The 56751-nt window shown below is 70.2% G+C and carries 54 protein-coding genes (1 of these 54 only partly in view); 9 read left to right on the top strand and 45 right to left on the bottom strand.

Annotated features, from left to right (window positions below; translation table 11 throughout):
- The 14 genes from KCH48_RS38045 to KCH48_RS37980 form a co-directional block, all read right to left on the bottom strand.
- Positions 1-363 carry the start of a LysM peptidoglycan-binding domain-containing protein gene (locus tag KCH48_RS38045; RefSeq protein ID WP_210582027.1) on the bottom strand. The gene continues 3084 nt to the left of window position 1, outside the view, so 363 of the gene's 3447 nt are visible here — the first part of the coding sequence; its start codon is at positions 361-363; the stop codon falls past the left edge of the window.
- A complete protein-coding gene (locus KCH48_RS38040) occupies positions 363-818 on the bottom strand; it encodes a pilus assembly protein TadG-related protein (protein ID WP_210581982.1) in 456 nt (151 codons plus the stop codon). The genes KCH48_RS38045 and KCH48_RS38040 overlap by 1 nt, the downstream gene beginning before the upstream one ends.
- Positions 815-1264: a pilus assembly protein gene (locus tag KCH48_RS38035; protein WP_307841059.1), complete on the bottom strand. Its 450-nt coding sequence runs from the start codon at positions 1262-1264 to the stop codon at positions 815-817. The genes KCH48_RS38040 and KCH48_RS38035 overlap by 4 nt, the downstream gene beginning before the upstream one ends.
- A gap of 5 nt (positions 1265-1269) precedes the next feature.
- Complete coding sequence (locus tag KCH48_RS38030; protein WP_210581980.1) at positions 1270-1695, bottom strand: TadE family protein; 426 nt, start codon at positions 1693-1695, stop codon at positions 1270-1272.
- A complete protein-coding gene (locus KCH48_RS38025; protein ID WP_210581978.1) occupies positions 1695-1910 on the bottom strand; it encodes a hypothetical protein in 216 nt (71 codons plus the stop codon). The genes KCH48_RS38030 and KCH48_RS38025 overlap by 1 nt, the downstream gene beginning before the upstream one ends.
- A 46-nt stretch (positions 1911-1956) precedes the next feature.
- A complete protein-coding gene (locus tag KCH48_RS38020) occupies positions 1957-2841 on the bottom strand; it encodes a type II secretion system F family protein (RefSeq protein ID WP_210581977.1) in 885 nt (294 codons plus the stop codon).
- Entirely contained in the window at positions 2838-3785 is a 948-nt protein-coding gene (locus KCH48_RS38015; RefSeq protein ID WP_210581975.1) for a type II secretion system F family protein, read from the bottom strand. The genes KCH48_RS38020 and KCH48_RS38015 overlap by 4 nt, the downstream gene beginning before the upstream one ends.
- Positions 3782-5272: a CpaF family protein gene (locus tag KCH48_RS38010; protein WP_210581973.1), complete on the bottom strand. Its 1491-nt coding sequence runs from the start codon at positions 5270-5272 to the stop codon at positions 3782-3784. The genes KCH48_RS38015 and KCH48_RS38010 overlap by 4 nt, the downstream gene beginning before the upstream one ends.
- A complete protein-coding gene (locus KCH48_RS38005) occupies positions 5262-6086 on the bottom strand; it encodes a hypothetical protein (protein WP_210581971.1) in 825 nt (274 codons plus the stop codon). Before KCH48_RS38005 ends, KCH48_RS38010 begins: the two co-directional genes overlap by 11 nt.
- Positions 6086-6793: an SAF domain-containing protein gene (locus KCH48_RS38000; RefSeq protein WP_210581969.1), complete on the bottom strand. Its 708-nt coding sequence runs from the start codon at positions 6791-6793 to the stop codon at positions 6086-6088. The genes KCH48_RS38005 and KCH48_RS38000 overlap by 1 nt, the downstream gene beginning before the upstream one ends.
- A gap of 20 nt (positions 6794-6813) precedes the next feature.
- Positions 6814-7716, bottom strand: a complete 903-nt coding sequence (locus KCH48_RS42645; protein ID WP_246886507.1) for an ATP/GTP-binding protein — start codon at positions 7714-7716, stop codon at positions 6814-6816.
- The gene (locus KCH48_RS42640) at positions 7710-8306 is read right to left on the bottom strand and encodes a hypothetical protein (protein WP_246886505.1); all 597 of its coding nucleotides are present in this window, start codon (positions 8304-8306) and stop codon (positions 7710-7712) included. Before KCH48_RS42640 ends, KCH48_RS42645 begins: the two co-directional genes overlap by 7 nt.
- A 179-nt stretch (positions 8307-8485) precedes the next feature.
- Positions 8486-8875 carry a hypothetical protein gene (locus tag KCH48_RS37985; protein ID WP_210581967.1) on the bottom strand — a complete coding sequence of 130 codons (390 nt, stop codon included), beginning with the start codon at positions 8873-8875 and terminating at the stop codon, positions 8486-8488.
- Entirely contained in the window at positions 8872-9624 is a 753-nt protein-coding gene (locus KCH48_RS37980; protein ID WP_210581965.1) for a hypothetical protein, read from the bottom strand. The genes KCH48_RS37985 and KCH48_RS37980 overlap by 4 nt, the downstream gene beginning before the upstream one ends.
- Positions 9625-10497: 873 nt before the next feature.
- Here KCH48_RS37980 and KCH48_RS37975 point away from each other — a divergent pair.
- The 3 genes from KCH48_RS37975 to KCH48_RS37965 are packed head-to-tail and all read left to right on the top strand — an operon-like array spanning position 10498 to position 13579.
- Positions 10498-11343, top strand: coding sequence for a helix-turn-helix transcriptional regulator (locus KCH48_RS37975; RefSeq protein WP_210581963.1), 846 nt, complete (start codon positions 10498-10500; stop codon positions 11341-11343).
- Positions 11340-12134 (top strand): SAM-dependent methyltransferase, encoded by a 795-nt coding sequence (locus KCH48_RS37970; RefSeq protein WP_210581961.1) that lies wholly within the window; start codon positions 11340-11342, stop codon positions 12132-12134. The genes KCH48_RS37975 and KCH48_RS37970 overlap by 4 nt, the downstream gene beginning before the upstream one ends.
- Entirely contained in the window at positions 12131-13579 is a 1449-nt protein-coding gene (locus tag KCH48_RS37965) for a helix-turn-helix domain-containing protein (protein WP_210581959.1), read from the top strand. The genes KCH48_RS37970 and KCH48_RS37965 overlap by 4 nt, the downstream gene beginning before the upstream one ends.
- Before the next feature lie 39 nt (positions 13580-13618).
- Here KCH48_RS37965 and KCH48_RS43045 read toward each other — a convergent pair whose 3' ends face one another.
- Positions 13619-13747 (bottom strand): hypothetical protein, encoded by a 129-nt coding sequence (locus KCH48_RS43045; protein WP_282615240.1) that lies wholly within the window; start codon positions 13745-13747, stop codon positions 13619-13621.
- 253 nt (positions 13748-14000) lie between these two features.
- Between KCH48_RS43045 and KCH48_RS37960 the strand changes: the two genes are divergently transcribed.
- Together KCH48_RS37960 and KCH48_RS37955 are read left to right on the top strand one after the other, a co-directional pair.
- A complete protein-coding gene (locus tag KCH48_RS37960; protein WP_210581957.1) occupies positions 14001-15179 on the top strand; it encodes a serine hydrolase in 1179 nt (392 codons plus the stop codon).
- 242 nt (positions 15180-15421) lie between these two features.
- A complete protein-coding gene (locus tag KCH48_RS37955; RefSeq protein ID WP_210581955.1) occupies positions 15422-15799 on the top strand; it encodes a VOC family protein in 378 nt (125 codons plus the stop codon).
- Between the two features lie 25 nt (positions 15800-15824).
- Here the strand turns inward: KCH48_RS37955 and KCH48_RS37950 are convergent, their stop codons facing one another.
- From KCH48_RS37950 to KCH48_RS37905, 10 genes are read right to left on the bottom strand one after another with little or no spacing between them, the layout of a single operon-like run.
- A complete protein-coding gene (locus tag KCH48_RS37950) occupies positions 15825-16748 on the bottom strand; it encodes a replication-relaxation family protein (RefSeq protein WP_246886503.1) in 924 nt (307 codons plus the stop codon).
- The gene (locus KCH48_RS37945; RefSeq protein WP_210581951.1) at positions 16745-19372 is read right to left on the bottom strand and encodes an ATP/GTP-binding protein; all 2628 of its coding nucleotides are present in this window, start codon (positions 19370-19372) and stop codon (positions 16745-16747) included. The genes KCH48_RS37950 and KCH48_RS37945 overlap by 4 nt, the downstream gene beginning before the upstream one ends.
- Positions 19348-19998 carry a hypothetical protein gene (locus KCH48_RS37940; RefSeq protein WP_210581949.1) on the bottom strand — a complete coding sequence of 217 codons (651 nt, stop codon included), beginning with the start codon at positions 19996-19998 and terminating at the stop codon, positions 19348-19350. Before KCH48_RS37940 ends, KCH48_RS37945 begins: the two co-directional genes overlap by 25 nt.
- Entirely contained in the window at positions 19995-21095 is a 1101-nt protein-coding gene (locus tag KCH48_RS37935) for a bifunctional lytic transglycosylase/C40 family peptidase (RefSeq protein WP_307841058.1), read from the bottom strand. Before KCH48_RS37935 ends, KCH48_RS37940 begins: the two co-directional genes overlap by 4 nt.
- A 41-nt stretch (positions 21096-21136) precedes the next feature.
- On the bottom strand, positions 21137-24043 hold the full coding sequence (locus KCH48_RS37930) for a hypothetical protein (protein WP_210581947.1): 2907 nt from the start codon (positions 24041-24043) through the stop codon (positions 21137-21139).
- A 1-nt stretch (position 24044) separates the two neighbouring features.
- Positions 24045-24401, bottom strand: a complete 357-nt coding sequence (locus KCH48_RS37925) for a hypothetical protein (protein WP_210581945.1) — start codon at positions 24399-24401, stop codon at positions 24045-24047.
- Positions 24401-27097: an ATP-binding protein gene (locus tag KCH48_RS37920; RefSeq protein ID WP_210581943.1), complete on the bottom strand. Its 2697-nt coding sequence runs from the start codon at positions 27095-27097 to the stop codon at positions 24401-24403. Before KCH48_RS37920 ends, KCH48_RS37925 begins: the two co-directional genes overlap by 1 nt.
- Positions 27094-27672 (bottom strand): hypothetical protein, encoded by a 579-nt coding sequence (locus KCH48_RS37915; protein WP_210581941.1) that lies wholly within the window; start codon positions 27670-27672, stop codon positions 27094-27096. The genes KCH48_RS37920 and KCH48_RS37915 overlap by 4 nt, the downstream gene beginning before the upstream one ends.
- Positions 27669-27989, bottom strand: coding sequence for a hypothetical protein (locus KCH48_RS37910; protein WP_246886514.1), 321 nt, complete (start codon positions 27987-27989; stop codon positions 27669-27671). The genes KCH48_RS37915 and KCH48_RS37910 overlap by 4 nt, the downstream gene beginning before the upstream one ends.
- A gap of 17 nt (positions 27990-28006) precedes the next feature.
- Positions 28007-28939 carry a conjugal transfer protein gene (locus tag KCH48_RS37905; RefSeq protein WP_210581937.1) on the bottom strand — a complete coding sequence of 311 codons (933 nt, stop codon included), beginning with the start codon at positions 28937-28939 and terminating at the stop codon, positions 28007-28009.
- 707 nt (positions 28940-29646) lie between these two features.
- Between KCH48_RS37905 and KCH48_RS37900 the strand changes: the two genes are divergently transcribed.
- On the top strand, positions 29647-31083 hold the full coding sequence (locus KCH48_RS37900; protein WP_210581936.1) for a hypothetical protein: 1437 nt from the start codon (positions 29647-29649) through the stop codon (positions 31081-31083).
- Entirely contained in the window at positions 31080-32534 is a 1455-nt protein-coding gene (locus KCH48_RS42635; protein ID WP_246886501.1) for a hypothetical protein, read from the top strand. The genes KCH48_RS37900 and KCH48_RS42635 overlap by 4 nt, the downstream gene beginning before the upstream one ends.
- Before the next feature lie 532 nt (positions 32535-33066).
- Here the strand turns inward: KCH48_RS42635 and KCH48_RS37890 are convergent.
- Entirely contained in the window at positions 33067-36597 is a 3531-nt protein-coding gene (locus KCH48_RS37890; protein WP_210581934.1) for a helix-turn-helix domain-containing protein, read from the bottom strand.
- 344 nt (positions 36598-36941) lie between these two features.
- Between KCH48_RS37890 and KCH48_RS37885 the strand changes: the two genes are divergently transcribed.
- Positions 36942-37874 carry an endonuclease/exonuclease/phosphatase family protein gene (locus tag KCH48_RS37885; RefSeq protein ID WP_246886513.1) on the top strand — a complete coding sequence of 311 codons (933 nt, stop codon included), beginning with the start codon at positions 36942-36944 and terminating at the stop codon, positions 37872-37874.
- A gap of 98 nt (positions 37875-37972) precedes the next feature.
- On the opposite strand, the gene KCH48_RS37880 is transcribed toward KCH48_RS37885, so the two are convergent.
- Complete coding sequence (locus KCH48_RS37880; RefSeq protein ID WP_210581930.1) at positions 37973-38206, bottom strand: IS3 family transposase; 234 nt, start codon at positions 38204-38206, stop codon at positions 37973-37975.
- Positions 38207-38304: 98 nt separating this feature from the next.
- On the opposite strand from KCH48_RS37880, the gene KCH48_RS37875 reads away from it, so the two are divergent.
- The gene (locus tag KCH48_RS37875) at positions 38305-38760 is read left to right on the top strand and encodes a peptidoglycan-binding protein (RefSeq protein ID WP_210581928.1); all 456 of its coding nucleotides are present in this window, start codon (positions 38305-38307) and stop codon (positions 38758-38760) included.
- A 317-nt stretch (positions 38761-39077) separates the two neighbouring features.
- On the opposite strand, the gene KCH48_RS37870 is transcribed toward KCH48_RS37875, so the two are convergent.
- From KCH48_RS37870 to KCH48_RS37785, 18 genes are all read right to left on the bottom strand, one after another.
- Complete coding sequence (locus KCH48_RS37870) at positions 39078-39338, bottom strand: hypothetical protein (protein ID WP_210581927.1); 261 nt, start codon at positions 39336-39338, stop codon at positions 39078-39080.
- A 28-nt stretch (positions 39339-39366) separates the two neighbouring features.
- Positions 39367-40296: a hypothetical protein gene (locus KCH48_RS37865; RefSeq protein ID WP_210581925.1), complete on the bottom strand. Its 930-nt coding sequence runs from the start codon at positions 40294-40296 to the stop codon at positions 39367-39369.
- 249 nt (positions 40297-40545) lie between these two features.
- Positions 40546-41730 carry a hypothetical protein gene (locus KCH48_RS37860; protein WP_210581923.1) on the bottom strand — a complete coding sequence of 395 codons (1185 nt, stop codon included), beginning with the start codon at positions 41728-41730 and terminating at the stop codon, positions 40546-40548.
- On the bottom strand, positions 41727-42602 hold the full coding sequence (locus tag KCH48_RS37855) for a hypothetical protein (protein WP_210581921.1): 876 nt from the start codon (positions 42600-42602) through the stop codon (positions 41727-41729). Before KCH48_RS37855 ends, KCH48_RS37860 begins: the two co-directional genes overlap by 4 nt.
- A 108-nt stretch (positions 42603-42710) precedes the next feature.
- Complete coding sequence (locus tag KCH48_RS37850; protein WP_307841057.1) at positions 42711-43709, bottom strand: hypothetical protein; 999 nt, start codon at positions 43707-43709, stop codon at positions 42711-42713.
- 140 nt (positions 43710-43849) lie between these two features.
- Positions 43850-45346: a hypothetical protein gene (locus KCH48_RS37845; protein ID WP_210581919.1), complete on the bottom strand. Its 1497-nt coding sequence runs from the start codon at positions 45344-45346 to the stop codon at positions 43850-43852.
- Positions 45347-45383: 37 nt separating this feature from the next.
- On the bottom strand, positions 45384-46007 hold the full coding sequence (locus KCH48_RS37840) for a hypothetical protein (protein ID WP_210581917.1): 624 nt from the start codon (positions 46005-46007) through the stop codon (positions 45384-45386).
- 83 nt (positions 46008-46090) lie between these two features.
- Positions 46091-47644 carry a ParB/RepB/Spo0J family partition protein gene (locus tag KCH48_RS37835; RefSeq protein WP_210581915.1) on the bottom strand — a complete coding sequence of 518 codons (1554 nt, stop codon included), beginning with the start codon at positions 47642-47644 and terminating at the stop codon, positions 46091-46093.
- 98 nt (positions 47645-47742) lie between these two features.
- A complete protein-coding gene (locus tag KCH48_RS37830; protein ID WP_210581914.1) occupies positions 47743-48030 on the bottom strand; it encodes a hypothetical protein in 288 nt (95 codons plus the stop codon).
- A 68-nt stretch (positions 48031-48098) separates the two neighbouring features.
- On the bottom strand, positions 48099-49331 hold the full coding sequence (locus tag KCH48_RS37825) for a DUF6573 family protein (protein WP_210581912.1): 1233 nt from the start codon (positions 49329-49331) through the stop codon (positions 48099-48101).
- Between the two features lie 92 nt (positions 49332-49423).
- A complete protein-coding gene (locus KCH48_RS37820) occupies positions 49424-50305 on the bottom strand; it encodes an N-6 DNA methylase (protein WP_210581910.1) in 882 nt (293 codons plus the stop codon).
- Between the two features lie 81 nt (positions 50306-50386).
- Positions 50387-51097 (bottom strand): PP2C family serine/threonine-protein phosphatase, encoded by a 711-nt coding sequence (locus tag KCH48_RS37815; RefSeq protein ID WP_210581908.1) that lies wholly within the window; start codon positions 51095-51097, stop codon positions 50387-50389.
- A gap of 54 nt (positions 51098-51151) precedes the next feature.
- A complete protein-coding gene (locus KCH48_RS37810) occupies positions 51152-51955 on the bottom strand; it encodes an LPD29 domain-containing protein (protein WP_210581906.1) in 804 nt (267 codons plus the stop codon).
- A 104-nt stretch (positions 51956-52059) separates the two neighbouring features.
- Positions 52060-52317 carry a hypothetical protein gene (locus KCH48_RS37805; protein WP_210581904.1) on the bottom strand — a complete coding sequence of 86 codons (258 nt, stop codon included), beginning with the start codon at positions 52315-52317 and terminating at the stop codon, positions 52060-52062.
- 118 nt (positions 52318-52435) lie between these two features.
- Positions 52436-54139, bottom strand: coding sequence for a hypothetical protein (locus KCH48_RS37800; protein ID WP_210581902.1), 1704 nt, complete (start codon positions 54137-54139; stop codon positions 52436-52438).
- A gap of 124 nt (positions 54140-54263) precedes the next feature.
- Entirely contained in the window at positions 54264-54899 is a 636-nt protein-coding gene (locus KCH48_RS37795; RefSeq protein WP_210581900.1) for a hypothetical protein, read from the bottom strand.
- 119 nt (positions 54900-55018) lie between these two features.
- Positions 55019-55303: a hypothetical protein gene (locus KCH48_RS37790; protein WP_210581899.1), complete on the bottom strand. Its 285-nt coding sequence runs from the start codon at positions 55301-55303 to the stop codon at positions 55019-55021.
- A 71-nt stretch (positions 55304-55374) separates the two neighbouring features.
- Positions 55375-55944 (bottom strand): hypothetical protein, encoded by a 570-nt coding sequence (locus tag KCH48_RS37785; protein ID WP_210581897.1) that lies wholly within the window; start codon positions 55942-55944, stop codon positions 55375-55377.
- Between the last annotated feature and the right edge of the window lie 807 nt (positions 55945-56751).

Below are 56751 nucleotides of genomic sequence, written 5' to 3'. Positions count from 1 at the left end.
GAGGACCAGGATGCTCCCGATCAGCGCGGCCGCGGCCCGCTGCGAGGAACTCAGCCCCCGCGGTGCGTGCCACGTCCGGCCGCGCAACTGGGCGACCAGCTCCCGGATCGCGCAGAACGCGAACTGCCCCCAGCCGATCCACCCCACCGCGATGAGCAGCATCAGGAAGGCGGCGCCGGTGTCCTGCCGGTCCAGCAGATGGGCCAGGTCGTCGCGGCCGGCATCCCAGACCACCGGGGTGGCCCAGGCCAGCACGAGCGGCAGCCCGGCGACCGCGCCGGTCAGGACGAGCAGGCTGCACACGGCCTTGAGCACCCTGGCCAGGGTGCGGCCTCGGGCGGCGGGGGAGTGGCTGGTGCGCATCATGGTCCTTCGGGAGCGGCGACGCCGTGCAGGAGGGTGGCCGTGGCGTGACCGGTCACCGGCATTGAGCCGATCCCGATCACGGGCAGGAACTTCGTGTCGTACGAGCCGTTGACGGTCACGGTGAGCGTCTTGCCGTCGGCGGATGCGGTCACCGTGCCGGCAGCGTCGACGGAGCGCAGGTATTCCTGGGCTGCGGCCTGCGCATCCTGCGGATCGACGACGACCGCCTCGCCGGTGATGGCCTGGGCAGGGTCGATGGCCTGCCCGCCCGCCCGGGCAGCCTCCCCGGCGATGAAGTCGGCGCGTTCGGTGGCGCGCATCTTGCCGCCGCCGTCGACGGCCACGCCGACGATGCCGAGCAGCGCGACCACGCACACCGCGACGAACACCGTGATCCCACCACGGTCATCGAACCGGACCCGGCGGCGCCCCCGCCCCTGCTGGAAGATCATTCGTTCCCCCGTTGCCGGTACTGGTCAACTACCGAGGTCGCGGTGGACTCCAAGGTGCGGGCCCCGGGCACGCCGGGTAGCAGCAGGTCGGACAGATTGACCGTGCAGTTCACGGTCACGGTGACGGTCCCCACCTGCCCGACGGGCACGCTGAGCCCGCCCGTGTCCACAGCGACGCTGCTGGAGGCGCACTTGATGCCCTGGTCAGTTAGGGACTCGGTCGCAGCGGTGTGAGCGGCGTCCTGGGCAGCGCCCACGGTGCGGTGAATGGAGGCCTCCCGCGCGGCGTCCTCGGCCGCGGCGTCGATCTTCGCGCCGGAGGTGACGAGCCGGCCGCCGGCGATCGCCATACACACGAACATGATCAGCGCAGGGAAGATGATGGCCGCTTCGATCGCCGCGCTGCCCGCATCCCCTTGGGCCACCCCCCACCGGGTCCTTGGCACGACGTTCACTCTCCTGGGGTCGTCCAGCGCTCCACGGCGCCGGAGGCCGACTGGCTGACCTGCAGGCCGGCAACGCCCGGGATCATCGACTGGGCCGTCCCAGTCACTTGGATCCGCACCCGCTCGGCGGTGCTCCCGGCGGTGGAGACGCCGGGGTTGAGCAGGCTGTCACCCGCCACGCGGCCCAGCACATCGCGGGCCCGGGCCGCACCGTCGGCCGGGGTTGCTTGGTAGGAGCGGGCCGCGGTGGCACCTTCGCGGGCGGCCGTCAGAGCGATCTGCCGCGCGTAGTACCACATGGAGGCCTGGATGACCGCCATGGTGGCGAGCAGCACGAACGGGAAGACGATCGCCATCTGGATGGATGCGTCCCCGCGGTCGTCGCGCCATCGTCGCCCGCGCCACCAGTCCTTAAGCCGGCCGGAGACCATCAGATGCCGGACAGGCTGACGTTGTACTTGTTGATCACGATGGCGATGGTGCCGGCGATCGCCACAGCGCCGGCGACCGCGGCGACCCAGATGATGACGGTGGTGATGCTGATGTCGCCCCGGTCCGGCCGTCGGCTGGCTTCGCCAAGCCCGTCTTTCAGGCGGGACGTCAGCCAGCGGACGGTGCGTAAGCTGCGGGCTGCGGTGTGCTTCATGAGGGGAACCTCCACAGAGTTCGTGCTGTGCGTTGCATCAGTTCGGTCAGACGGTGAGCATGCGGATCACCGCGGGGAACGCCATCAGGAGCATGACCAGCACGGCGAGCAGGGCGCCGGGGGCGGTCATCTTTTCGCTGGCGGCGTTCGCCTCGGCGGCCTGCGCGGCGAGCAGTTCGGTGTTGAGCGCGGCGGTCCGTGCCCGCAGGGCCTTGTAGACGGCGGCGCCGTCGGTGGCCGAACCGCGCATGATGTCGGCGACGTCCTCCAGGACCGGCAGGTCGTACTCGTGCGCCAGGTCCTCGAGCGCTTGATACGGCGGGATCTTCTCCAGCCGGGCACGCCGCAGCGCTGCCTGCAGGTAGAGGAAGGGCCAGCCGCGGCCGACCGCGGCGGCCTTCTCCAAGGCCTCGGCCGGGCCCGCGTCCGCGGCCCGCTTGAGCGCCACCAGGTCCAGGTAGGCGGACAGTGCATGAGCGAACTCCTCCCGGGCCCGCTTGGCCTGGTCCCGCACGACCAGATCGGGGGTGATGAACAGCAGCCCCGCGATGGCGAGCCCGACGACGGCAGGCACGTAGAACGGCAGGGAAATGCCCGCGATGATCCATGGGATGGCGGCCAGCACCGGACACAGCAGACCCAGTGCGGCGAGCGCGGTCTTCTTCAGCACAAACTGGCCCGGCCCCTGCCCGAGCAGGGCGAGGTTCTTGGTGGGGATGCGAACCCCGGGCAGGCGGCCCATGCGGGTCAGCAGCCACTGGCCCCAGACCTCGTCCCGGTCCAGCTCGGGCTCGGGCGTGGTCAGCAGGCCCGGGGAACTGCGCTGCAGCGCCGGGGCCAAGGCGGGCTGTGGACGCAGCAGTTCACGCACCAACACCGCGACGCCGGCACCTACGGTGCCGCCGGTGACCACAGCAGGTAGCAGGTTCACGAGCTCACTCCCTCGGGCTCACGCGCGGCCGCCACATCCGGCTCGGCCAGGGGCGCGGGCAGGCGCACCGTGCTGCTCGGATCGGCCTCCAGGAAGCGCGCGATCCGGCGGAAGATGCCCAGCGACCGCATCAGGGCGAGCGTGCCGACGAACCCGGCGGTCAGGACCGCCAGCACCAGCTGCCCGAGCAGCGTGTTGTACGGGCGGGTGAAGGACGGCACGAAGAACCCGGCGACGACGATGCCGAGGGTGATGAAGGTCATCCAGCGCACCGTGGTGCGGGACTTGGCCCGGTCAGCCTCGACCTTCCGCTTGCCGGCGACCTCGTCGCGCACGGTCGCGGCGAGATCCTCCAGCGCCTGGGCCAGGCCCGGGCCGCGGTCGTTGACGGACAGGATGAGCGCGGCCGCCACCTTGTCCGCTGTGATGTCGTCCAGCTCATCCGCGAAGGCCCGCAGCGCCTCCTCGGGCCGCCATCCCAGCCGCAGCCGGTCCGACAGGCCCGCGATCTGCTCGGCGAGCTCCTCCGGTGCCCCCTTCCGGCTGGTGATCATCGCCTGTTCCAGGCCCATGCCCAGCCGCAGCAGCCCGGCCAGCCGCTGCGTCCACTCGCTCAGGGCCTCCAGCTGGCCGATGCGTTCCTGCACGATCTGCGCCGGCGTGATCAGCCACGGCACACCCACCACGGCCGCGCCGAGCATCGCACCGGCCACGAAGTTCCCCGAGACCAGCCACACCACAACGGACACCACGGCCGCGGCGGCTGCCAGCGTCCTCCGCCGCAGCCGGACGTCCTCCGCCTGCTCCTGCCCCGCGCCCAGGACCTTCCACCGCTGCCTCAGCGGCGCCCTGCGCGGCGCCGTGGTGCCCACGACGCCGGCCACGACACCGATCAGCCCGCCCATGACGGCCATGCCGCTCATCAGTGCCAACAACAGCGTCATCGGCCCGCCCCCACCTTTAACGGCAGCGGCGCCGCCCACGCCCCGTACGGGTGCTGCAGCGACGTGGAGTCGAAGCCGACCCGGCGCAGATCGTCGATGCAGCCCGGGTCCATGCGTGGCACCGCCCGCAGTTCTCCGAACTCCCGGCCGGGGGAGAAGATCTCGTTCGTGGCCGGGCGGCCGGACTCGCCGATCCCGGTGAGCTCCAGGACGTGCGAGACGTAGCGGTGGCGGCGGCCGCCGATCTGCGTCTCGTCCGTCATGTCGACGTACACGATGAAGTCGAGACCGTTGGCGGTCTGCCGGTAGGCGAGCTGCTCGGACAGGTTGCCCTGCGCGAGCGCGTACAGCTCGGCGATCCGGTCGAAGATGATGTCGGGGCGGCGGGCGTGGATCGTGCACAGGTTGCCGCCCGACCCGTTCGTCAACGCCTGCATCATCGCCACGACTTCAGGGCCTCGGACCTCGCCGACCACGATCCGCTCCAGCGACATCCGCAGCGCCGGGTGCATCAGGTCCAGCAGCGTGACTTCGCCGGCGCCGCGGCCGGTGACGTCCTTCTCACCGTTGGACTCCCGGCCCACCAGGGAGACGACCTGGCGGTGGTAGCCGTTGGCGTGGGCGAACAGTTCGTCCTCGGTCTGGACGGTGGCGAAGCGGCACTCCGGGTCGAACTCCTTGAGCATCGCCCGCAGCAGCGTGGTCTTCCCGGCCTTCTGCTTCCCCGCGATCATGATGTTCTTCTCGGCGCGTACGCAGGCGCCGAGGAACTCCCGCAGGATCGGGTCGATCGTGCCCAGCCGGACCAGGTCGTCGAGATCGGCGTGGGAGACCCGGTGCCGGCGGATCACCGCATAGGTCATCGGCCCAAGCCCGGTGATCGCCTGCAGGCGGGAGCCGTCCTGCAGCGACAGCGCGAGCGTCGGGTTCGCCGTGGAGATCGTGCGCTCGCTGTGCCCGGAGCCCCGGGCCAACTCCCGCAGCAGCTCCAGCAGTTCCTCCTCGGAATCCGCGATGGGGCCGACCATGCGGCGCTCGCCGTCGCCGTAGTCGAGCCACACCTGGTCCGGGCCCTGGATGATGATGTCCTCGACCCGCTCGTCGTCCAGATACGGCTGCAACCGGCCAGCCCTGAAGAGCAGGTCATAGGAAGCGCGCCGCAGGGCTTCGTCCTCGTGCGGGGTCATGGCCTGGGCGTCCGACCACAGTGCGACCGCTTCGTTGATCCAGTCCAGGCAGCGCTGCTCCTCGCTGGCCCGGTCCGCGTCCGGGGTGGTCTTCAGCCACTCCTCGCGCTGCTTGGCGACCTGGGCCGCGATGTGCCGGGCGACCTTGTAGTCCACGCTGACCTGCGGAGCCGCGGCGCCGAGCCCCTGCGTACTGGAGGCAGCGCCGGCCGGTGTGCCGTTCGCCTGGTGCGGCCACGCCTGGGGGCGGCCGGGGGGCGGAGCCACGGTCGGATCGGCGTGCAGAGGCCTACCGCGCACGGGTCACCTCCCCCGTGGCAAAGGTGCCGCGCGGGTCGAGGCGGGCCCGCCGCATCGCGGCCCGCTGGACCAGCACGCTGCTGGCTGTCCGGGCCGCTTTCATCAGCGGCGACTTGGTGAAGTGACGTGGTTGCTCGGCGCCGTCGGACAGCACGCGGGCGTCCTTCGGCGCATACGGCAGGGTCGCCACCACGGGCACCTGCAGAACCCGCTGCACCTCACCCGCGGGGTAGGGCCCTTCATCGATCACAATCAGCCCGACGTCGCCGACGCGCTCCTCCAGCTCGCTCACCCGGGCCTGGGCGGCTTGCAGGCAGCGCAGGGTGTTGCGGACTACGACCAGTACGGCGTCGGCCTGTTCGGCCAGGACACCGGAGGGCCCGTACGCCCCCCGGCGGCCGAGGTCGATCAGGACGTCGTGGCCGGTTTCGGCGTCGATGCCGCGGAACATCTGCGCCAGCACCTTCCACACCGAGCCCAGGCTCGCCGCCTGCGCAGGGTCGGTGATGCCCGGCAGCAGCAGCCGGTCGCGTGGCGAGACCTGTTTGCCGTCCTCGCTGCTCAGGTCGATTAGCTGCCGCCAGAAGGCGTCGCTGAACTCGCCCTTGCGGGCAGCGACCGAGATGTTGCGCAGCCCGTACCGGTCACCGAGAGTGCCCTGCAACAGGCCGTGCAGCACAGCCCCGCCGTCCGGGTCACACTCGGCCAAGATCATCCTCCGGCCCGGCTCCAGCGGCCACGACAGCAGCAGAGCGAGCGCGCTCGTGGTCACGCCAGGAGCGCCGCTGCATCCGGCCAGCGCGATGACAGCCATCAGTTGCCGTCCGGGGCCGCGAGGTTCAGGCGCAGGGTGCCGGCCGCCGCCCACGCGGCGGCGGTCGGTCCCTCCTGGGCGGTGGTGGCGACGTCGACGACCATGATCCCCGTGCCGGGGGCGGCGCTGGATGCCTTCACGACCCGCCCTGTGATGGTCTCCCGCAGGGTGCCGGACGTCTTACCGGTGTCCGCCTGGCCCTGGGCCGGGACGTGCACCAGATCCACCTTCTGGCCCGGCACCAGCGCCGTGGCCGGCACCTGCTCCGGCTTCAGCCCGATCGGCACCAACTGCTCACCAGCCTTTACCAGCGAGTCCTTCGTCACCTGCGCAGGGGCGAGCAGGGAACCGGGCTTGAGTTCCACAGCGGCCCGCTTGCCCACCACCGAGTCCAGGTCGGTGCCGCGCACCGCCTTGACGGCCGGGTCCAGGGCCAACGAGGCCGTGCCCAGATCGTCTTCCGTGACGACCTGCCCGACTTGGACGTCGCGGACCACGGTTACCACCTCGGTGCGCTGGCCGACCTGCAGCAGTAGGACAGCAACCCCCGCTCCTCCGGCGGCGATCAGGGCCAGTGACAGGGCGATGACGCCTGGGCGGCGACGGCGGGCCGACACCCGTGGGGGAGCGACGGGCCCGGCGCCACGTCCCTGGTGGGGGACCCCGTTCGGGCTGACTGCCTCTACACGTTCCTGGGTCTTGCTCAACGTCTCGTCCTTCCGCGGCGTTACCTGACGACCTGTAGCTCGCCGATCGCCACCTGCACGTTGGTTTGCCGGATCTCGGTGAGCTGGCCGGCCGCTCCGCCGCCCTGCCAGTCGATCGTCCACGTTGAGGTCGCTGTGACCGGGAACTTGCCGCCCTGGGAGCCGCTCGAGGTCTTGGAGTACACGTGTCCGCAGGTCGGCGACTCGGCCATGCCCTCGGATGGCTGGTAGGGCGTACCGGGGCCGTTGCACGTCACGCTGGCGCCGTCGCCCATCTTCCACACGATCTTCGACACCTTCGCGGTCGCGGTCACGGTGACCCCGCCCGCCGACGCCGACGCGGAGTTGGGCCCATACGTCGTGGCGCTCTGGTTGACCCACATCCACATCGGGACACTGACCGTGTACTTCCCGGCCGCGCGCGGGCTTGCGATGTCCGGGCCGAGCAGTGTCATGGAGTCGACTGCCCGCTGCGCCAAGACAGCCGGGTCGACGGCCTCCTGCTCGGGCGGCTCAGCCAGCCACACCATCTCAGCCACCCAGAGGTCCTCTTCGCCGTCGGGGGCCACAGAGCAGGACTTCTCGTACACGGCTCCATCGCCGGGTTCGTGGCCTTGCCAGTCCAGGCTGCCAGCGGGCGGCTGAGGGTCTGCCAGTTTGTAGGTGCAGACCTTGTCGAGCGTGCCGTCTGGGTTCACGTAGGAGCCGTCGTCATTACCGCTTGATGATCCGCCTCCGCCCGTGCCCTCGCTGCCGTCTTGGCCACCGGCCTGCCCAGGCACATCGACCTCAACCTCGCAGTTGTACAGGCCGCACTCGATACCGCCGCCCGTGGGGTCATCTTCCGCGAAGGCGTTGACGGGGGCTGCAAGCGCTGCAGCCAAGACAGTCGCCGCAGTAACCGCGATACGGCGGGTCAGCATGACTTCCCCTGCGGCTCATCGCGGGTGACGCGCCACCCTTCCGGATACTTCTCGACGGTGCTGACGATTCGGTACTTCGTCAGCCGGTTCTCCGGGAGGGACACCGGCTTCTTGGTTGCGGCATCGACGGTCTGCCACTTGGAGATGTCCAGGCAGCTGGATACAGTCGCGTTCGGGATCTTGCCCGTGGCGTCGACCTTGGTGACCCTCTGGTCGGTGACGGCGACGCTGCCGGTGTAGACGCGGCCGCGGTCATGAGCGCGCTTAGCGTCTGCCTCGGCGTTTTTCAAGGCGGCGGACGCGGCGTACTGATCAAGATGCGCGCTCTTGCCAGTACGGTCGGCGTAGAGCTTTTCCATCTCCTGCCAGTAGGCCTCGTACGCTGCGATCGCTTCCTTCTTCGCGGTCTCCTCCGGATCAGCGCTGGCAGAAGCTGTCGGCGACTGCGTGACCGTCGGTGACTCGTCGCTCGCCTCGTCTTTCCCGTCGGATGAGCTGCACGCGGTCAGGGCGAGCGCGGCGCACAGTGCGAGGGACGCGGTGGCGGTCTTTCGGAAGTGAACAGCGGAGTGGTGTGCGCAGCGTTTCATGAAGCCTCCCCGTGGAGCGCGGTATGACATGGCCGCCGCTGCCACCGGTGCACGGCAGCCCGGATCCGCGGCACGGTCAAGCCGCGGTGGTGCGTTTGCGTAGCGAGAAGATTACGCATATGCCAGGCAACTTCCCAGTGCGCTAGGCGAGTTGATCTCAGTAACTTGGATGCCTTCGCTCACCTGCCGAGCAAGGCCTTCGGCGGGTCGATCGGCGGTTTGGTTGCGGCGGGATGGAAGGACAGTTCCCACTCGGGATGGCCGGCCCAGATACTGTGAGCGACGCTGCGCAACGCCCAGCCAAGGGTGCTGACCTGGTTAAGGTGCAGGTCGTCGGTGTCCTCGGTGGCGAGGTCGCGTTGGGCGAGCCATTCGGCGAAGACGTCTTGCACGCCGGCCAGGGCCTTGAGTTCGGCGAGGCAGCAGCCGAGTGCCTCGGCCTCGGCCAGCCGTTTGGTGAGGAACCGTGCGAAGCGCTGGTCGCGGTTGCGGGCCCACCCGTCGAGGGTCGCGAACGTTTGCCGACGCGATTGCGGGATGCGCGGCGAGGATGTCTGGGCGGGTCTCATCGGGAGTTCACCATCGTGTACCTGTGGGTGAGCACCTTTGGCTTGCCCGTCGGGGTCAGTGTCGCGAGGGCCTGGCCCTGATACTCGTCCGTGATCAGGGGCCGCTGCTCGCTGTTGTAGACGGCCTCCGCCGGGCCCGGGATGATCCTGCCGCCGTTCATGAACCGCTTGTGGAGGTATTCGATGGTGTAGGCGCTCGGGAACAGCGCGAGGACGCCACCGTCGGCCAGGCGCAGCGCGTACACCTTCGGGTGCGCCGGTTTCCCGTCGAAGTGCTTGACCGTGGCGAAGCTGGCCTCTTTGACCTTGGTGCGGTTCGTGTAGATCTTGGTGAACTCCTTGGTGGGGGCCAGCCGCTGGCCCTCCTTCTTGCCGCCGGTCTCCACTAGGTCCTCGAAGGCGTTGCCCAGTTGGTTCGGGGAGTGCATGGAGGGGACGTCAGCTTCCCGCAGTACGTGCCGAGCTCTGGCCGGGGCTTGGCATGTGGCGACGGCTGCAGGGGAGTTGCCGGGCAGGCCCAGGTGGGCGGCGAGCCTGGCATGGCGGGGCTCGTAAGTGACGAGCCCGCCGACGGAGTGGTCGACGAGGAACTTCCCGACCGCTGCGGTGACTTCGCCAGGGTCGGACAAACTGGCGGTGACCTCTCCTGCCAGATAAGGGCGCGCCCAGGGCGGCACGGCGCGGTCGACCAGGACCAAGGGATGCGCGGCGGCAATCTGCAGGAGACTGTGCAAGTGGTACTCGCGCATGCCGGAACCAATCAGAAGAACCGGGTGGCGTGCTGTCGTGTGCACGGTTATGCCCTCCGGACGTCAGGGTGAGTCGGCTGGATGACCGTCGGTCACCGCGGCGCGGCAAGCCGGCTGCCGGGCGAGCAAAGGCCGGTATGAGCTGCGGCTGTGCATCGCAGTCACCGGTCGGTGCCGGTCGGTGGCCTCTTCGGGGGCTGTTGCGGGGGCCGGAGTGCCGGGGTGCGGCGTGCAGTGCCGGGAGCGGCGGGCGGGGGATGGCCCGCAGCACCTAAGTATGTAGTGTGCATGTCACTCCCTTCGGTGAGGGCAGGGCACCCCGGGGCTCAGAATCGGGATCCGGCCGGACGGCACAGGACGTCGCGAACCTGTGCGTGAGCCGGTCTATCCTGAGCCCAGCGGCGTGCCGCGAACACGCCGACCGGAGCACCCCAGTGATGGATGGGTCCGTACCTGGTGTGCCTGACTCGGATGAGTCGCCAGGTGGCCGTTCCCTCCGAGGGCGGCCACCTCTGTGCGTGTTACGTCGTGCAGGCGCGCATAGCCGCCGAACCGGATCCGGCGCCGTCGTCCCTCCTGCTGACGGCACCCCCTCCAGGGGCCGACTGCCGCAGATCACGTCTGTCCATGCGTCCTCCCGATCCTGTCCCCATAGACGTCGACCGCACCCGACTTACTCCCGGCCCGGTGCGACGGCACGTATGTGAACGGAGCCCCCGTCGGCGGCCGACCGCGATCTCGTGGCATGCCGTCACCCACCAACTGCGCGCCGGTTGCGGCGGGTTAGACATACTCAAAGGGTTGTGAACGGAGATTGCAAGATACAGAGTTTGCACTACCCGCAGGTTGTAGAAAGTGCCGGAAGGGGATGCTGTGGCTCGCGCAAGGTCTGGCAGGACCGTCGCGCACCTGGTTCTAGCCACCCGGCTCAAAACGTTGCGTGAGGCGGCCGGAATGTCCCGGGGCGAGGCCGCCCAGGCGCTGGGGGCCCACACCGCAACAGTGCGCCGCATTGAGCAGGCCGAGACCTCCCTGGACGAAGGTCAGGTCCATGCCCTGCTCACGGCGTACGGCGCGGGCACGGCCGAAATCGAAGCGTTCCTCGGCCAGCTCGCGACTGCCAATCTCCCGGGGTGGTGGCATCCGTGGCGGTCTGTCATGGACTCCTGGCAGCTGGACCTCATGAGTGTGGAATCCGCGGCCCGGATCATCCGCGTGTGGGAGCCGGCACTCGTTCCTGCCCTGCTTCGTACACGGTCCTATGCGCGCGCCGTCGACAACGTCCGCAGACCTGACCTGTCCCCTGCGGACAAGGACCGCCGGACCGAGCTGCTCATGGAACGCCAGAAGCGGCTGCGTCACCAGAACACCCGCATCTGGGCCATCATGTCCGCCGCGGCGCTGCGCACGTCCGTAGGCGACGAGGATGTGATGGCCGAGCAGCGGCAGGCACTGCGGGCAGCCGTCGATCGCCCCGATGTGACCTTGCAGATCCACCCGCTGGACGGTCCGTGCCACCCCATGACCGGCATGCCGACCGTGACCCTGTACCGGGTTGACGTGCCGGGGATCCCCGACCACGTAGTCCGTGAAGGAGATCTGGCAGGAGCCGCTGACGTCTCAAGCAGCCTGCACGCGGTGTCGGCGTATCACCTGTTGATGGACCACACCTGCGTCATCGCACCCCATCCCGACGAATCGAAAGACGTACTGACATGACCGAACCGACTCGCCCGCATCAGCCGATCGACACGTCCGTCGCGCACAGTGCGCGCGTCTGGAACTACTGGCTGGGCGGAAAAGACCACTACCCCGCCGACCAGGCCGCCGGTGACGCCTACAGCAGCAAGTACCCCAACATCGTCCCGTTCGCCAAGGAATCACGGGACTTCCTCCGACGTACCACCGCCTTCCTCGCCAAGGCAGGGATCCGGCAGTTCATCGACCTGGGCGCCGGGCTGCCGACCAGCAACAACACTCACGAAGTCGCACAGCGGATCTCGCCCGACTGCCGCGTGGTCTACATCGACCACGACCCGATCGTGCTGCTGCACGTCCATGCGCTGCTCACCAGCACCCCCGAGGGCGCCACCGCCTATGTGCAGGCGGACATGCGCGACACGGACGCCGTCTTAACCGGCGCGGCCAAGACGCTGGACAGGACCCAGCCCACTGCCCTGGTCATCAACGACGTGCTGGGCCACATCGAGGACTGGACCGAAGCCAGAGGTCTGGTGCGCCGGCTGGTCGAGCAGCTTCCCCCGGGCAGCTACCTGTCACTGAGCCACTCCACCGCCGCAGACCAGGAACACCAAGCGGTGCAGGACGAGTACAACAGCTCCGGTGCGATCCCCTACATCTTCCGGGAGCCGTCGGTGGCCGTCGAACTCTTCGAAGGCACCGAACTGGTCGAACCCGGGTTCACGAGCTGGCCGCGCTGGCGCCCCGACGCGAACACCGGCACGCTCACCGACCGCGCGGGCTGGGGCGGGGTCGCACGGATCCCATGACGACGAGCCGTGCCGGGCCGCCCATGCCTGCCCGCCCCATGAAGGTGACCCGATACCAGGTGGTGCGACGACTCACCCGGGCAGCAGCCCACTCGGACGCCCAGCTCATTGCCGAAGCCGCAGTCCTGGCCGAGGGCTCGGCGGTCCTGGCGGACCTCACGGGCGGCGTCGTCTGCAGCACCCCAGACACCGCCGGACCTGAAGGGGTGCGTGCCGCCGCGCACCCCCGCCTGCACCCGCACCTGACGATCCGCAAGATGACCGGTGGCGTCCTCGTTATCCGTCCCGGCCAGGCATCGCCCGTATCGCGCATTGACCTGATCGCGCGGACCTGCGTCGATCTGCTCAGAATGCGGGCGCGGGTTCGCCGGGCGGAGGACACCCGCCACTCTGAGCAGAGACTGCACACCGCCGTCCTGCATCTCCTGCTGAGCGGCCAGCCCCATCTGGCGACCGACGTGCTGGGCACCGCCGCCACCCACGCGACGGTGTTCCGGCTGGCCGGTCCGCAGATGCATGCCGCCTATCAGACTCATTGGCGAGCAGCGCAGCCCAGCGTGACTTCCAAAGCCCCCCGCATGCTGGTGTGTATGGAGGGAACCGAGGTGGCGGTCGTAGCGCTCCACGGCCTCGGCCACGACCGCCACGTGGCCCGCCCTTACGTCGCGCGCATCGTAGAGCGCCATCAACTGGTCGGCGGCGTCTCGGACCCATTGCCGCTGGACATGGTCGCCACGGCATGGGCCGAGGCCGGCAACGCGCGGCACGGCGCAACTCCCGGCTGCCTGGCGTCCGCGACCTTCCTGGGTTCGCACGGGCTGCTCCGCGCCGTGCCCGCCGACCGGCTCGCCCGCTGGTCCGCCGCCGTCCTTACGCCCCTCACCCGCGAGCAGCACCGGACGCTGGAGGCATACCTGCGGTCGGGGTCCGCTCAGGCCGCCGCAGCAGTGCTCGACGTGTCCGAAGGCACGGTTCGTGCACGCTTGCGCTGGATCGGCACTGCCCTGGCCGCCGACCTGGACAACCCCACCGTGCAGGCACAACTCCTGCTGGCGTTGCGGGCCCCGGTACCTTCCCCACAAGTCAGCACATCCGCACGCCTTGTTCCAGACCCCCCGCTGCCCACCGATCTACTCGGCCCCGACGACGCCCATCACTGGGCTACCGCCCTCCTCAGACCTCTGGACAAGCCGCTGCGTATCGCCCTTCGCTGCTGGCTCCAACACCGCGGCCGCACAGCGCCCGCTGCCTCCGAGCTAGGCCTGAGCCGCAGTACGCTCACCGACTGGCTCAGTAAGTGCGGCAGGGCACTATCCCTGGATCTGTCGTCCGCGACCGTGCGGGCCGAACTCCACCTGGCCGCCGAGACGATCGCGACCCCCGAGGACACCCCGGCCCGGTTGCCGCGGCGAGGAGGCAGAACCTACCGGGGACAACAGCCCTGAAAAGAGCGTTCTTCTCTACAGCCAACCGGAGCGGGGATGTCACTGTTCGGTCCAGGACCGTCGTCCCCCGCCGGCCAGCGGCACCCACACGTCAGAGGTGGGGCCGTGCTCTTCGAGGTCGTTCAGGACGACCGCTCCGAGCGGCACCTCGCGGGCCATCTCGGCCACGAGTGGATGGTGGTCGACCATGGCCTGCAAGTCGCTTGGCCTGCCTGATGTCGGTGATCTACGGCCTCTCGTGAGCGTCGAGACTCCGGAACTGGGTCCGACGTTTGCGGGGCAGCGGCGTACACCGAAGGGATGTCGACTCACTGTGACGTTCTTGGATTAACTTGAGTACCGCCAGGTACGGGTTGGATCAGGGATACCAGGGGGACATCCCGGATACCCGGCGTACGAGGCCGTCGGCAGCATGAGCTCCATGAACTCTCAGTCGATCTCCCGACGTTCTCTGGCCCGTGGTTCTGTGGCCGGTGCCGTGCTGGTCGCGGCCGGAAGTGCGGCTTCCCGGGCGGCGGCGGACTCCGCCAGACCTGAGGAGTTGGACGCCGGCTTGGACACCGACGCCTTACAGGCGGCGATCTCCGACCTCTCCCACCCGCCGGCCACCTCCGCCCAACTACGTGCCGCCCACGGCACGGACCACTGGTACGGCACCACAGGCATGGCCGACCTCACCACCGGGCGTGCCGCACGCCCCGACGACAAGTTCCGCGCGGGCAGCGTCACCAAGGCCTTCGTGGCCACGGTCGTACTCCAGCTGTGGACAGAGCGCCGCGTGGAGCTGAACGCACCGATCGGGCGCTACCTTCCGGGGCTGCTCCCGTCCGACTTCGCTCGCATCACCGTCACCCAACTCCTCAACCACACCAGCGGAATCCCCGACCACCAGGGCATCCCCGACACGAGCACGCCGGAGGCCGCCCTGAGGCACCGGTTCGACCGCTGGACGCCGCACGAGTGGGTGCGGACAGTGACGCACGGCCCACTGAAGTTCCGCCCGGGCACCAAACAGGAATACCGGGGCATCAACTACGTACTCCTCGCCCTCCTCATCGAAAAGCTGACCGGACAACGCTACGGCGAGGCGATCGGCTGCCGCGTCCTGCGACCGCTCGGCCTCAAGCGCACGCTGCTACCGGGCGACGACCCCCGCCTGCACGGTCCGCATGTCCACGGCTATCTACGGATGACCGACGGCTCCCTGCGCGACGCCACCGTCTACAACCCCTCCAGCACATGGGGCGAGGGCGAACTGGTCTCCACCGTCGACGATCTCTTCAGTTTCCAACAGGCGTTGTTCTCCGGCGACTTGCTGCCGCCCCGGGCGATGGACAAGCTGTGCACACTTCCCCCGGCCGAGGTCCGCATGCTGAAGGACGGCAGCCCCGCCCGCTACAGCATGGGCCTGCAGACGGCCACGGTGAACGGCGTGACGTTCTGGGGAAAGACTGGCGAGATGTACGGCTACCGCACCCGCGTGTTCTCCACCCTCGACCTCCGGCTCCGCTTCGTCCTGTCCTACACCCCGACCCCGTTGACCACGGACGAGGACATGATCAACCGGGTGGTCGCCGCACTCACCTCCGACAACTCCTGACCTCGCCCAAAAAGGGAAGGCCGAATGTGTCTGTGGCGACCACGCCGGCGAGCTGAACACACTGGGCTGCGACCGAACCGGACAAGAGGAGCACGCATTCGAACATGATCATTGGGTGGGCATGAAGTCCGTCGCGAGTCGCCCGGGTGGGTCGAGCCTGTGACTCGGTAGCTCCGCCGTACTCCGGAACGTTGAGACTCAATCCATGGGCTGCGAGCGGGCCGACAGAGCAGGATGGCGGCATGGAACGCGTGACAGGCATCGGCGGCATCTTCTTCCGTGCCAGCGACCCCGAGGCACTGGCCAGTTGGTATGAGACTCACCTCGGCGTAGGACGCCCACCGGATACCTACGATGAACGGTCCTGGGAGACCGAGACTGGACCGACTGTGTTCGCCCCGCTCCCGAGCGGATCGGAGCATTTCCGCACCCCCGAACAGCAGTGGGCGATCAACTTCCGGGTTCGCGATCTCGATGCCATGGTGGCCCAGCTGCGGAGCGCGGGCATCCAGGTCGATGTCCATGAGCAGGACTACCCCAATGGCCGGTTCGCCGAGCTCAGCGACCCGGCGGGCACCCCGATCCAGCTCTGGGAACCCGCCGGTGCGGACGCCGTATGAGCATCCGAGACAGGATCAAATTCCGTCACGCCGCCGCCCCCGCAAGCTCGGTCCACGGCCGGGGCTGGCCCCCGGCCAGCGGCACCCACACGTCAGAGGTGGGGCCGTGCCCTTCGAGGTCGTCCAGGACGACCGCTCCCAGCGGCACCTCGCGGGCCATCTCAGCCACGAGCGGATGATGGGCGACCATGGCCTTGAGGTCGCTGATCCGGTTGTCCATCGCCTGACGCCCAGCGCCGGTCAGCACGAACAGGACCCGGGGAAACACCGGGTACCAGCGCAGCCAGCCGGGCCCGGAGGCAGGGCGGCGCCGGCCGACCGGCTGTGGTTCGTACGACCACAACCGCGCGTACTCGATCAGCTTGGCGGCTAGGCGCTCGCTGCTCATGGTGGCCCGGTCGACCTCGACGAACGCTCGCAGTTTCCGCCGCTGTTGGCCGTCGATCAGGGTGTAGTGCATGACCGCGTCGGCGACGATCTTCTCGCCGTCGCCGATCGCGTGGAACACCTCAGGCGTCCAGTCGAGGTGGCCGTGCTCGTCGCCGCGTCGGCGGGCATCGGCGACGAACACCAGGTGTGTGCGCAGGACGGTAAGGGTGTGCGGGGTCTTCAGCGAGGCTGCCGTGGCCGAGGTGATCGGATACGGGGGGCGTCCGCGCAGCGCGGGCCAGTCCCTCGTCAGGCGGGCGCCCTTCGGTGTGAGGTACCAGACCCGGGTGCGGTTCGACTGGGGCAGTACGACGAAGTCGACCAGGCGCTCGCCGAGCAGCTCGTTGAGCCGCTCCGACACCGACTGGCGGGAGCGGTCGGGCCGCAGCAGGACGTGCAGCTGGTGGGTGGAGGCCATCCGGTGCTGGGCGAGTGTGGCCAGGAGCTGATGCACGAGGGGTTCCACGGGGCTGGGCGTGAAACCCGCCGTCGTGCGGTCCTTGGGCGGGGCGGTGGTCATTTCCATTCGTCCTTCGACAGGTGGGCAGCGGTGGCGCCGGCGGGGGAGAGCGCGGCGAGGAAGGCGACGACGCGGCCGAGCTGCTGCGCGGCCCGGTCGGTGAGCTGGTTGAGCGGAAGCGCTTGGGCGTTCGTGTAGGCGGCCCGCTCCAGATCGGGGACATCCTTCGGGCGGGCCTGGGCGGCGAAGACGTCGTCGAGATGGGGCCCGCGCAGCTGGACGGGTCCGACCCGGCGGCCGTGCACGTTCATGGACACGTAGTGCTCGAACCGTTCCATGGTGGCGACCCGGTCGGGGCTGGGGTTGTCGCCCCACTCGGCGGTGATGGGCGCGATCGCGGACTTCGACCCTGCGGTGGTGGCCAGCGTGGACGCGTTCTGCACAAGGGACAGCCGCACCGGCGTGGGCAGGCGGGACAGCAGCTGCGTCATGCCGTGGACGTGGCACCGGTACTTGCGGAAGTCCTCGAACATCGCGGCGATGGTCTCCGGGGCCGCGCCGGTCAGGGTGATCAGCTCGTCGAAGTACGGGCGGAACGGCACCCGCCTCTCCTCGGGTGTGTCGCGGCGGGAGCGTGCGGCCCGCAGCAGATCGCGGGCCAGCAGCGCGGTGAGCAGGCGGTCGGTGGGGCCGTTGCCGCCCGGGCACACCCACACGATCATCTTGGAGTCCATCGCCGCGCGGATGTTGTAGACACCGATTGGCTGGCCGAGGAAGGCGCGGGTGATGGGGTTGGCGGCCAGGCGGGCGATCGGGTTGAGGACGACGGCGAACGCGTCGGGCGGCAGGGTCGGGAACACCGACTGCCACCACGCGCGGGTCTCCTCATCCAGCCGGCCCGCCACCGCGGCGAGCGCTGCCTTGCGGAACTTGGCGTCGGTGATCAGGGCCCGTACGTGGAAGATCGTGGCCTGGTCCTCGGGCCGGCCGGCCTGGCAGGCCGCCTCGTTGACCGCGACCAGGACCGTGAGCGCGGCGGTGAGGATGGTGAGCGCACGCGGGGCGGTCGCGTCGTCCCAGGCCAATGCGGAGGCATAGGCGTCGGCGATCGCCTCGACGACCTCGTGCCCGGCCTGGCCCTGGTGCATCCCGAGCGGATTCCACGAACTCACCCGCGGGTTGGGACCGAGACCGTTGAGGTCGATCAGCGCGATCCGCTCCATCAGGGCCTCGTGCGCCAGGAACGGGAGGGCGCGCGGCCACGAGTCGCGGTGCGGGTCGACGAAGACCAGCCCCCCGCCCGCATGCGCCCAGCCGATCGCCTGCGCCAGCGCGCGTTCCGTCTTGCCACCGCCCGCCTTTCCGACCCCGACCTCGAACAGGGTCTCCTCGGCGTAGGTGGCGACCAGCCGCTCGCGGCCGTCCGGACCCCGATAGATGCCCTGCAGCAGCAACTCGGGCTCACCAAAGGCGAACGTCGGCAGGTCACCGGCGAGCACCGGCAGCCGGCAGTGCACGGTGGGCGGCTTGAGCAGGCCGCACAATTCCTCCAGCCGGACCCAGTTCGCGCGGGGCGGCTGGCAGTGCCCCAGGTTCCAGCGGCGCTCGAAGCCATGCCGGGTGGGCCAGTGGTCGGCGCCCACCCGCCACGGACCGAGCCGCCAGCCGCGCATGGCCCACCGGGAGCGGCCGCCGAACACGTCGAACGCGGCCTGGAGTTGGGCGAGCCGGGCCTGAGCGCGGCCCTCGGTGTTCGAGGCGCACATCACGAGCAACTGGACGCGGACCAGGTGGTCGTCCTCGGCGAGCTTGCCCAGCGCCTCGGCCGGCTCCACCCGACGGGGCACCGGCGGCATCACCAGCCGCCGGCCGGATCCCGAGCCGGGTTTGTCACTGAGGAGCTGCTGCAACTGCCAGCCCATCGAGTCCTCGATGCCACTGGCGTCCTGCCTCAGCCAGCGCGCGGACCGCTGGGCCTCCCGGCGTTCGGACCGGCGCGCGGCGCTCATCAGCTGCAGGCGGCGCGCCCGCAGCGCCCACTTCGGGGCGCGCTGGATGTCGAGGCGTATCTCGGCGAGGTCGCCGAGCTCGGCGCGCAGGTCGGCCACGGCGTCGACGAGCGGCTGGAGCGGGTCGGGGGTGAGCGGCACCTCGCGCAGCGGGGCGGTGAGCTTGCCGCGCAGGATGAACTCGGCCCGCACGGTATTGGTCCGGGGCTCGTCGACGCTCGGCCTCGCCCGGTTGACGGTGATGTCCGGCCCGAACGGGGTGATGGACAGCAGGCGTTCACCGCCTGCGGGGCCTTCGATGCGGTAGCGCAGCGGCGCGGTGCCGTCCGCGCGCAGCCGGATCTGGACCGTCTTCGCCCGGCGGGGCGCCCACCAGGGCATGGCGGTCGAAGCGCGGGCGAGCTGGACGCCGCGGCGGAAGATCTCCTCCAGACTCGGGTCGAAGTGCCGGCTGGAGACGAGCTCGAGGGCCATCCGCTCGGCCGAGGCGCGCGCCGCGAGGCGGCGCACCACCATCTCGCCCACGCCCCAGCACGCGGCGATGACCAGGGCGAGCAGATACCAGTGGTCGTAGAGCCAGTCAGCGGCGTTGACCAGGGTGGTGAGCAGGCCGAGTGCCTGACCGGCCGCCGTCTCCTCGGCGGGATCGGTCACGTACGGGGCTGCGGCGTCCACGTGGCGCCTCCGTCCTTGTTCGCAGTCGCGCGGGTGAAGTGCAGGTCGGTGATGCGGCCGTCGGTGTAGGTGCCGCCCCGGTCGGTGCCCGCCCACACCAGGTGCACCACCGCCTGGTCGTCGGAGCCGTCGCGGCGGGCGATGACGGCCTGGATGCGGAAGCGGGCGGTGGCGAACGCCGGCGCGATCGCCTGATCCGGGTCGCCGAAGAACACGAGCCACTTGGCGCGGCCAATCCCGGTGGCGTCCGCGCGCAGCAGTTCACGGCCCTCCGCGCGGAGCTGCCGCTCGTCCTCAGCGGAAAGGTCCGCAGGCCAAGCGGCCTCCAGGGTCTGCTGGATGGCCCGATCGCCAGCCACTCCTTCACCGTGTGGCGGCAGCGCCGATGCGATCGCCGACCCGGTCGGCGTAGTAGGCGTCGTCTTCGACGGGCCTGGTCCGCTGGCCGCAGGGTCCTCGCCGGTGGAAGGTGATGACGGGCGGACCGCCGAGGCTGCCGCCGGGGGCGGTGTCTCGGGAACGGTGTTGGACTGGTGAGGCAGCGTCAGCAAGACGACGCCGGCCATCGTGAGGACCATGGTGGTGACCAGCAGCAGGCGCGGTGAGCGCGCCGGTGGCGTCGTCATAGCAGCCGGGCCCCTCCGGCAAAGCCAGACATCGCGCTGACCGCGTCCAGCCGCACGACGGTGCCCGGGCGGGCAGCGTTGATCATTTGACCGCTTCCGAGGTAGATGCCGACGTGATAGATCGTCGAGTCGCGGCCCGGTGCGTAGGCGTAGAAGACCAGGTCCCCCGCCTTGAGGGCACCAGTGCCGAGACTCGCGGGGATCCGCTGGCCGACACTGGCCTGGGCGGCCGCTGTGCGCGGGAGTTGGATGCCGACCTTGGCGTACGCGTACGTGGTCAGGCCCGAGCAGTCGAAACCCTTGATGTTCGTTCCGCTCTTCCCGCTGGGCGAGCAGCAGATTCCGGTCGACTTGCCGCTCGCGTTGCCGCCGCCCCACGAGTACGGGACACCGCGCTGGGACAGCGCCGCCTCGATGACGGTGCGGACCTTCCCGGACACGTTCTTCAGGTCCGGGTCCTTGGCGGCCGCCGTGTACTGGTCGATCCAGCCCAGCACGTTGGCGAGGTACTCAGTGGAGTGGTTGTACTGCAGGATCGCGGCCTTCAGCTGCGCCCGCTGCGTCAGGTCCCGACCATTGCCGCACAGGTAGATCGCGGCGCCGAGCGCGGCGTCGTCGGCGTTGTGCGGGTCGGCGGTCTTGTCGCCGCCTGCGTCCTTCCCGACGCCCTCCCAGGTGGAGGGCAGGAACTGGAAGGGACCAACGGCACGCTCACCCCCGGAGGTGCCGTCCCACTTGCCACCATCGGTGTCCGGGAAGACGGAGGTGTTGCCACCCGCCCCGGAACCGTTGAGGAGCACCCCGTAGATCTTCGGGCGGATGTCTCCGTTGCCGGCGATGTTCCGGCCCACAGCGTGGTTCGACTCGACCTTGGCGATCCCGGCCAGGATCGGCCAGCGCATGCCCTGGCACTTCGGCACATGCTTCCCGACCTGCTGGACGGCCTTCCTGTAAGCGGTGCGCATGCGCGGCGGGGCGTCCACGGCGCTGCCACCCTCGGCGATCCCACCGTCGTCCTGCGCACCCTGCGCGACGTACGCGCTGATCGCGTTCCCTACAGGTGCGGCACAGCACGCGGCGGCGAAACCCAAGAGCACCACTGCACACCCCCACCGCGCCATGCGGCGCCGGGCCGGCCTCACTCGTCCTCACCGCCCTCGTCGCGCTGCCGCTGCTCCCGTTCCTGGCGCAGCCGCGCGGCGTCGGGCTCGGTCCGCCGCATCAGCTCCTGGAACCGGGCACGCGCCTCGTCACGGGTGCTGCTGCGAGCGCCTTCGCCTCCGGGAAAGGCCGGCCTGGACCTGTCCGGTGCCGGGCTGGCCGGACGCCGGGGCGGCCCGCCTCCGAGTCGTGTCGGGGACGTTGGCGGGGCGCTCGGCCGCGTGCTGGCCGGGGCTGGAGATGCGGGCGCACTAGTCCGGGGGGACGCGGGCCTCGAGCGGCCCGGGGAGCTGGAGGTCCCGGTCGGCCGCGGAGCCGGTGCCGAACGGGTCGGCAGGCGACGGCTGACAAAAGGGCCGGCTCCGCCGCTGTCGTCCGTGTGTTCCCGCAGCACACGGGACACGTGACGGCCCGTGTCGGCCCAGGCCCGGCCGTCCTCGCGGACCGTGTTGCCCCATACCCGCACCTGCTGACGGGCGTCCTGGGCATAGCGCGAGCCTCCCGACCGGGCCCGGCGGACGCCTGCCGGGGCACCGACCGTCGCCCCGTACACGGTCCGGCCGCCGCGGTTCAGGATGCGGTAGCCGCGGAAGCGGACCAGCCGGTTGTGGGCGCGGGTCGACAGCAGCGTGCGGTCGGTGTCCTGGTCGTGCAGCACCTGGCCGGTGTTGCGGTCGACGATCTGGCCCTGCTCGTTGCGGTAGCGGTCGGGCGGACCTCCGGGCCGGCGCGGCCCTGCACCGCCGGGACCACCGTCGCCGCCGTCCGGCGGGCTGCCCGTGTTCGGGTCCCCGCCGGCGGTGGCCTTTTGCCACTTGGCCAGCTGCTCTCTGTCCGGCCGGCGGCCGATCAGCAGCCAGTGCGCGCCCTTCGCGCCGAGGCGTGCGCCCAGTCCGCCCACGGCCGCGGCCGCGGTGAGCGGGGCCAGACCGCGTCCGGCTTCGGCGGTGGCGTCGGCGAGGATGCCGCCGGTGTCTACCGGCATGCCCGCGCCGTCGACGAAGGAGGCGAGCGCGCCCATCAGCCGCTGGCGGGTGCCGAGCATCCCGTACCGGCCGCCGCCACCGCCCGTGAAGGCTCGCAGCCCGCCACCGTAACCGCCCATCGCGGCGGGGGAGTTCATGGCAAGTGCGGCGCCGAGCTCGGAGGTGTCGCCGGGCAGGTGGGTGCCGCCGACCTTGGCGTAGCGCATCCGCATGGCCATGCGATGTCCGAAGGAGGTGATTCCCGTCAGGAGCCGGCGGTGGCCGGCCGCGCCGGCGATGGCGAGCACGTCGATCAGCAGGATCCGCTCGACCATCAGGTCCGGGCCGTCGGTGATCATGGCGTCGATGGCGATGCCGAAGAACGGTATGAAGGCGCAGACGCCGACCATGGCGAGGATCGCGATGCCCCAGATCGATAGCCACTTCCACACCGACTGCCGTGCGGGACCGGGCAGCATGCCCGCGACGAACGTGACGCCCCCTGCGGCCGCGGCCGCGGCACAAATGCCCTGGGCGCCGAGGAGGACGATCGCGGACGACAGCAGCATGCCGCAGATGAACAGCGCGGCGACCAGCATCAACAACGCGCCGCCGACCCGCCACCAGGTCGGCTCCTCGGCATAGGCGGCGCACGCCTTGCCGACATCGCCGGCGTTCTTCAAGTCGGCGAGGAACGTCGCGAATTCGCGGCCTTCCTCACTGAAAGAGGCACTGTCAATGTCCGCTATCGACTCGCCGGGGACGAGCCCGACCCCGCCCCCGGGGACGTCCCCGGGCAGCGCGTCCTGGTGGCCGCGCTCGCAGTACGCCTTGCCCGGGCCTTTGATCCGGTCGCAGGGATCCTCGTTCTCCTTCTCGTCGCCGTCGCGTTCGCATACCTGTCTGGCCTGCCCGTCGAGCAGGCTGCAGGTGTTCTTCTCGTCCTCCTCCTTTTCGTTCCGCTCTTCGCAGTGTTTCCGGAGAGGCGGGGCGAGTTGGTCACACCCGTTGTCCTCATCGCCGTCGCCGTCGTCGCCGGCCTTGGAGGTCTGGTAGCCGCCGCTGATCCACTTCAGGTGGATCGAGTAGGCCTTGCGGTCGGAGTCCTTGGCGGGGTCGAGAATGCGCCCGTACTGCAGCAGCATGTACGGCTTGACGATCAGGGCGTTGGTGATCGAGTCCTGCAGGGGGCGGGCCACGTCGGTGGAGGCGACCGGGGCTTCGGCTTCCCGCTCAAGGCACTTGATCTCCTGGTTGCCGGCCATGCCGTCGCACGGGCCGCGGCTGGCGAGCTTTCCGCCCCAGTCGTAGGAGTCGACGCTCTCTTTGGCGACTTCGGCGGCCACCTGCTGGGTCTGCCCCAGCGGCCCGTCCTGGGTGAGCAGGTAGTCGGGGCGGACGAACGCGGACGCGGCGAACGCCGCGATGAGCAGGGTCAGGAAGATCTCGCCCAGACCGCGGCCGACCCGGCCGCGCACGATCATGAAACCGGCGAAAACAAATGCCCAGGCCAGCAGCAGCCCTTTCAGCCCGAGCGTGTCCACGACCACGTTGTTGTAGGCGTCGGAGACCTTCTGCGCCGGAGCGGTGAGGATCTTCAGCAGGGGGAACCGGAGAGCCACCTCGATCGCCCACCCGGCTAGCCCGACCAGCAGCCGGATCAGGGTGAACAGGCCCGAGAGGGCGAAGGCGAGGGACTGTGTCTTGAAGCTGAGGATGGAGCCACCTGACGCGTTCAGTTCGTAGCCATTGATCGGCGCGCCCTCGGACGAATAGATGTTCAGCGGGGCGAGCAGGTCCCCGGTCTCGCCGTTGCTGCTCGCCGCGTACACGACCTGGCTGTTCACCATGAGGAACACGCCGGTGAGCAGCACGACGAAGCCGGTCGAGCGGAGGGTGGCGCGGTCTGGACGGAACATTTCAGCGCCGCCTTTGCCCAGCTGCGCTCCGCAGCCGCCACACCACGAGAGCGGCCAGGCCCGCACCGGCCGGCACCAGCCGCCACACCGCACCAGCCAGACTCCGCTGCTCGGCAGAGGCGGTCGTCGTGGTGCCGCGCTCGCAGTACTCCTTGGCCGGGCCCACGATCAACTCGCACGGATCCTGCCCCGCGGGGCGGGCATCGGCGGCGAAGGCCCGCCCGGTGTCGGGCCACCACGCTTCCGGCACGCCCACCTCTGCGGCGAGGATGAGCACGCCGACGACGAAAGCGATCATGGCCAGGGCGCTCGCGGCCGCGGCCAGGCGCCGGGAGCGGTCCCAGGAAGAAGAGGTCATCAGTCGTAGTCCTTTTCTTCCAGACGGGTGTCCGCGGCTTCACCGGCGAACGGCTCGGGCACGGACGGCGAGGAGGTGCTCGTGCGGCGTCCTGGTGTGGTGGTGATGGAGGTGGTGATGCGCGGGATACGGGGGATGGAGACCTTGATGCGGCCGGTGTTCTGCCGCGGGCAGGTCAGCAGGAACTCGCCCTCCCGGCCCTTGCGGCCGACCGGGGACAGGCCCGTGGTCACCAGCCGCAGCAGCTCCGGGTCGTTCGGGTCGAGGCCGACGAACTCCAGGCCGCGGCGGGCGCGTTCGCGGTCGGTGGTGCGGGCGAGCGCGCGGTAGGCCATCAGGCCGCGGTCGGGGCCGAGTTCTTCGGCGTCGTGGGAGGCGGCGAGCAGGCCGGCGCCGTGCTTGCGGCCGTCGTGGAGGATCTCGTGGACCAGTGCGGTGCCCTCGGCGGATGAGGTGAGCCAGTACAGCTCGTCCGCGACCACCGCGGTGAACCGCTCGGGGTCCTCGAAGGCGGTCTGCCGGGCGAGTGCGGCGATCAAATACAGCACGGCACGCCCGATCAGTGCCTCCAGCGGTTGCTGGTGCAGGACCTCCGGATTGTCGAAAGCCGCTTTGGGCGGCAGCTTCAGACCCGCCGTCGTGATCACGATCATGTCGGAGGTGCTGGAGGCGTCCAGCCGCACCGGAGGCAGCGTGGGGTCGAACACCATCGCCGCCAGGGAGTTGCTGGCCACGACGCGGACGAGGCCGGCAAGGGTGGCGGCTGCGTCCTGCCGCTTGCCCACTTCGCTCGTGGCCATCTCTTCGAGGACCCGAAGCACGTGGTGCATGGACGGCTGGTCGCTGGCGGCGGCCTGCTCGACGGCGTGGTGCAGGACCTCGCCGTTGGTGCTCATCGGGCCGATGCCGAGCTGCAGGGTGAGGTAGGACAGGGCGTAGTGGCGGCCTTCGGGGCCGTCGAAGGTCCGCAGCGGGTCGATGGACACCTCGGCCTGCGCGGCGTCGATGATCTGGACGCGGCCCTGGGCCGCGGTGCGGGCGAAGGTGGCCCACTCGCGTACGGGGGTGCGGTCGATGCAGATCGCGCAGCCGCCGCGGGCCCACACCGCTTCCGCAATTAGCTTCTGCAGGACGCTCTTGCCCGCCCCCAGATCCCCGACGATGCCCATGGAGGCGGACGCGTCGACCTTCGGCGCATCCGCCACGTTGATCATGACGGGGCGGGTGGTGCCCGAGTCCAGGTCGATGCCGAGGAACATGCCGTTCGGGTCGCCGACCTCCGCGGTGGTGAAGGCCCCGCCCAGTGCCCAGTCTTCGGAGATCTGGTGCTGGGTGAACTCCCGCACCACCCCCGGCCGTACGGTGCCGGGTAGCCCGAGGGTGAACAGGGCCTCCTGCAGGCCGGCCGGGCGCACCGCCCGGTAGTCGGCACCGCCCAGCAATGCGGCCAGGGCGCGGGCGCGGGCGTCGCAGACGGCGGCAGTCGGCCCCCACACCGTCAGGACGGTGACGGACTGCACCTCGACCTCGACCGACGTGCGCGACAGTCGGGCATCCAGCTCGCCCAGGTCGCGGGCGGCCTCGGTCAGCGAGGCGGGCATGCCGGTGGGCCGGGCGTCGTACTGGTCGGCCTGGTCGATGAGTTCGTTCTTCTTGCGCCGCACCTGGTCGCGGGCCTTCTCCGCGGGAACGAGCGTGAGGTCGACGGTGTAGTCGACGGGGAAATCGAGGGTTTCCAGCTGGGCGAACAGGTCGGCGGCGTCCTGACTGACGGCGGGCGGGCACTCGGCCAGCGCCAACTGCGCCTGATAGCCCACCCCCACCTCGGACTCAACCTGCAGCCAGCGCCGCCCGAGCGGCGAGCCGGTGTTCAGCCGCCACCAGGCTGTGCGGCCCGACCGCGTGATCCGGCCGGCGCTCTCGAGCTCGTCGACGTCGTCGAGGACGGGGTCGATCCCCCCTTCCTGCAGGCGCACTTGCCCGAGGTCGGCGTAACTGGGCGAGCGCAGCACGCCGTCCCGGACCTGCCCGCCGTACAGGTCGCTGCTCTCGGCCTCGGCGAGCAGCGGCTCGGCGAGGCCGCGGTGGAGGGCGTGCTGGATCATCCACACGATCTCCGCCGGGCGGGCCGGCCGGAAGGCGACGCCGCCGGCGAGCGCAGCTTCCACCCGGGAGGCCTGCTCGCGGTACGCGGTCACCTCGCGCCGCGCCACCGGCGCCGGGCGCATGCCCAGCATCGGAGACAGCTCCGCCCACGCCGCACCGAGCGACGAGGACACCTGCAGACCGGTGCCGTCGCTCTGCAGCGGTATCGCCAGCCACAGCGTGCGGCGGTGCATCTCCTGGCCGTCCAGCAGATCCAGGGTCGCTTCGACGTTCTCCACCCACGGATGCGGGCCGTCGCCCGGCAGTGTGTCGGCCGGCTCGATGCCCTCGATCATCCGCAGGGCGATCTCGCCCGGGTCGACCTGCGCGCACAGTCCGAACAGCCTGGGCGCCCCGGACAGCGACCGCACCAAGTGCGTGATCTTGGCGAGTTGTTCGTCGCGGACCGCTGCGGGCACGTAGGTGCCCTGGACGGTCTCTTCGTTCTGTCCCTGCGCGTCCGGGCCCGGGTGAAGGCGGTAGACGGCCCACACGCTGCCGTGCGTCGACCAGACCAGATGCCCGGCGATGTGACGGATCGGAACCCTCACCTCGCACCTCCGCCCTGTGAGGTGAGTGAAAGCAGCTGCTGAACACCCGACACCGGCCCCACCGGCGCCGCGGGAGCGCCCGGCTCCGCGCGGTGAGGCGTGGACGTGCGAGCAGCGGCGGGGATCAGGTGCGGCCCCCGCCAGGTGCGCCGCTGAGCTGGACGGGACGGCGTGGCTGCCGGCGCGGGGCTGGGCGCGTCCTCGATCGTGAAGCCGCCGAGCAACGGATGGGGCGCGCGGTCGCGGGCGGCCCGCCCGCCGATCCGCCCACCCTTCGGCTGCCAGCCCAGCAGCACCCAGCCCACAGCGGCTTGCATCGGGGCACGGCCCCGGATCTTCGGACGGCGAACCGCCCAGATCGCCAGCAGCCACGCCGCGATCGGGACCGGCCCCAGCATCGACCACCAGCTGATGGTCTTGACCAGAAGGAAGCCGCCGCCGACGGCGACCGCGATCTGCGCAGGCGTATACGGGCCGAGAGGGATCTTCCAGTCCGCGACCTTGCCCAGCACCCAGGGATGGCGACGGGCCGCGGTGTAGAAGCGCCCGACCCGCCCAGCGGCGGCCGCGCTCACAGCCAGCCTCCCGCGCCGGCGGAGTGCTCCCGCAGAGCCGGATCAAAACCGCGCTCGATACCGGGGACAGCGGGCGCACCCTTGGCCGGGTTCTTGACCTCGTCCTCGAACATGTCCGAGAGGTCCTCGCGGGAGTTGTACAACCCCAGAGCAATGATCATCAGCAACAGGGCGCCGATCCCCGCCTTGAGGCTGAACTTCTGGATCATGATGACGACGACGAGGACGAGCAGTCCGGCCTGCAGGCCCTTGGTCGCCCAGTCCTTGAACATGGTGATCCAGCTGTCGCCGAGGTCGTCCAGCTGCCCGGCGAGCATCAGGCTGTTCGCGGCGTTCACCGGGCACCCCCGGTCTGAGTGGTGCCGGACTCAAGCGCGGCGACTTCCCACCGGCCCGAGCGGGCCGTGAGCGCGAGCTCGTACGCCAGCGGCCACCGCCCGCCGGCGTCCCGGGCTTCCACGTGGGCCAGGACGCGGACCGTCGTGCCGTCGGCCGGCACCTGCTCGGCGGCCGCGGCCTCCTCGACGGCGGAGACCTGCTGCACCGCGACCGACGTGTACGGGGCGGGGGAGACGGCGGTGAGCTGCACGCCGGGTGCGAGATAGCGGTCCACCTCTCCGGTACCGGTGAGGTAGGCGGCGAGGAACTCCCCGAGCGCGGACGACAGATCGCCCTCCGGGACACTCACGCCGTACGACGACGTCGGCACCTCGGCCCGGGCGGGGCCGGCCACCACGCCCGGTGCACCGGTCACCGTGAACGAGGCGCCTGAGCGACCGGCGGCCACCGGCACCGCGTAGTAGCGCACCGCGCCGTCGCCGTATTGCGCAGCCACCGTCACCGACCACGCACCGTCCTCGCGCTGCGCACTGCGCACCGCCATCACGGACTCAGGCGTGGACTGCGCATCCGCGGCCGGGTCCGGCAGGTCGACGTCCGGTGCCATCGACTGCGCAAGCCGGGCCTGCGCACTCGTCGCGTCATCCGCGCTGCTGCGCAACCACGCGCTGACGAACAACTGCGCAAGGCCGGACGGGTCGGCGTCGTGTGCGGTCGTGCGCACGGCGGTGGGCTTGGCCGGGGTGGCCGCCTCGACTGTGGTCGGGGTGGAGGTGACGGTGACGCCCAGGGCGATCGGGCCGGCCGCGATGGCGGTCCAGAACGCCAGGCGCGAAAGACGGACGCGGCGCCGCATCGCTTCCAGCCGGGCGCCGGCCGCCATCGGAGCAGCGGCCTCGTTCTCCGAGGCCTGCTTGCCAGGAGACATGGTCAAACTCCCAGGTCAGAACGGATGTTGCTGACCTTGAGAAAACCCGTCGACCCCGACCCGACCACCGACCACGAACCCCCGACCACGGTCACGATGGGGACACGAAGGCTGTGGTTGGGGTCATGGTCGGCCCGACCATGACCCCAACCACGGGGCAGCCGCGAGTTGGCGACCGGCTCACCCTGTCCGGCACGAGCCCTACTGCCGGCGATCGCTGCGTGGTCTTCATGCCGCGCGGCTGTCGGACCCGCACAACGATGCGCAGACGGCATCCGCCCGGGACGGCGGTGGAGTCTGCGCAGTGCGCCATCCGAATCTGCGCACGAGAACATCAGGAACCCTCGGGCGGACTGCGCAGCCGCTTGGCGCCACCCGACTGCGCACGACCCTCGACCAGTTGCGCAGCCCGATTGCGCACCTCCTGTCCGGGGCTGCGCAATCGGGCTGCGCACCGCGTGCCCGCCGGGTCTGACCCCGCGTGGTCGGCCCGACCATGAGCCCGACCACGGCAGCTAGACGGCTGCGTTGCCGGATCGTGACCGATGGTCGGGGCTGGTGGCCGTCAGCCTGGTCGGGGTCGGCCGGTGAGCTGACGGCATGGAACACACGCCCGCCTCCACGCCCAGGATCACCGGCCGCCCCACCTCGGCGAGTCCGGTGCGCCGCCGTGGCCACCGGGCGCAGCCGTCGTCGGGGGCACGACGGTGAGCCGCTTCGGGGCGGGGATCCGCCGGGGTGTGATGGCTGGTGACCAGTTCACGCAGATCGCCAACGCGTTGTTCCGCGACGCCCATTTGTCGTTCAAGGCGAAGGGGATCTTCGGGTACGTCAGTACGCACCGCACCGGTTGGCAGGTGACGATCGCCGACCTCGTGCGCCTGGGTCCGGACGGACGGGAAGCGGTCCGCACCGCCCTGAAGGAGCTGGAGGCGCACGGCTACCTGATCCGTGAACGCCTGCGCCGCCCGGACGGCACCCTCGGCGAAATCGTCTACTGCATCACCGACCGCCCGGCGACCCTGGACATCGCGCTGATCGAAGCCGACGTGGTGGTCACGGCCCCCGAGACCGAGGCGGCTGGCGGGTTCGGGGCGGGGATCCGCCGGGGTGTGATGGCTGGTGATCAGTTCACGCAGATCGCCAACGCACTGTTCCGCGACGCCCAGCTGTCCTTCAAGGCCAAGGGACTGTTCGGACTGCTCTCCACCCACCGGGAGGGCTGGCGGATGACCGTCACCGACATCGCCCGCCGCGGCCGCGACGGCGAGTCAGCCGTCAAGAGCGGGCTGAAGGAACTGGAGAAGCACGGCTTCCTCGTCCGTGAACGCGAGCGCGCCCCCGACGGCACCCTCGGCGCGGCCGCCTACTTCATCACCGATCTGCCCGCCCTGCAAAACACCAGGTCCGGGCCAGAGTCGGGTTTTCCACCAGTGGATGACCCTACGTTGGCTGATCGGTCCACTAAGAACACCAACAGAAAGAAGACCACTCAGCAGAAGACCAGACCCCTCCCTCCCGGCGCCCTCGCAGCGCGACCGCGCCGCGAGGCGCCGCCGGCGCCGCGGACGGCACCGACCGCACCGGCGCCCGCAGATCTCGAACCAGGCGTCCACCTGCTGCTGGCGATCGGCGCCCGACGCCCCGAGCTGCTGCTGACCGACCAGGTCCTCACCGAGCAGGGCCGGACCGTCACCGCGATGCTGGACGCCGGCTGGACGCGGGAGCAGCTCCAGCACGTCATCAGCGACCGCCCCCTGCCACAGCCGGTCCGCACCACCGTCGGCGCGATCATCGCCGCCCGCCTCCGCGCCGCCCAGGCCTACCCACCACCCGCCACCGTGGCCGACCACCACGACACGCCTGCGTGGGACGAGCTGCCGCCGCGATCGGCGAGGTCCGCGGCGGCACGCACGGTGAGCGAGGCCCTGACCTACCGGGCCCTCGTCGAATGTGCTGGCTGCGGCCGGCCCGGAACCGCCCCCGGCGAAGCCCTCTGCCCGGCCTGCCTCGGCTGGCCGCCGTGCCGCACCTGCCCCGGCCCCACCCCCCGGCGTGCCCACCCCGACGGCGACGGCCGCTGCACCACATGCACCACATGCGCCTCCATATCTTTCGACCAACTGGAAGGAAGCAGCCTGTGAGAGACACGCTCCGCACACCGCCGCCGACCGCGGCCGCGCACCATGCACAGCCCTTCACCCTCGACCCGGGCCGGTGGGAGAAGGAACGCTCCCGTGCCCTGCGCACCGGCCACGTCCGCGACCACACCTGCTCGATCGCGTGCGAACCCGTGCTCGTGCACGAGCGCACCCCGTGGGGCTGGCTCGCGTGGACCGTCCCCGGCGACGGCACGCCGCCCGAAGTCCCCCATCAGGTCGGGGTACTGACCCCGGCCCCCACCTGCACCCAGCGTCTGGCCCTGCGGTGGCTGACCAGGCGCCCCGCCCAGCGCATCGCCCTGGACACCGTCCCCGGTTCCCTGCGGTTCACCGCCGCTGCCGTCGCGCTCGTCAGCCTGCTCCCCGGACTGTTCGCCATGAGCCACGGCGTACCCGCCGACGTCGCGCTGCCGGCGATGCTGCTCGCGCCGCTGCTCGCCGAGCACCTGCCCGGCCGCTTGGACGCCCGAGCCCGCGACCACGTTCGCAGCGTCGAAGACGCCCGCGCCTGCCGCTACCTGCAGCGCCTCGCCGTCCTGCACACCTACATCGTCCAGGCCGCCGCCGGCAGCGACCGCTACGACCTGCGCCGCTCGGCCGAGATCGGCCACAACCTGCTGTGGGACGCCGCCGACCTGCTCCAGAACCAGGACACCCGCTCGGCCTCGGCGCGACTCATCGACCGGGAACGGCTGATGGTCCAGCTCGCCGACCAAGTCGCCCAGATCCTGGAGCGCACCCGCGCCGAGTCGGCTTCCGGCGAGGCCGACCAGCCCTGCGGTGGCGAAGGCCCGTTGGGCCCGCTCCCGCCCGGCTTCGAACCAGCGGCACGGCCAACACCTTCGCCCACATTCGACACTTCACCGCTGAAGGGATTCCGCCCCATGACGCAAACCCAGCCCGACGACGCAGTCCGCACCACGGACGTCTACCTGCTCTTCGCGCACGAGCCGTACTACCCCGGCGATGGCGCCCAGGAGATCAACACCACCGTGGTCGCCGCCGCTTCCCTGCTCCACCCCCAGGTGCAACAGCCCGACGGCGCCCGGATCCACGACCGCCTCACCCGGGGACGCACGCCGGGCGAGATCATCCCGCTTTCCACCCTCACTCACGAACTGGGCGGCGGCGCCGACTGGCCGACGGTCGGCGACTGGGAGAAGGTCACCACCGACCTCGTGCAACTCGTACACGCCAGGGAGTGCGACGCCCTCAGCCTCGGCCTCCCCGATGCCGCGCGCGCCCTCATCATCGCCGGCCCGAACAGCCACGTGCGCGCCTACGACGCCGCAGCCGACCAGTCGACCACTTACGGGCCGACGGAGCGCGCCGCTGTCCTGGCCGAGGTCGCCAAGTTCCTCGCCGGCCTCGTTGCCGAGCAGGACCTCTGGCCGGGCGATGGCCTGCTGCCCCCGCGTTTCCAACAGGCGTAAACGCCTGGTTCTGACCCCCCTGGCCCGGCGGCATGTCAGTGCGCTGCGCCAGCCCCTTTACACCTCAACCGAGAAGGAGTTTGCCGTGGAATGGGCACAGTTCGTCATCCATTGGCTCTGTCGGTGAGTCGTAGCGTCGTTTTGTGGTTGAGCGTAGATGTCACCGTTGTTCCGGCAAGTGCGAAGTCGCTGTTTTTTAGGGGCGGTTGGGGCCTTGTGGTGGGAGGATGGCAGTGCTTCTCCCGCTGGGGGCACGGATGCGCCTGTCGAAATCCAATGCCGATCTGTATGCGGCGATCCGCCGGGACCACCGCGCCGGGATGTCGATGCGCGGTCTGCAGCGCAAGTTCGGGGTGACCTGGCAGAGGGTCCGCGAGGCACTGGACTGGTCTGGCCTGAGCCGCGCAAGAAGCTGCCCCCGCGTCCGACCAGGTTGGATCCCTACAGGCCGCTGATCGACGAGATGCTCCGCAGGAATCTGGGACGCGCCGCCGAACAAGCGTCGCAGCCTCTGGGTAAGTATCCGGCCCTATCAGAACCGGCACACGTCGCGAGATGAGTGGTCCAGCTTGAAGCGCATGTGTTCTTGCCTGGTGAGGTTACGGTGAACGGCGCGACAGAGGTCGCTGATGGCTTGGGCGGGGCTCGGTAACACTAGCTTCCGCAGTTCTACGGTGGTGTCTTCGCTGCTCGTGGCAAGAGTGCGCCCGTCGGGGCTGAACGCCAGCGCCTTGATGCCCTCGGTGAATGTGAGGCTGGTGCGGATGGTGCCGGTGGCCACGTCCCATAGCCGCACTGTGCCGTCAGTACCGCCGGAAGCCAGAGTGTTCCCGTCAGGGCTGAAGGCCAGTGAGTGCACACCGTTCATGTGGCCGGTGAGGGTGATCCGGGTCTCTTTGGTAGTCAGGTCCTGCAGACGCACCGTGTCGTCCTCGCTCCCGACGGCGAGGCTGCGGCCATCAGGTGAGAGCGCCAGGGCGGTGATGCCCGATGCATACCTGAAGGTGCCAGGGAGGGGGGCGTCACTGGTCACGTACCTGAGGCTTATGTGGCCATCGACACCGCCGACGGCCAGCGTGGTGAAGTCATCGCTGAAGGCGACGGCGCTGGCGTTGGCGGTGGGAAGGAAATTGACACGGGATCTGCCGCTGGCCAGGTTCCACAGCCGCACGTCTTCGGGGGTGCTGACGGCCAGGGTCCGTCCGTCTCTGCTGAGTGCTATGGCGCGCTTGATGTTCCCGCTGTTGAACGTCCTCCGCGTTTTCTCGGTGTCGACGTCCCACAGGCGCACTTCTTCCCTGTCGGCAGCGATCAAGATGCGCCGGTCGGGACTGAACGCGAGGGCAGTCACCACGTCGGTATGGCCCTTCAGAACGGTCTGGGGCGCGACGGTCTCCACCTTCCACAGCCGTGCGGTCTTGTCCCGGCTGGCAGTGGCCAGGGTTCGTCCGTCCGGGCTGAACGCCACGGCATCCACAGCGTGGGTGTGGCCGGTAAGTGTGGTGCGTGTCGCCCCGGTGGCCGAATCCAGCAGTTGTGCTGCGCCCTGCTCGCTGCCGACGGCCAGGCTCCGTCCGTCCGGGCTGAACGCCACCGAGGTCAGATCACCGAAGTCCCCGGTGAGCGTGCGCTTGGGCTTCCCCGTGGCCACGTCCCACAACCGCACTCTGTTGGTGGCGACACCGGCCAGCGTCCGCCCGTCCTTGCTGAAGGCCACCGACGTCACAGAATCGAGAGGATCCGGAAGGATGCGGGACCTGCCGGTAATCGTGTCCCACAGCCGTGTCGTGGCGTCGTCGCTGCTCGTGGCCAGGGTCTGTCCGTCCGGGCTGAACGCCACCGACGTCACAGCGTCGCTATGGCCGGAGTACGTGCCCCGGGCTTTCCCTGTGACCGCGTCCCACAGTCGCACTACGCCGTCGACTTCCCCGGTGGCCAGGATCTTTCCCTCCGGACTGAAGGCCACCGATACCACGTCATTGCGGCTGGCAAGAGTGGTTCGGAGCTTCCCGGAGCGCACATCCCACAGCCGTGTCGTTTCATCGACGCTGCCGGTGGCCAGAGTCTGTCCATCCGGGCTGAACGCCACCGACCGCAGACCGTTGCTATGGTCAAGGGAGACCCGGGTCTTGCCTTTGGCGATGTCCCACAGTCGGGCCGTGTGGTCCATGCTCCCTGTCGCCACAGTACGCCCGTCGGGGCTGAACGCCACCGACGTCACCCAGCCGGTATGACCACCGAGGCGGCTCTTGAGGGGGAGCGACGCAGCGGCGAACAGGCTGGCGGTGGCTTCGGCGGAGGGGCTGGCCCGGTAGGCGTGGGCGGCCAGCAAGGAGGCCGCGTCCGGTTCGCTCGTGATGAGAGCAGTGGATTGTGCGGCAAGTTGCCGGGACAGGGCCAGTTGTCGGGCGGTGACAGCATTCTGCCGCTGCTGCTCGGTACTGCTGTACTGCTGCCAGGCGATCGTGCCGGCTGTGACTGCCAGAACAAGCAGTACTGCCAAGGCGGCGGACAGCCTGCGGAGCCTTCGGGCGGTCCGGGCGGCCGCATGTTCTTCTTGGTTGCGTGTGGTGAGGCCAGCGGTGAGGAAGTCGTGCTCCAGGGCGTTGAGGCCCCGCTCTGCACCGCTGAAGTGGCCTTCTGCAGTGGCGAGTCGGCTTCCCCGGTATAGGGAGCCCGGGTCGCGGCCCAGTTCCTCCCAGGCGCGGGCCGCCTCGGTCAGACGGCGGTGGGCGCGCAGCCGCTCGCGGTCTTCCTCGATCCAGCCGGAGAGGCGGGGCCAGGCGGTGATCAGGGCCTCGTGGGCCAGGTCGACGGTGTCGTCGTCGAGGGTGAGGAGGCGGGCGTGGGCCAGCCGGTCCAGGACGAGGGCGATGTCGTCCTGGGCGGCGGTGCCGAGGTCGAGTTCGCTCCGGTCGACGGGGCGCCGGGTGTCCTGGGAGCCCTCGCCGGGGGCGATCAGCCGCAGCAGGATCAGCCGGGCCAGCTCCGCGTGGTCGGCAGAGAGCCGGGTGTAGACCTCCTCGGCGGTCTGCGCGATCGCGCCGTGTACGCCGCCGGCCGCCTCGTATGCCTCCATGGTGAGTGCCCGTCCGCGGCGCCGCCGCCAGGTCTCCCGCAGGGCGTGGGAGAGCAGCGGCAGGCCGCCCGGCTCGCCGCCGGTCTCCTCCACGAGGCGGGCGGTCAGCTCGCGCTCGACGATCAGTCCGGCGGCCTGGGCGGGTCTGACGACGGCTTCGCGCAGCTCGGCCGGGCTCATCGGTCCCACCAGCAGGTTGGCCTCCCGCAGGGCGTCGGCGAGCTCGCGGTGCTCGGCGCAGCGTCCGTAGAAGTCGGCGCGTACGCCGAGGACGACGCGCAGCCGGCTTGTGGGCTCGGCGGCGGCCAGCAGGCGGGCCAGGAAGCCGGCCCGCTCTCCTGGGTCGTGGCAGAGGGTGAAGACCTCCTCGAACTGGTCCACGACCAGCCAGGTGTCCCCCTCGCTCGGAGCTGGCACGCACGCCCTGTCGTGAGTGCGGTGCGGACGCTCACCCGGAGTGAGGATCCGCACCGCCGCTGGCCGGTGCGGTCCCTCCAGGCTGCGTAGGCGGGGAATCAGCCCCGCCCGCAGCAGGGATGATTTGCCGCTGCCGGACGGCCCGAAGACCGCAAACACGCGGTGCGCCGTCACCGCGTGGACCAGCGCATCGGTCATTTCGTCGCGGCCGAAGAAGAGCTCCGCATCGGCCACGTCGAACCGGGCCAGGCCACGGTAGGGGGAAGGGACGGTCTCGTCTGCCACGAGGTCGGCCGCCCGGGCCTGCTCGGTGACTGCCTCGCGCCAGCGCCGCTCCCACGCCTGCTCATCGCCTCCGCACGCCCGCACATAGGCCAAGGCCACCGGCAGGGAGGGCAGTTGCTCTCCTGCGGCCGCTCTCGACAGGGTGGAGACCGAGACCTCCACCTGCCGGGCCATCTGCCGGTAGGTGATGCCGCCCGCTTCCTGACGCAGCTTGCGCAACTCGAACGCAAACCGCTGAACCGGCCCCAGCCCCGGATCGAGGTCCGCCTCCGGACGCCCCATAACGCTTCCCTCCCCCGTGCCGCCCCCGTGACCAGCAGCGGCGTTTCATCCCAACACGCGCCCCACCACCGTGAAAGACACCATCTCGCCAACCCACGCCTGTGACCTGCTTTGTTTCATGCCGGGGACACGGCTGTGCAACAACCCCAAACCCAGTGAACTCGATCCAGAACGCCCCCGGTGGCCGCCCTGACGGAGAAACAGGTGATTGAACCGCCACGGTTCATGTAGCCCGTGGACACACGGCCCCAATCCAATCGCAAAACACCGCAGATCAGAGACGTGGATGTGACCCACGCAGTTCGCAGGCTGCCAGCCCACTGACGAAGAACGGAGTGATCGAGATGAAGCGAGCACTTGTTGGTGCCTTCGCTGCCGTTTCCCTCGCTGCGACCGGACTCGCTGTAACCAGCAGCGGAACCGTGAGCGCGCAGGAAACGGGGAATCTACAAACGAGCGCCAGCACGACGACCGCCGGCCACGCGCAGTCCGCGGCTGCGCCGACCGAAACTCAGGTTCCCAGAGAGGGGCAGGCTCAAGCTCAGGCCCCCTTCGCCAACCGCGTGGTCACGTTCAACGTGAAGAATCCTGACCGACGCCCTTTCCCGGGCCCGCACATGCAGCGGATCATCGATCAGATCCGTGAGTACCGGCCGCAGGTGATTGCCCTTCAGGAGATCTGCGCGAACGACGCGAGGATCATCCGGGACAACCTTCGCGCTTACTACGGCCTGAGTTACAACCTCGCTCAGGGCGATGTCATGAACAACTTCGGGCGCTGCTGGCCGGGTAGAGGATATGGCACGGCTCTCCTGTCGGCTGCACCGCTGACGAACATGGTCAAGCACGTGTACGGGGCAGGTGGCACGGAGCCGCGCGGCTACGTTGCGGCGGACACAACGGTTGCGGGGAAAAATGTGCGCGTCTTCGTGACCCACCTGGCGCAGGCGGGGCAGTCCGATGTTCGCCAGCAGCAGGTTCAGGAACTGCTGGCCGACGCGCTGACGTTCCCGGACACCATCGTGATGGGTGACTTCAACGCCGAGCCCAACACGCGTGAGGTGACGCCGATGTGGACGTGGTACAAGGACGCCGACCCCGCCTGTAGTGCGGCCCAGCCGGATCCGCCGTGCCAGTGGACGGCTGATGCTTCACCGCACCGGAAGAAGTTCGATTACATCTTCCTGCGCAACGGCAGTTTCACCGCCCCTAGCGCAGGTGTGCACGACAACTACTCGGACCATGACCTGGTGCATGCTGATCTGAGCGTGGGGTGACGCAGCCCCGTCGGGGACACGCGGTTTGTTGACATTCGAGGTGGGGTGCCTCCGCCTGCCGTGCAGGCGGATCACAGGCGCTCTGCCGATGACAGCCGCTACCCGGAAGGCGAGGACCCCTTGCCGGTGCGTCGGCTGATCCCGGCGATGCGATGCTCGCGCATGACCCGTTCCACGCGTTTGTGGTTCACCACCCGTTGCAGCCGGTGCAGTTCGACAGTGACGCGCGGGACGCCGTAGGTGCCCCGCGAGGCGATGTGGATGACCGTGATCTCGTGGGCCAGGGCTTCATCGGCCCGCCGACGCTCCTCACGGGCCTCGATCCCGGCCACCCAGGCCCCGCTTCAGAAAGCGCTCACGTTCGAACTGATCGACACCGTCACCTGCGCGCAGCCTCGTCAGGTGACGTCCTACGACCCGAGGGGAAACGATGCAACCGAATGTCATGATGAGGGCACTCGTCTGTGCCACTGCCGTCGCGGGGCTTGCCGCCGGGAGCCTGGCGGGCGCAAGTGCCGGCTTCGCGGCGTCCCAGCCGGCCGCCAAATCCGCGGTGAGCACCCAGGACGTCTCCATCCTTGCCGTGAATAACCTCGGCCTGAACACCAAGCAAGCCAAGCACTGGCAGTGTTGGGTGAAATCCAGGGGCTTCAACCCTGGCACCATCGACGGACAGCTGGGCTCCAACAGCTGGAAGGCGACCCAGAGGTACTTCAATCACTACGGCTTTAACGTCGGCAGCAAGCTCGTCGTGGACGGCGTCGTCGGAACCAACACGATCAAGGCGCTGCAGAACTTCCTGGGCGCCGACATCGACGGAGTCGCGGGACCGCAGACCAGGAGCTTGTTCGCGTCCTGGAACAACACGGACTGGTGTTCCGGGTAGCTCGTGAGCCACGACTGGGCGGCCACCGACTCTCGTCTTACGGTGGCCGCCTGGGCAGGGACAGGGTGCCCCGGCTGAGGCTAGCCGTGGTCACGGACGACGACGCGGGGCCGAGGTTGTGCCGTGGGTGCGGGGGCCCGCTGATGCCGTCAGCGAAGGCGACCGGTGCCCGCCTGCCGGTTGGCACTCAGCGGTGTCGCCGTCACCGCCGTGTCCGCGGACGCCGCGCTCCTGGCCGGCCGTACGCCGCGGACCATCTCCCGCGGCTCTCAGGGCGACACCGTCAGGGAGGCGCAGTGCCTGCTGGTGAGCCTGGGCTACAGCGCGGGCCGGGGGTCGGTGGGGTCGTCGACGCCGAGGAGGAGCACGTGGTGCCCGACGGTCTCGGTGATGCCGGCGGTGACCTTCTCGACGTCGAGGCGCAGCCGTATGCGCCCGGCGCCTTCACCGTTGGCCGCGAGGTCGTGTTCCAGCTGGTCGTCGATGCGGTCCAGGGCGGCCTCGGCCGCGGCGAAGTCGGCCAGGTCGTGGTCGAGGAGCTGGCGGGTGGAGGTATCGCGGAGCTGGTAGCTGGGCATCGGGGCTCGTCCTTCGGCTGGTGGGAGTTCAGGTGGTGGGATCAGCGAGTCGGCGTGCTGCGCTCACCGCGCGCGACCAGACGTCGGGGCTGCCGCCGTGCTCGCGGGCGAGGGAGGCGGCAAGTCCCCGGACGTCGCCGCGCTCGCGCAGGGCGGCCAGGGCGATCTTCGCCCGCCGGTCGGCTTCCGAGCGCCTCGGCGCGGCCGTGGCCGTGGGGTGGTGCTCGAGGGCGTTGCGTACGACGTACTCCCAGGACGCCCGCGGCCCCCCGTACTGCACGCTAAGTTCCGCGGCCAGCCCCGGGTGGTAGCCGTCGCGCTCGATTCGCTCGGCGGCGTACTGCTCGGCGAGCTGCGTGGCCGAGAGCTCCTCGCGGGTGTAGGCGCTGAGCTCGGCCGCGAGGGCCTCCTCGAGGGCCGAAGGCCGGCCGACGGGCGCCTCGGGCTGCGGCCCGGGACGGCGGCCGGCCTTGCCGACCTTGTCCCCAGTGCGCTTGCGGTCGAAGTCCTGCAGGTCGCCGACGCGGAAGGCCTGGATCATGCGGCCGGTGGGACCCTCGACCTCGCCGACGGAGTCCGGGAAGTAGCCGGGGTTCGCCTGCTGGTACTTGCGGATCACAGAGGCCCCGTTGAAGTTCAGCAGCTCGGCGGCCTTGTTGATGGAGACGACGGCCTCCGGGGCGAGCTCGTACAGTTCGGGGTCGGCCTTGAGGACCTTGCTCGCCTTCTCCTGCTGGAACCACGCGTAGAAGTCGCGGAACTGCTGCTCGTCGTAGAAGTCAGTCCCGTCGATCCGCTCCTTCTCGGGGTGGCGGTGCTCCTTGGGCTGCTCGTTGCGCACCTTGTACCAGCGGGCCGCGGACCCGACGCTGGCGCCGGTGAACTCGCGGATCCAGTCGCGGTTCACCACAGCGCGGCCGCCGACGAGGCGGCGCTGCGGGTTCAGGGCCTGGGTCATTGCACTCTCCGGTTCTGGCTGCGGCCCTATACTTGGGGCCTGCTCCTCTTTGTTCCTCCGGCGCTCACGCGCTGGCGGGCGAGTTGAGTTGGTGAGGTGGTCGGCGGGACGTTCGGCCGGGGTTGCCGCCCTGGGTCGACATCCTCGTGAGAGGGTGCCTTCCGCCGCCCACCGTTTTGCCGCTGTTCTCGCGTAATCAATATGACGCTCTTGATGGTGGCTGTCAATCTCGCCGGCGCCGAGACTGCGTCACGACCGGAACCTCCGGTGCGCGGCCCACTCCCGTTCGAAGTGCGGCACCTGCTTGTCCCGGACCTGGAACGGGGCGGTGACCATCAGTTCCTCCACGGCCGGAAGGTCCGGACCGCGCCGGTGGATCCACGCCCGCACCCGCCCGTAGCGCTCGTCGACCTCGACGGGGACGCCGTGCCGCTGTGAGATGCTCCGCAGCCGCCGGCCGAGAACGGCGGCCCGGCCCACGTCGACGCGCTGCACCGAGCGCAGCGCCCGGCCGCGGCGAGCAGGGTCCGCCTTCGCGACGGGCAGGATCCGGCGCACGTGATACAGCGCCCACGGGCAGGAGAGCTCCTCCTCGAAGGCCGCAAGGACGGGCCGGTCGGCGGGGCGGCGCGGGTCAAACTTCTCCAGCAGGCTGTCGCGGCCGAACAGCTTCGCCTTCGGATTGAGGCTCACCGATGTGTACTCGAGGCGCAGTACCCGTCCGCCGATGTCCGGGTGCGCGCGCATCCGGTCCAGATGCGCCGCCATGGCGCCCATCGAGATCGGGAAGCAGCAGAACGTGCAGTAGCTCTTCTCCCACCGCACGCCGAACCGCTCGTACAGGTACGCCTCGCACCGCTCGCGCCCCCACCCCCATTCGATCAAGGGATACATGCCCTGGCGCAGAGGGTTCTTGCGCGCACCCCGGTCTCGGAGGCTGCGGGGGACCTCGTCGGCGTTGAACCCCATCACCTGACGGAATGGCCGGTCGCCGATCTCCTGGGCGACGAGAGCGTCGCCGACCTCGCCCTTGGCATGCAGGCTGCAGAGCCGGATGCCGCCCTGTTGGGGAACGGTGCCGTTGGCCTCGTACTCGTCCTCCTCCAACGACCAGGGCCCTCGCCGGACGATCCGTTCGGGCTGGCGGGAGTCGTCCATGACCGCGATCTCCAACGCGCGGCTGGCCCGGGCTACTTGCACGAGCCGGACCCGGTGCTCGCGCAGGAGCGGCAGCACATGCTGCTCTGCGTGAACGTAGGTGGTCGGCCACTCGCTCCCCGTGATCTGGTGGATCACCATGGTGCGGTCCAGGTCGACTCCATGGGCGGACGGGTCTTCCAGCATCTTCACCAGGAACGCGGTCGAGTCCACGCCCAGGCCCCAGTTGATGACCAGCTCGACGTCCTCGCCGCCGGTGGGGGATGCGGCGTTCATGCGAACCCACCCCCTTGGTCCGCCTTCGGGTACGGGTAGGAGGTGGCGGTGAGCCGGCGACCGGAACGCGGCCCGATCCAGGCCGCGTAGCGGTGATTGCCCCCGTGGGAAACGACTTTCGCCCCGACGGTCTGCAGGGCCTCCTCAAGCCACGCCCGGCCCGGCTCGCCGGCCTCGCGGGACCGGGCTCCGAGGGCGATCAGGCGCCGCTCGACCCCGCCTCGGCCACGCTCGCCGTTACGGATCTTGGACATGGCCCGGTCGTGGAGGACCGAACCGTCGGGCAGCACGGTCAGACGGCGCGGCCGGGTCCGGCCCAGATACTCCATCCCCTTGGCCTGGTAAATCGTCCCGTAGTGCCCAGGGAAGATCACCTCCGTGCCCTGGGCGGTGAGGCGGGTCCTGGGTTCGGGGTCGCTGTGCGCGACGATTCCGCGGATGCCCCGTGCGGCAGCCAGCCGGAAGACGCGGGCCTGGAACCAGGTCTCCGCGTTTGACGGGACCTCGTCGAGCAGCACCAGCCGGTTGAGCTCAAGGGACTCCTCGTACGGGGTGAGCCGTCCGAACACCCCGGTGAGTACGGCGGCTTGAGTCGGGATGCCCAGGGCGAGCACGCCCACCAGGCTGACTGCCGGGGGCGCGGCAGTGTCGATGAGGCCGTAGGCGAAGCGGACGGCGGGCCACGAGCCGCTGTAGTGGTGGGCGAGGACGAAGGCCTTCGCCGCGTGGACCAGATCGTTCGGCATCTCGCGGACGCGGTAGCGGGCCGGGTCGAAGCCGCCTTCACTAGTTGGCCTCCAACTGTGCCGGCGGTCCCTCCACCGCTGGCAGACAGCGCCGAAATCGAGCGGCTGCTGCGCGTATGCAGACATCACAGGGTGTTCCTCTCGGGGCGGTGTGGGTTGGTGAGCGAGGCCGGTCCGGGGTTGCCGCCCCGGACCGGCGGGCCAGGCAGCACGCGGGGTGCTGCTCGGGGATGGTCAGGTCGTGTTCGTGGCGGGGAGCATCAGCTGCCGGGGGGCGTGCAGCACGTCCAGGACGCGCTCGCGCCAACGCATCGCCCAATGCACGCAGTTGGAGCAGTTTTTGTGCTTGCCCTCGCACTGGGGCAGCGGGTCGTTCCAGCGGGCATCGCGCGACCAGGCGAGGGAGTCGGCGGAGGCCAGGTACTCGGCGCACGTCTGAAGGGCCTGGGTCTTCAGACCGAAGCCGTGCAGGCGCAGTCCGGCGGCGGCCACGGTGGCGAGCACGGCCTCGACGTCCTTGACCGACTTGCGGCGGCAGACGGAGCCGACCCCGACCAGCGGATAGTCCGCCAGCTGCACGCCGCGCTTGGCGTACAGGTCCAGGCAGGCTTCGTAGTCGGCCGGGAGCCAGCCCTGGACGGTGGGGATGATGTCGACGCCGGGGTCCTCGGCCATCAGGTCGACGAAGTTGCCCACCGTGCGGTCGATGTGCTCGCGCACGGACAGCCCCGTCCTGGCGACCATGTCGGGCTCGCACATCCAGTCCTGCGGACCGGCCCAGACGAGCCGGCCGATCCCGTGTCGGAACTGGCGCAGCTCGCGGACGTAGGCGTGCGGGCCGATCGTCCAGCCGCCGTGGTTGTCGAGTTCGGAGAAGGCGCCCGAGTCGTAGATCCAGTCCTCGGCGGCGCGCGGCAGCGTCGCGCGGCCGGTCAGTGCGGAGCGCGAGACGCACATCGGCACGCCCCAGGTGGACAGCGCCTTGGCGTGATGTCCGCCGAGCCAGAACATCGGGCCCTCGGCCGGCGAGTCGCCCGGGTGGAATCCGAGGCCGTACTCGCAGCGACAGACACAGCTGCCGATCGTGCAGAACCCGCAGTCCAGGCACTGATCGTGGTAGCAGTGGCCGCAGGCGTAGCGGACAGCGGGCGTGCAGGTGCACGTCTCGGGATACAAGGCGTCTACCTGCGGCGTCGGCATCCGGCGGGCTGGGGCGGTGAGTACGGCGTTCACGGGCGTTCCTCGAGGTCGGTGAGTTGGTGAGGGGGCCGGTCCCGGGGTTGCCGCCCCTGGACCGGCGGTGGTGCGAAAGAGCTGAGTGCCGCCGTGGTGGCGGGGCGAGCCCGGTGCGGCTCGCACCCCGCCCTACGGCGTCAGGTGTCCGTGCCGGGAGGGTCGCCGCGGCTCCAGGGCCCGAGGACTGAGCGCGGCTCGCTAGCCCCCTGGTCGCGTTCCTGCAGCGAGGCCATCAGAAGGCTGAGGATCCGCTCGCCCTTGACGGCGGCCTGGTGGCGCAGCGGGCCTGCGGGGATCTGGTCGGGGAGCGTCACCCGCATCGCCCTCAGGTCGATCTGCAGCGTCACGGTGCGCACGAGGGGGCATCCCTGTTCCCGCCCGGCGAACAGCTCGAGGCGCGCTTCGACGCGGTGGTCGACGGGGGTGAGCTGTACGTACTCGTTGCGCCAGGCGCGGTTCGCGACGTCGGGGGAGATCCGCACGGAGGTGGGTACCGTGCGCCCGGTGGGCACTTCGCGGTCGTTGAGCGGGTATGCGGGGTCCTTCTCCCTCCGCGTCACTTGCTGGTGGAACGGGTACCAACCGGGCCCGTACACGACGGGCTGGGCGTCCAGGACGTACCGCCAGCCGCCGAGGTCCAGCTTCACGCCGTAGATGTCCCGCTCGGGCTCGGGTGCGACGTAGAGGTCCAGGGGCGCCGTGACGGGGCGCGGGATCAGGGCCGGGTCCAGGCAGGGAAACGCCGGGAGGTCGGTGGGCAGGAACGTCGTGCGGGTGTTCCCCAACTCCCCCGGGCCGAGGGGGCCGTCGCCCACCACTGTGCGGACCAGGCGGGGGACGGCGCGCTCGCGCGGAGTGACGCGGAGGGCGACAGCCGACCCCTCGACCGAGATCAACTCCTGGACGTCCCAGTCCGGCCGGTCCGTGCACAGTTCGTGTCGCAGCTCGCGCAGGGCCCGGGAGACGCGGCGGCCGAGTGGGTCTTCAGGGTCCCGGCGCGGGGCCGAGGGAAGGACCAGGGCGGCGTCGGGGTGCCACTGGTCGGACAGGACCTGCCACGGCCCCGGCGGCAGCAGCGAGGCGAGCTGGCCGGCGAGATGCTCGGCGTCGGTCAGCTCACGCAGAACGACGGCGGTGAGGCGCGCGGTGGACGGCGCGTCCCAGGGACCTCCCAGGATGAGACTCAGCCCGTTGCCGGGGGCACCCAGGGTGACGCTGAGCCGCCGACCGTCCAGCCAGGCCTGCGCGGGCCCGAACTGGACGAACAGCCCCGGCTCGTCGGGCTGCTGGAACGGGGCGCCGGTGGTGAGGAGACGGGCTACGGCCTCACGGGGCGGGTGCGCGTCGCGGGCGTCGGGCAGGGCCGGGGCGTAGCGGGTGACCGCGTCGAGGATGCGCGATGCGGCGGGCAGTGGGGTGAAGGCGCTGAAGCGCGCGGTGCAGATCCGGGCGGGCCCGGTGGGCGACGGCGCGGCCAGGGCCGCCTGGATCGGCCCGTGCCGCTCGCGGGCGCGGAGGGTCAGCCGGTAGCCGCCGGGCAGGTCGGCGCGGACACGTTCGCCGCCGCGCAGCCGGTGTGCGACGACGGTCTCGGAGATGCCGTAGGTCGGAGAGACGGGCTCGAACTTGTACATGGCGCAGGCCTCCACGGGCGGCGGTGAGTGGTGCCGGTCAGCGGGTGATGCGGGCCCGGGCTTTGTCGGCCTGGACGTGGACGGCGTCGGCGTGCGCGGCGGCGCGGACCTTGTCGGCCCACTCGGCCGCGCGCTGCGCCAGGTCGGCGAGGCGCACGAAGGAGGCGTCCTGGTGCCGGCGGGCACCGTCCATGAGCCGGGCGTGCTCGGCGGCCAGTTCCACGGCGGCGTATGCGGCGATCGCCTCGGCGCCGTGGCGGCGGGTGACGCGCCCGAAGGGGCAGGCGCCCTCCTCCTGCTCGATGACGGCGAGATCGGCCGCGGGCCAGCCGGTGGCTTCGTCGCGCGGGCCGAGCTGGATGTCGAGTACGCACACCGCGTCCGGGTCGTGCAGGCCGTTGCCCTGATAGCGGCGGTGCGGTCGGGGCACCGGGCCGGTAGGGCGTTCGGTGTGTGCGCGCCAGAGTTCGGGGGAGGGGTCCTCCTCGTCCTGATGGAGGCGGTGAAGGTAGGCGACGAGCGCGGGCACCTGCCAGGCGGCGGAACCGAAGGGCGCGGCCGGCATGGCGAGCCCGGCCCGGGCGATCAGGCCCGTGTGGTTGCTGACGGCGGCCTGGGCGACGAACAAGCCGGTGGTGAGACGGAGTTCGGAGCGGAGCATGGCGAAGCCTTCCGGGCGGGCGGCACGCAGAGAGAAGGGGGAGGGGCCCGGGCCGGACCGAGTGGTCCGGCCCGGGCCGCAGGTCAGGAGTCGCCCTCGGGGTCCTCGGCGCTCGCGCCGTCCGGGGTGGCCTCGGTGTCCTCATCGGCCTGGCCGTCGGCGTCGGCCGCGTCCGGCTCGTGCTCCTCGTAGGGCTCGTCGTCGACGATGGCCTGTTCGACGCCGGAGAGCGGGTAGCCGAGCTCGGCGAGGAACGTCAGCCAGGTGCGGGCGTCCGCGCGGATCTCGCGCAGCTCGTAGACGGCGGAGCGGGCGGTGCTGTCGGTGCGCCAGGTCCGTACCTCGCTCAACCTCTTCTCGAACGTCGCGGCCAGGACTGCGAAGTTGAGCAGGGTGAGCTTGGCCGGGGTCGCCGTCTTGGCGCGATCGGCAAGGGTGCTGTAGCCGGTCAGCTCCTTGATGAGGTTGTGGCGGCCCATGTCCCCCGACCACTGCGCCACAGGCTTGGGGCAGGTCAGGAGCTGCTCGGTGATGAACGCCGCGAGCGGCTTCGGCGCGCTCTTGCGGCCGATCAGGTCCTTCAGCCACGACTGCCGGGCCTTCTCGGCGGCGCGGTAGGCCTTGTTGCCCGCCTTGACGTACTCGCGCGACGGCTCCGACGACTTGGCCTCACCCGTCGCCTCGGCCTGCTGCACGTCTCCCTCACCGTCCGCCTCCGGGGCGTCCTCTTGGGGCGGCCGGTGGCCGAACTGGTCCGGGTCGGTGCAGAAGTAGTCCACCTCGCCGGGCTCGCTGGGGTTCTCGGCCCAGATCGCCACGTGGCCCGGGCACCCGGCGTGGGCCTCGGCGCTCATGGGCTCGCCGTCCGGGCCGTCAAGCTCGGTGAGCGGCTCGGCGGTCGGCGGAAGGGTGTCGGAGTCCTCGGCCAGCCGTACCCCGGCCTCCTTCAGCTGCGGGCGGACCTTGGCGCGGGCCTGCTGCTCGGCGCGGTCGTCGCGCTCCCACTGCACCTGGAACTCGAAGCGGCCCTTGCGGTAGGCCTCCAGCAGCCGGTCTACGGCGTCGGCGTCGTCGTCGAACTCGCCCAGCACACCGAGCACTTCGAGGTCGAGGTCGTACGCGCCGGTTTCGGCGAGCGCCGTACGGGTCCGCTCGCCGACCGTCTTGGAGGTCTTGAGCGCGCGGGAGACCTCGGTGCGGCTCCGGCCGGTGAGCTGGGCGACCCTGGTCTGCTTCATGCCAGCGCCGACCGCGCCGAACAGGGCGTCGGCCTGCTCCAGTTCGGTCAGGCCCCGGCGGTAGGCGTCGTCGTTCTCGATGAGTTGGTCGATGAAGTCCTCACCGGCCTCCCTCAGGGAGGGGTCGAGCACGTACGCGGGAACCTCGACCGCGTCCTGCTCCTCCTCGGTGTCCTTCGTGGTCCGGGCGCCGAAGTAGCGCCGGTGGCCCATCTTCAGCTCGTAGGTGTCCTCGCCGAGCGGGAGGACCACGACGGGGACCTTCACGCCGTTGGCCTCGATGGACTTGAGGAACTTCTCGTCCAGGTTGAGGTCCTGGCGGACGTTGTTCTCGTTGACGCGGATCTGACCAAGTCGCAGCGTGACCCGCTGCATCGGTGTTGTTGCGGTGTCGCTCACGGATTGCTCCTCGTGCGATCGGTTGGTGTCGAGCAAGTTGCCGCTTGCTATTAAAAATCAATTATACACCCTCGCGCAGGTTGGGGGCCAAGGACTTTTTACTCCTGGTCGGCGGTGGTGTGGTGCTGGCGGATCGCCTCCGCGATGGCCTCGGTGACGGCCTTGATCCCCTCGGGAGTGCGCACTTCGCGGAACGAGGCGATCTCGCCGGTGGGATCGAGGTTGGCGCGGAGGCACAGTTCACCGTGGTCGTCGACATGGAGCGTGTACGTGTCGGCTTCCGGGGCGTCCAGGCGGCCGTAGGACTCCCAGGGGCCGGGGGCGGCCTTCCATCTGCCGCCGAGGATCTCGGCCACGCGGTCCGCGACCGCTGCGGGGGTGGTCATGGGTGCCTGTCCTTTCGGGTCTCGGGTCGGGGGCCCGGGGGCGTTGCGCCCCCGGGCTGGCTGGGTGCTCAGTCCTCGCCGGGCTGCATGATGGTGATCACGGGCTCGCCGTGGTCGCCTGGCCCGATCGCACACGCGAGTTGGACCGGGCGGGCCTGCCGGGTGCGGCCGTCGCGCGGCACACGCCGGAGGTTGACGGTGACGTGGCCGTCGCCTCCGCCGGTGCGCCGGATGGCCGCACGGGTGGTGAACAGGACGTCCCACAGGCGGCCCCGCTCGTCCTGCGGCACCTGCCGGTCGCTGTCGCCGTCGTTCCAGGCCACGCAGTCCTCCCACGCGGCGCTGGTGAGGGCGACCGGAACGCGGAACCCGGCATCACGGGCCAAGTCGCCGTCGGCGGCGACGAGAACGCCGTCCGCGAGGGCCTGGGCGCGTGTGTAGGTGTGGATGATTTCGTCCTCGTCGGCCAGGGGGGCCGACCGCATGGCGTCGTCGCTGACGGTGGGGTCCTCGGTGACGGCCGCGTCGTGCAGGACGGAGTCGATGCGGGACAGAACGTCGTCGCCGCTCGGCTCCTCGTCGCGCGGGGAGTTGGGGTGTTGCCGGGTGAGGTGCTGCTCATCCGGGGAGCTGTGGCCGTGGTTGGCGGGGGTGGGGCCGGTGGGTGTCTGGGCGGTGGTCTCCTCGGTCGTCATCGCGCCGTGCACCGTGAGCATCGTTGCCAGGGCTGTCGCCCTCCCGGTGTCACCGGCGGCCTCGGCCTCGGCCCGCTGGTGCTCGAACTCGTCCCGGATCTGCTCGTGGCTGTAGCCCTGGGCGAGCTTCACGCGGACGGTCTTGCCCACGAGTTCGACCGCCCTGGCGGGAAGCTGGCAGGGCATGCGGCCGCGCCCCAGGGGGCCGGATGTCTGGCTGCGGCGGGCGAGGGCCCGGGCGAGGGCCGTGCCGTGGTCCGGCGCCCCGGCCGGTCCGGCGGCCGGACGCGGGTCGCCGGGGCACGCGACAGGCGCGGCGGGGGAGGCTGCACGGCCCTCGTCGGTCGGTGCGGCGTCCGTCTGGGTCGCGCCGGGGTCCTCGGCGGTCAGCTTGTAGAACCGGTTGGAGTGAACGTGGACAGTCCACTTCTGCCCGGGGGTGTCCTCGGTGAGCCGGGCGCGCGGCGTGCTCTCCCAGGCCTCGAACGCCCGTGCCGGGTCGACCGGCACCATGTTGCCGGTCTCGGAGTCGTAGGCGCGGCAGGATCGGACCGCTGCGCGGATCTGTGCAATGCGGTTGGTCCAGTTCCGGCGGATCGTGGTCATCGTGCGTCCTCCTGTGCGAGCTGGTGACGGAGCGAGTTGCCGCTCACTCCTAAAAATCAATAATACACCCTACTTGGGTAGGATGACTGTGGTCAGAACAGAGTGTCCCCGTTGCTGCTTCCGGTGTCCTGTGCAGCCTCGGGTGCGGCGACGGTGACCCGGGGCCGGCGCTTCCTGCTGGGAGCCGACTGCTCGACGTGGGCGGCCCGTTCGGCCTGGGCTTCCAGCTCGTCTTCGTCGCGGTTGTGCAGGACGATTTCGACGGCCGGTGTGACGTCGCGCCACTGGTCGCGGTAATCGTCCGTGGGGATGCCGACGTTGGGGCGGAGCAAGATTCCGGTCTCGCGGTGGAATCGCTCGTACGCGGGGGAGTCCTGATCCACGAATCCGCGCTCGATGCGGAACGGTGCGGAGTCCCTCGGGATGATGAAGGCTCCCCGGCGGGCCAGGGTTTCGGCGATCGCGATGACGTGGAATTCGAACAGCGGTCCTCGGTATCCGGGGGCATTGGTGCTGCGCTTGATCCGCCCGAACGGAGGGTTGCTGATCGCGCAGTCGAAGGGGCCGAGGTTCATGCCCGGGACGTCCAGCACGTCAGCACAGATCCACGTCGCCTCCGGCAGGACACGCCGACCGACGCGGACGTATTCCGGGTTCTTCTCCACGCACACGATTTCCCGCGGCGGCAGACGCTCGAAGTGCCGGGTCACCAGGTCGCGGGCGTGCCAGGCCAGGCGGCCGATGCCCGCGCACAGGTCGATGATGCGGTCGCCGGAGATCACGAGGTGCATTTCGCTGGCGAGCTCCGCCGGTGTGAAGAACGCGCCGTCCAGGGTGCGGCCGGTGTTCGCGGACTCGTGGTAGTGGTCGAGGACGAATTCCCGCTCCGACTGCGTCAAGTCCCGTTTGCTCGCGACCAGTTCGCACGCCCGGTTGTGCCTCTTGGCCTGCTCCTTGCTGAGTTTGCCTGCCATGACACGTCGCCTCTCAGGGTGGGTTGGCCCGCCGGTCCGGGTCCGTCCGGACCGGCGGTGGGTTCTCGTGCGGGCCGCGCGCTACCCGGTGAGGTCGGCGACGAGGACGGTGGCGTTGTCGGCGTGGGTCCCGGCGTGGGCGATCGCGGATTCGGTGAAGTCGTGGGCTGCCTCGTTCGGGGTGCCGGTGAGGTAGTCCGCGAGGCTGCGGGCCGAGTCCTCCAGGGGCTCGTACGCGCCGTCGCTGGCCAGCAGGAGACGGCAGTTCTCCATGCCGCGGGTGGCGGACTCGATTGCGGGATGGCCGTACTGGTCTTTCCTCTGCTGGTCGGTCTCTGTCGAACCCAGGCAGGACGTGACGCGGTTGCGGTTGCCCTGGATGACGCGGCGAAGGTTGTGGTCGGCGGTGAGTCGCTGGAGGGTGCCGCGCGGGGTGAGGACGTAGGCGCGGGCGTCTCCGCACCACGCGACGGTGAGCGGCTTGCCGGGGGCGGTGACGGCCACGACGGCGCAGGCGGCGGGCAGGTCGTAGCGGGCGTACTGGTCCTGGCGGTCCGGCTCGGCGGCGTAGGCGTCGTAGACGGCCCGTAGGCCGGCCTTGGCGTCGGCGCGCACGGCGGCGGCACGGGCGAGACGGCGGGCGGCGGTGCGCGTCCAGTCGCGTACCGCGTCGCTGGAGCCGATGCCGTCGCACAAGACGTACGCGCGGGCGCTCTTGTGGGTGTAGGTGGCGGTCGCGTCGCACTGGTGGGAGCGGTCGCCGATGAGCTGGAAGGCAGCATGGGTGCGCATGAGGACTCCGGGAGGCGGGCCGGGCGCCAACGGCGCCCGGCCGAGAGGGGATGGTCAGACGGTGGCGGGCTCGGGGAACACCGTGGTGACGGTCAGTCGGGCGGTGCGCAGGTCGGCGGCGACGGCGGTCATGAACGCGGTGTCGGCCTGCTGGTGACGGCTGCCGGGGGCGTACCAGTACTGGTTCTTGCGGTGCCACTTGAAGCCGTGCCGCTTCAGCACGATTGCGGCGCCGTCGCCCAGCTGCGTACCGGTGACCGTGGTCCCGTCCTCGTCCGTGTGCGTGAGGGTGAGTCCCTCTGCGGCCTCCTCGCCCTGCTCCTGGTCGCTCGCCGGACGGGCGGCCTCGGCCGCGGCTTGCTCCTGGGCGGCGGCCCAGCGCTGGGGCAGGATGACGTCACTGGCGATCTGCCACATCTGCTGTGAGGCCCCGTTCTCCTGGATGACGTGGCCGTCGATGACGCAGGCGTCGAGCATGCCGCTTGTGGGGGGCTCGTTGCCGTCGTGGGCCTCGGACCACAGGGCGGCGGCGGCCTTCAGTGCGTCGTCGGAGATGTCTCGGTGGGTGTTGATGCCGTCGACCAGCGGTTTCCCGGTGACCTTCCGGCCCTTGACGGTGACGGTGACCGTGTTGTCGGTGGACTCGTAGCGGTCCTCCATGGCGTCGAACTGCGCGCCCTGCAGGGGCCGGGTGTGCGCTTCGACGTCGGCCGTGGAGGGGCCGTCGGTCCAGTAGACGGAGATCCAAGCGGAGGCGGTACCGGTGCCCTTGCGTACGCTGAACTTCACGCCGGGGAACGCGTTCTTCAGGCGGTTCCGGAGCTCGGCGGCCACGTGCTTGGTGTCGATGTAGTCCATGCCCTGTCCTTCCGGTGCGAGGCGAGTTGGCGGCGGATGATTTGCCGCTCATCCGTAAAATCAATAATACGCCCTATGGTGGAGGATTCAACACCCCTGGCGTCTCAGTCGGCTTGGAAGACCTCGTGACCGTTGACGGTGATCCGGATCGGGATCGTCTCGTCCGGGCTGATCAGGTCGGCGGGTACCTCGCCGGTGTCCAGGTGGACGGACACCACCAGGCCTTCACCGCGCGCCCAGTAGACGTAGACCTGGGCGCCGCCGGTCTCCAGGCACGGCAACGTCCCGCGCTGCTTGCGGTGTTGGTGGAGAAACCGCGCGCGTCGGTTCAGGGTGGTCGCGCGGCGCTTGCTCAGTCGCATAGCTGTGCCTCCTCCCGGGGGCCGGCCCGGGGCGGACGGGCTCGGACCGGTACGGGGCGGTCGGGGGTGGGTCAGGACGGCTGGGCCGGTCGTTGGACCGGCCCAGCCGGGGCGGTACTCAGGTGCGCCGGTCCGGGCCCGTGGTACGGCGGGCGCTCTGCCTGCGTGAGCGGTCCTGTGCTGGGCGGGGGACGCGCTCGGCCTGCCGGTACTCCATTCCGGATGCCGGGGCCGGCTGCCCGCTGGGTCCGGGGCTGACTGTGTGCGTCTGCCGTGCTTGGTTCGCGGTGAGCGGGTGCAGCCACCCGTGCTGAATGGCCCAGGCACGGACCGATGCGGACCCGTCGGGGCTGACGGTCCGCACGGTCAGTTCGCCCGTGGAGCCGTCGGTCATGCCTGCCGCGATCACGATGGCTACGCGCATGGAGGCATCTCGGTCGCTTACGACGCGGTCGCCGTGCAGGGTGAGGGACTGGGCGTCGGCAACGTCGCCCTGCGGTGTGCTGGCGCTGGCCACCAGGCGGTGGGTGCCGTCGCCGAGAACGGCGCGGAGGAGCGAGACGTACGCGTCGACCGCGCGGCTGAGCAGCATCTGCGCGATTGCAGCGGGGTGCGTCTCGGGGGCGGGCTCTGGACCTTGGGGCGGCTCGGCTCCGGGGCAGGCTCCGCCGTCGGACTCCCACGCGTCGGCCGTTCCCGGGTCGGACGGCGGGGCGTCCGCTGCGGTCACGGTCGGCGTCGTCTCCGCTTGGGGAAGGGCGGTCGGCTCGACGGCCACCCGGCGGACGACATCGCCGGGCGACCACTCACCCGCAACCTGGTACCCGCGTGCGGTGATCAGGTCGGCGACGTGGTCCAGGGGGACGGCGCTGGTGCTGGGGTAGTGGCGCCCCTCGTCGTTCCACACCGTGGCGCCCTCCCACGGGCGGCCGGTGTGACGCTGCCCGCACCCGCACTCCAGGCGCAGCGCCGCGCCGTTCATCCGCGTGTACGTGAGCACCGCGTAGCGGGCGGTCATGGTGCAGGTGAGCGACCGCACCCAGGCCTCGTACGCCGAGCCGTACACCCCGAACGTCATGATCTCGGACGAGACCACCCACCGGGCGAATGCGGCCCCCTCCTCGTCGGTGCGGCTCTCCGCCACGGCGTATGCGGCGAGATCTTCGAGGTAGGCGGCGTTCGACGTGAGGTAGTCGGAGGGGAGCACCGACAGGACCGGCTGAGCGTCCGGGGCGGCATCGTCGCCTTCGGGCGCCAGCAGGCAGTCAGCGCCCACGTAGGCACGCCCGACGAACCGCGACGGGTACAGCTCGAACGGGATGGTGGCCTTGGTCCACGGGCGCAGCATGACGGGGACCTCGCCCGTGGGGGTGGCGGCGATGGATGCGGAGACGACCTCGGCCGTCACGGGGGCGGCGCCCCGCTCGCCGTAGGCGGACAGGACCGGCGCCGTGCGGGCGGTGGGCGCCTCGGCGGCCACCAGGTCCCCCAGGGCACGCCACGCGATGCCCTCGGCGGCCTGCTGGCCGTTGCGGGCCAGCGTGGCGCCGTCCCAGCGGTAGCCCCGGGCGGTGAGCCGCCACACGCACCGCAGGACGGTTTCCCCGGTCTCCTGGCGGGCGGTGAGCAGCAGCGCACAGTGTCCGGGCTGCGTCTCGACGGTCGTTGTCCATCCGGCCGCTTCCGCGCGGGCGGTGAGCCGGACCAGGTTGCGGGGCAGATCGGCGGTCGGGGCGGTGGGCGCCGGCACTTCGGCAGAGGTCGGGGCCGGCTCCTGGGCAGGGGTGCGCGTGCTGCTGTCGGGCTGCGTGGTCGCGGTCATGTCGGGTCACTCCTGTCGGGTTGGTGCCGGGTGAGTTGCCGCTCACTCCGGGAGGGCGGGGCAGGGGGAGGCAGGGGTGTTCCCGCCCGGACCGGTCGGGCGACCGGTCCGGGCGGGCTGGTACTCAGTTGCGGCGGTTCGGGGGCCGGTTGTCCGGGGGCGCGGTGCGGCTGGCGTGCCGGGCGCCCGTGTCGGCCTGGTCTTGGTCCGGGCGGGGCACTCGCTCGGCCTGCCGGAACTCGACTCCCGGCTCCGGGGTCAGCGGCGCGCCGGTCTCGGGGTCGACGCTGTACGCCTCTCGGATGTCGTCGGCGGTGATCGGCCAGAGCCAGAAGTTCCGGATCTTCCAGCCGCGTACCGACTCCGATCCGTCGGGGCCGTAGGTCCGCACGACCAGGCCGCCATTGGAGCACCCGAGCATGGCGGCTGCGATCACTGTGCACACCCGCAAGGAGGCTGCCTCGTTGATGATCAGGGTGTCACCGAGCGCGGTGAGTTCCTGGCCTTCGATGAACTCACCGTGCGGGGTGGTGGCGCTGACCACCATGTTGTGTTTCCCGTCGCCGAGAACGGCGTCCACGAGAGACACGTAAGCGTCGGTCGCGCGGTCGAGCAGTGCGTGTGCAGTCTCGGCGGCGTCGCTCACGGGCTCGCTGCCGGGTGCGGGGCTCCATCGCATCTCGTCGATGCCGAGTTCCTCGGCCGGGTCGTGGTGCGCTCCTTCGAGGCTCTGCCGGATGTGGTCTTGGTACTCGCTCATGTCCCCTGCCTTGGGTGGTTGAGTTGGCGGCGAGTGAGTTGCCGCTCACCCGCGAAATCAATAATACGCTCTTCCGGGGGGTTACCGTCAACCCTCAATCACCCCCCGGACGTGGACAGTTACGGCGACTTGACCGGCGTCACCCGCGTACGGAAGAACGCGTTCCGGGCGAGGCTGAACGTAACGCGCTTGGTCTCACCGGTGCTCTCGCGCTTGCCGTAGATCTCGACGGCGGTCAACTCGTCGTCCTCATAGGTCGCTTGCAACACCGTGCCTTCCCACACCTCGGGCCACGGTGCGGGCCGGTGCACGGTCCTCGGCCGTGCGTGGGCGGCCAGACCCCGGGTGGGGCGGCGCTCGACGCGTACCCGCTGCCCCAGACTGATCGGTCCTGTGGCGCTCATGCTGTCCCCTCTCTGGTGGCCGCAACTCCGGGAGGGGTGGGGCGACCTGAGGCCGCCCCACCCTGGGCGCGTCACCGCCTCCGGCCTGCCCGCTGCTCCTCGGCGGCCGTAGGCAGCTCGTTGACCCCGTGGCGGGCGTGGTCGGCCCGTACGCGCGCGGCCACCTCGTCGACGGACGGGAGTCCGAACCCTCCGTCTCGGGCGAACATGTCGTACGCCTCGCGCCACCCGCGCACCTGACACTCGACCGCACTGCGCGACGCACACGCGATCGTCAGACCTCCGACGGTGACGGACAGTGCGCCGATCCCGTCGGGGCTCACTGCCGCGCTGCGCGCCCGGACCTTGGCGCGACGGGGCGCGTCATCCAGGAGCACAAACGAATTGATGATGAGTTCAGGCTCACGCAATTCGCCCGCGTCGACTTGCTCGGGAAAGACCCGGTCGAGCATTTCGGCCGCCTCGCACCAGCCTTCCCACCACACGCGCGCGGCGGTAGGGTGCCGGAATTCGATGATGGCCGTAGGGATTTTGAGTAGGGGAATGAGCGTCAGACCGATTGAAGCATCGGTCTCGTGCTCTCCGGCAAGGTGGATCGTGAGTCGGCTTACCGCGTCAACGGTTTCCGTTCCGGTGTCCAAGGGTGCTCCTCGTGTTGGTGATTGAGCGTCAGCCAGGTTGCCGCCTGACTGCAAAATCAATAATACACGCTTCGGTTGGGGGAGGGACCCCCCACACCGAACCTTGCAACATCTCTTGCGCCTTCTCTTGCGGCTACTCCTGCACCTTCTCTTGCGACATCTCTTGCGCATGCCTCCCTGGGAGGGTCGACGTATCCGCAGTTCAACCAAGGTTTCCGGGTGTGGTCGTGGGTCTGACATCCCCTCTGCTGCCACTTGTCCCGCGCCGGTTGAAGGATGAGTGAGGAATGGGGGCGGGGCGGGTCGGGCGGCGGCTTCGGGGATCGGGCGGCCTGGGTGTGTGGTTGCGCGTCGGCGGGGGCCGCCGCGCCGGGGTGGTGGGCCTGTTCGGCCCGTACTGGGGATGGGGGACATGGGGGGAGGCACACAACCCGGGGTCTCCCCGTCCCTCCTCCTGCCCTCGTACGCCCTCCCTGCCGGAGGCAGGCTCAACCCCTGACCCCTCACAGGGCAACCGGGTCCCGGAGGGGCCGAGTTGCCCGCCCTCGGTATTCCGTGATTTTCTTTCTCTTACGGAATAGCAATCAAATACCTCTGTTATTAAGGGAATCGGAGATTCCCTTAAACCTGCCCAGACAAAGAGACATGACGAACCCTCAACTAAAACCCCAACACTCCATCCACGAAACGAAATCTGCGGCATCGATTTGTGCCGGAGGCACAAACCCATTTTCCGCTCCTTCCCGGGCCGGAGGCACGCCGGTATGGAAATGGCCGGAGGCCAATTTCCATAACTCCCGCCGGAGG

It is taken from the genome of Streptomyces sp. GESEQ-4 (genome assembly GCF_017948455.1).
GTDB lineage: Bacteria > Actinomycetota > Actinomycetes > Streptomycetales > Streptomycetaceae > Streptomyces.
The sequence above is the reverse complement of the archived record's forward strand: the minus strand, read 5'-3'. Positions and strand labels throughout refer to the sequence as shown.

Bases quoted from the DNA above. Each gene is read 5' to 3' on its own strand.
- KCH48_RS37885 (WP_246886513.1), top strand. From the start codon at position 36,942: ATGAAGCGAGCACTTGTTGGTGCCTTCGCTGCCGTTTCCCTCGCTGCG.
- KCH48_RS37905 (WP_210581937.1), bottom strand. From the start codon at position 28,939: ATGTCTCCTGGCAAGCAGGCCTCGGAGAACGAGGCCGCTGCTCCGATG.
- KCH48_RS37790 (WP_210581899.1), bottom strand. From the start codon at position 55,303: ATGAGCGCCACAGGACCGATCAGTCTGGGGCAGCGGGTACGCGTCGAG.
- KCH48_RS38025 (WP_210581978.1), bottom strand. From the start codon at position 1,910: ATGAAGCACACCGCAGCCCGCAGCTTACGCACCGTCCGCTGGCTGACG.
- KCH48_RS37855 (WP_210581921.1), bottom strand. From the start codon at position 42,602: ATGTCTGCATACGCGCAGCAGCCGCTCGATTTCGGCGCTGTCTGCCAG.
- KCH48_RS38005 (WP_210581971.1), bottom strand. From the start codon at position 6,086: ATGGCTGTCATCGCGCTGGCCGGATGCAGCGGCGCTCCTGGCGTGACC.
- KCH48_RS37985 (WP_210581967.1), bottom strand. From the start codon at position 8,875: ATGAGACCCGCCCAGACATCCTCGCCGCGCATCCCGCAATCGCGTCGG.
- KCH48_RS37910 (WP_246886514.1), bottom strand. From the start codon at position 27,989: ATGCTCGCCGGGCAGCTGGACGACCTCGGCGACAGCTGGATCACCATG.
- KCH48_RS37870 (WP_210581927.1), bottom strand. From the start codon at position 39,338: ATGCCCAGCTACCAGCTCCGCGATACCTCCACCCGCCAGCTCCTCGAC.
- KCH48_RS37965 (WP_210581959.1), top strand. From the start codon at position 12,131: ATGACGACGAGCCGTGCCGGGCCGCCCATGCCTGCCCGCCCCATGAAG.
- KCH48_RS37960 (WP_210581957.1), top strand. From the start codon at position 14,001: ATGAACTCTCAGTCGATCTCCCGACGTTCTCTGGCCCGTGGTTCTGTG.
- KCH48_RS37800 (WP_210581902.1), bottom strand. From the start codon at position 54,139: ATGACCGCGACCACGCAGCCCGACAGCAGCACGCGCACCCCTGCCCAG.
- KCH48_RS37950 (WP_246886503.1), bottom strand. From the start codon at position 16,748: ATGACCACCGCCCCGCCCAAGGACCGCACGACGGCGGGTTTCACGCCC.
- KCH48_RS37840 (WP_210581917.1), bottom strand. From the start codon at position 46,007: ATGCTCCGCTCCGAACTCCGTCTCACCACCGGCTTGTTCGTCGCCCAG.
- KCH48_RS37955 (WP_210581955.1), top strand. From the start codon at position 15,422: ATGGAACGCGTGACAGGCATCGGCGGCATCTTCTTCCGTGCCAGCGAC.
- KCH48_RS37860 (WP_210581923.1), bottom strand. From the start codon at position 41,730: ATGAACGCCGCATCCCCCACCGGCGGCGAGGACGTCGAGCTGGTCATC.
- KCH48_RS37805 (WP_210581904.1), bottom strand. From the start codon at position 52,317: ATGCGACTGAGCAAGCGCCGCGCGACCACCCTGAACCGACGCGCGCGG.
- KCH48_RS37810 (WP_210581906.1), bottom strand. From the start codon at position 51,955: ATGGACTACATCGACACCAAGCACGTGGCCGCCGAGCTCCGGAACCGC.
- KCH48_RS37940 (WP_210581949.1), bottom strand. From the start codon at position 19,998: ATGACGACGCCACCGGCGCGCTCACCGCGCCTGCTGCTGGTCACCACC.
- KCH48_RS37980 (WP_210581965.1), bottom strand. From the start codon at position 9,624: ATGCGCGAGTACCACTTGCACAGTCTCCTGCAGATTGCCGCCGCGCAT.
- KCH48_RS38030 (WP_210581980.1), bottom strand. From the start codon at position 1,695: ATGGTCTCCGGCCGGCTTAAGGACTGGTGGCGCGGGCGACGATGGCGC.
- KCH48_RS37925 (WP_210581945.1), bottom strand. From the start codon at position 24,401: ATGACCTCTTCTTCCTGGGACCGCTCCCGGCGCCTGGCCGCGGCCGCG.
- KCH48_RS38015 (WP_210581975.1), bottom strand. From the start codon at position 3,785: ATGACGCTGTTGTTGGCACTGATGAGCGGCATGGCCGTCATGGGCGGG.
- KCH48_RS37815 (WP_210581908.1), bottom strand. From the start codon at position 51,097: ATGCGCACCCATGCTGCCTTCCAGCTCATCGGCGACCGCTCCCACCAG.
- KCH48_RS37820 (WP_210581910.1), bottom strand. From the start codon at position 50,305: ATGGCAGGCAAACTCAGCAAGGAGCAGGCCAAGAGGCACAACCGGGCG.
- KCH48_RS37825 (WP_210581912.1), bottom strand. From the start codon at position 49,331: ATGACCACGATCCGCCGGAACTGGACCAACCGCATTGCACAGATCCGC.
- KCH48_RS42640 (WP_246886505.1), bottom strand. From the start codon at position 8,306: ATGAAACGCTGCGCACACCACTCCGCTGTTCACTTCCGAAAGACCGCC.
- KCH48_RS42645 (WP_246886507.1), bottom strand. From the start codon at position 7,716: ATGCTGACCCGCCGTATCGCGGTTACTGCGGCGACTGTCTTGGCTGCA.
- KCH48_RS37930 (WP_210581947.1), bottom strand. From the start codon at position 24,043: ATGTTCCGTCCAGACCGCGCCACCCTCCGCTCGACCGGCTTCGTCGTG.
- KCH48_RS37970 (WP_210581961.1), top strand. From the start codon at position 11,340: ATGACCGAACCGACTCGCCCGCATCAGCCGATCGACACGTCCGTCGCG.
- KCH48_RS37830 (WP_210581914.1), bottom strand. From the start codon at position 48,030: ATGACCACCCCCGCAGCGGTCGCGGACCGCGTGGCCGAGATCCTCGGC.
- KCH48_RS38040 (WP_210581982.1), bottom strand. From the start codon at position 818: ATGATCTTCCAGCAGGGGCGGGGGCGCCGCCGGGTCCGGTTCGATGAC.
- KCH48_RS37890 (WP_210581934.1), bottom strand. From the start codon at position 36,597: ATGGGGCGTCCGGAGGCGGACCTCGATCCGGGGCTGGGGCCGGTTCAG.
- KCH48_RS37845 (WP_210581919.1), bottom strand. From the start codon at position 45,346: ATGTACAAGTTCGAGCCCGTCTCTCCGACCTACGGCATCTCCGAGACC.
- KCH48_RS37795 (WP_210581900.1), bottom strand. From the start codon at position 54,899: ATGAGCGAGTACCAAGACCACATCCGGCAGAGCCTCGAAGGAGCGCAC.
- KCH48_RS37865 (WP_210581925.1), bottom strand. From the start codon at position 40,296: ATGACCCAGGCCCTGAACCCGCAGCGCCGCCTCGTCGGCGGCCGCGCT.
- KCH48_RS37875 (WP_210581928.1), top strand. From the start codon at position 38,305: ATGCAACCGAATGTCATGATGAGGGCACTCGTCTGTGCCACTGCCGTC.